Source organism: Pelagibacterium lentulum (genome assembly GCF_003992625.1).
In the GTDB taxonomy this organism is placed as follows: domain Bacteria; phylum Pseudomonadota; class Alphaproteobacteria; order Rhizobiales; family Devosiaceae; genus Pelagibacterium; species Pelagibacterium lentulum.
On the sequence record NZ_RZMW01000029.1, the window covers coordinates 1 to 57,671 of the forward strand.

At 57.8% G+C, this 57,671-nt stretch carries 52 protein-coding genes (1 of these 52 running past the window's edge); 19 read left to right on the forward strand and 33 right to left on the reverse strand.

The features are described 5' to 3' along the window. A partial coding sequence (locus EO133_RS07200) for an HAD-IC family P-type ATPase (protein ID WP_164734918.1) occupies positions 1–758 on the reverse strand: 758 nt, incomplete at its 3' end. Positions 759–937: 179 nt separating this feature from the next. Between EO133_RS07200 and EO133_RS07205 the strand changes: the two genes are divergently transcribed. The 3 genes from EO133_RS07205 (at position 938) to EO133_RS07215 (ending at position 3,047) form a co-directional block, all read left to right on the forward strand. Beyond that, positions 938–1,732 (forward strand): YdcF family protein, encoded by a 795-nt coding sequence (locus EO133_RS07205; protein WP_127071977.1) that lies wholly within the window; start codon positions 938–940, stop codon positions 1,730–1,732. 8 nt (positions 1,733–1,740) lie between these two features. After that, positions 1,741–2,190, forward strand: coding sequence for a c-type cytochrome (locus tag EO133_RS07210; protein WP_127071978.1), 450 nt, complete (start codon positions 1,741–1,743; stop codon positions 2,188–2,190). 557 nt (positions 2,191–2,747) lie between these two features. Continuing rightward, positions 2,748–3,047: a pyocin activator PrtN family protein gene (locus tag EO133_RS07215; RefSeq protein WP_244640807.1), complete on the forward strand. Its 300-nt coding sequence runs from the start codon at positions 2,748–2,750 to the stop codon at positions 3,045–3,047. Between the two features lie 223 nt (positions 3,048–3,270). Here EO133_RS07215 and EO133_RS07220 read toward each other — a convergent pair whose 3' ends face one another. Together EO133_RS07220 and EO133_RS07225 are read right to left on the reverse strand one after the other, a co-directional pair. Then, entirely contained in the window at positions 3,271–4,365 is a 1,095-nt protein-coding gene (locus tag EO133_RS07220) for a CobW family GTP-binding protein (RefSeq protein ID WP_244640808.1), read from the reverse strand. Between the two features lie 14 nt (positions 4,366–4,379). Beyond that, positions 4,380–4,787, reverse strand: a complete 408-nt coding sequence (locus EO133_RS07225) for a Fur family transcriptional regulator (RefSeq protein WP_127072190.1) — start codon at positions 4,785–4,787, stop codon at positions 4,380–4,382. 101 nt (positions 4,788–4,888) lie between these two features. On the opposite strand from EO133_RS07225, the gene aztA reads away from it, so the two are divergent. The 6 genes from aztA to EO133_RS20190 all read left to right on the forward strand — a co-directional run bounded on the left by aztA (position 4,889) and on the right by EO133_RS20190 (position 9,895). Beyond that, a complete protein-coding gene (aztA, locus tag EO133_RS07230; protein WP_127071980.1) occupies positions 4,889–5,713 on the forward strand; it encodes a zinc ABC transporter ATP-binding protein AztA in 825 nt (274 codons plus the stop codon). Beyond that, positions 5,713–6,588: a zinc ABC transporter permease AztB gene (gene aztB, locus EO133_RS07235; protein WP_127072191.1), complete on the forward strand. Its 876-nt coding sequence runs from the start codon at positions 5,713–5,715 to the stop codon at positions 6,586–6,588. Before aztA ends, aztB begins: the two co-directional genes overlap by 1 nt. A gap of 14 nt (positions 6,589–6,602) precedes the next feature. After that, a complete protein-coding gene (aztC, locus tag EO133_RS07240; protein ID WP_164734938.1) occupies positions 6,603–7,535 on the forward strand; it encodes a zinc ABC transporter substrate-binding protein AztC in 933 nt (310 codons plus the stop codon). A 55-nt stretch (positions 7,536–7,590) separates the two neighbouring features. Then, positions 7,591–8,925 (forward strand): metallochaperone AztD, encoded by a 1,335-nt coding sequence (locus tag EO133_RS07245; RefSeq protein WP_188681911.1) that lies wholly within the window; start codon positions 7,591–7,593, stop codon positions 8,923–8,925. 118 nt (positions 8,926–9,043) lie between these two features. Beyond that, positions 9,044–9,139, forward strand: coding sequence for a GTP-binding protein (locus EO133_RS07250; protein ID WP_244640837.1), 96 nt, complete (start codon positions 9,044–9,046; stop codon positions 9,137–9,139). Between the two features lie 588 nt (positions 9,140–9,727). Next, positions 9,728–9,895, forward strand: a complete 168-nt coding sequence (locus EO133_RS20190; RefSeq protein WP_164734920.1) for a hypothetical protein — start codon at positions 9,728–9,730, stop codon at positions 9,893–9,895. Here EO133_RS20190 and EO133_RS07255 read toward each other — a convergent pair. The 12 genes from EO133_RS07255 to EO133_RS07310 all read right to left on the reverse strand — a co-directional run bounded on the left by EO133_RS07255 (position 9,892) and on the right by EO133_RS07310 (position 21,143). Further along, positions 9,892–10,476 carry a DUF6969 family protein gene (locus EO133_RS07255; RefSeq protein ID WP_127071982.1) on the reverse strand — a complete coding sequence of 195 codons (585 nt, stop codon included), beginning with the start codon at positions 10,474–10,476 and terminating at the stop codon, positions 9,892–9,894. The genes EO133_RS20190 and EO133_RS07255 overlap by 4 nt on opposite strands. Further along, positions 10,473–10,880: a hypothetical protein gene (locus EO133_RS07260; RefSeq protein ID WP_127071983.1), complete on the reverse strand. Its 408-nt coding sequence runs from the start codon at positions 10,878–10,880 to the stop codon at positions 10,473–10,475. The genes EO133_RS07255 and EO133_RS07260 overlap by 4 nt, the downstream gene beginning before the upstream one ends. Further along, on the reverse strand, positions 10,877–12,091 hold the full coding sequence (locus EO133_RS07265) for a YeeE/YedE family protein (RefSeq protein WP_127071984.1): 1,215 nt from the start codon (positions 12,089–12,091) through the stop codon (positions 10,877–10,879). Before EO133_RS07265 ends, EO133_RS07260 begins: the two co-directional genes overlap by 4 nt. A gap of 80 nt (positions 12,092–12,171) precedes the next feature. Continuing rightward, positions 12,172–13,071, reverse strand: coding sequence for a sulfurtransferase (locus EO133_RS07270; protein ID WP_127071985.1), 900 nt, complete (start codon positions 13,069–13,071; stop codon positions 12,172–12,174). 173 nt (positions 13,072–13,244) lie between these two features. Then, the gene (locus tag EO133_RS07275; RefSeq protein WP_244640810.1) at positions 13,245–14,183 is read right to left on the reverse strand and encodes an SDR family NAD(P)-dependent oxidoreductase; all 939 of its coding nucleotides are present in this window, start codon (positions 14,181–14,183) and stop codon (positions 13,245–13,247) included. Positions 14,184–14,287: 104 nt separating this feature from the next. After that, positions 14,288–15,232 carry a LysR family transcriptional regulator gene (locus tag EO133_RS07280; RefSeq protein ID WP_127071986.1) on the reverse strand — a complete coding sequence of 315 codons (945 nt, stop codon included), beginning with the start codon at positions 15,230–15,232 and terminating at the stop codon, positions 14,288–14,290. Between the two features lie 55 nt (positions 15,233–15,287). Continuing rightward, positions 15,288–15,752 (reverse strand): GNAT family N-acetyltransferase, encoded by a 465-nt coding sequence (locus EO133_RS07285; RefSeq protein ID WP_127071987.1) that lies wholly within the window; start codon positions 15,750–15,752, stop codon positions 15,288–15,290. Then, the gene (locus EO133_RS07290; protein WP_127071988.1) at positions 15,752–16,696 is read right to left on the reverse strand and encodes an ABC transporter ATP-binding protein; all 945 of its coding nucleotides are present in this window, start codon (positions 16,694–16,696) and stop codon (positions 15,752–15,754) included. Before EO133_RS07290 ends, EO133_RS07285 begins: the two co-directional genes overlap by 1 nt. Positions 16,697–16,707: 11 nt before the next feature. Then, the gene (locus EO133_RS07295; protein WP_127071989.1) at positions 16,708–17,496 is read right to left on the reverse strand and encodes an ABC transporter ATP-binding protein; all 789 of its coding nucleotides are present in this window, start codon (positions 17,494–17,496) and stop codon (positions 16,708–16,710) included. Next, a complete protein-coding gene (locus EO133_RS07300) occupies positions 17,493–18,413 on the reverse strand; it encodes an ABC transporter permease (protein WP_127071990.1) in 921 nt (306 codons plus the stop codon). The genes EO133_RS07295 and EO133_RS07300 overlap by 4 nt, the downstream gene beginning before the upstream one ends. Before the next feature lie 3 nt (positions 18,414–18,416). Continuing rightward, positions 18,417–19,394, reverse strand: coding sequence for an ABC transporter permease (locus EO133_RS07305; RefSeq protein WP_127071991.1), 978 nt, complete (start codon positions 19,392–19,394; stop codon positions 18,417–18,419). Between the two features lie 72 nt (positions 19,395–19,466). Beyond that, a complete protein-coding gene (locus EO133_RS07310) occupies positions 19,467–21,143 on the reverse strand; it encodes an ABC transporter substrate-binding protein (RefSeq protein WP_127071992.1) in 1,677 nt (558 codons plus the stop codon). Between the two features lie 271 nt (positions 21,144–21,414). Here EO133_RS07310 and EO133_RS07315 point away from each other — a divergent pair, with 271 nt between their 5' ends. Continuing rightward, on the forward strand, positions 21,415–24,849 hold the full coding sequence (locus EO133_RS07315; protein ID WP_127071993.1) for a hybrid sensor histidine kinase/response regulator: 3,435 nt from the start codon (positions 21,415–21,417) through the stop codon (positions 24,847–24,849). A 41-nt stretch (positions 24,850–24,890) separates the two neighbouring features. Continuing rightward, complete coding sequence (locus EO133_RS07320) at positions 24,891–26,801, forward strand: beta-N-acetylhexosaminidase (RefSeq protein ID WP_127071994.1); 1,911 nt, start codon at positions 24,891–24,893, stop codon at positions 26,799–26,801. A gap of 268 nt (positions 26,802–27,069) precedes the next feature. Here EO133_RS07320 and cfa read toward each other — a convergent pair whose 3' ends face one another. Beyond that, a complete protein-coding gene (gene cfa / locus EO133_RS07325; RefSeq protein WP_127071995.1) occupies positions 27,070–28,185 on the reverse strand; it encodes a cyclopropane fatty acyl phospholipid synthase in 1,116 nt (371 codons plus the stop codon). An 87-nt stretch (positions 28,186–28,272) separates the two neighbouring features. Then, entirely contained in the window at positions 28,273–28,503 is a 231-nt protein-coding gene (locus tag EO133_RS07330) for a hypothetical protein (RefSeq protein ID WP_127071996.1), read from the reverse strand. A gap of 171 nt (positions 28,504–28,674) precedes the next feature. On the opposite strand from EO133_RS07330, the gene EO133_RS07335 reads away from it, so the two are divergent. The 6 genes from EO133_RS07335 (at position 28,675) to EO133_RS07360 (ending at position 32,668) form a co-directional block, all read left to right on the forward strand. Further along, positions 28,675–29,022, forward strand: coding sequence for an ArsR/SmtB family transcription factor (locus tag EO133_RS07335; RefSeq protein WP_127071997.1), 348 nt, complete (start codon positions 28,675–28,677; stop codon positions 29,020–29,022). Continuing rightward, a complete protein-coding gene (locus EO133_RS07340; protein ID WP_127071998.1) occupies positions 29,006–29,482 on the forward strand; it encodes an SRPBCC domain-containing protein in 477 nt (158 codons plus the stop codon). The genes EO133_RS07335 and EO133_RS07340 overlap by 17 nt, the downstream gene beginning before the upstream one ends. Then, on the forward strand, positions 29,479–29,880 hold the full coding sequence (locus EO133_RS07345; protein ID WP_127071999.1) for a GFA family protein: 402 nt from the start codon (positions 29,479–29,481) through the stop codon (positions 29,878–29,880). The genes EO133_RS07340 and EO133_RS07345 overlap by 4 nt, the downstream gene beginning before the upstream one ends. A gap of 162 nt (positions 29,881–30,042) precedes the next feature. Then, positions 30,043–30,417: a YciI family protein gene (locus EO133_RS07350; RefSeq protein ID WP_127072000.1), complete on the forward strand. Its 375-nt coding sequence runs from the start codon at positions 30,043–30,045 to the stop codon at positions 30,415–30,417. Further along, entirely contained in the window at positions 30,414–31,670 is a 1,257-nt protein-coding gene (locus EO133_RS07355; RefSeq protein WP_127072001.1) for an RNA polymerase sigma factor, read from the forward strand. The genes EO133_RS07350 and EO133_RS07355 overlap by 4 nt, the downstream gene beginning before the upstream one ends. 71 nt (positions 31,671–31,741) lie before the next feature. Then, entirely contained in the window at positions 31,742–32,668 is a 927-nt protein-coding gene (locus EO133_RS07360; RefSeq protein ID WP_127072002.1) for an alpha/beta fold hydrolase, read from the forward strand. 360 nt (positions 32,669–33,028) lie between these two features. On the opposite strand, the gene EO133_RS07365 is transcribed toward EO133_RS07360, so the two are convergent. The 5 genes from EO133_RS07365 to EO133_RS07385 form a co-directional block, all read right to left on the reverse strand. Then, positions 33,029–34,576: a bifunctional GNAT family N-acetyltransferase/carbon-nitrogen hydrolase family protein gene (locus EO133_RS07365; RefSeq protein WP_127072003.1), complete on the reverse strand. Its 1,548-nt coding sequence runs from the start codon at positions 34,574–34,576 to the stop codon at positions 33,029–33,031. Positions 34,577–34,657: 81 nt separating this feature from the next. After that, complete coding sequence (locus tag EO133_RS07370) at positions 34,658–35,683, reverse strand: TRAP transporter substrate-binding protein (RefSeq protein WP_127072004.1); 1,026 nt, start codon at positions 35,681–35,683, stop codon at positions 34,658–34,660. A 132-nt stretch (positions 35,684–35,815) separates the two neighbouring features. After that, a complete protein-coding gene (locus EO133_RS07375; RefSeq protein WP_127072005.1) occupies positions 35,816–36,952 on the reverse strand; it encodes a PQQ-dependent sugar dehydrogenase in 1,137 nt (378 codons plus the stop codon). A gap of 111 nt (positions 36,953–37,063) precedes the next feature. Further along, entirely contained in the window at positions 37,064–37,774 is a 711-nt protein-coding gene (locus EO133_RS07380) for a D-lyxose/D-mannose family sugar isomerase (protein ID WP_127072006.1), read from the reverse strand. Between the two features lie 24 nt (positions 37,775–37,798). Continuing rightward, on the reverse strand, positions 37,799–40,270 hold the full coding sequence (locus EO133_RS07385) for a beta-mannosidase (RefSeq protein WP_127072007.1): 2,472 nt from the start codon (positions 40,268–40,270) through the stop codon (positions 37,799–37,801). A 167-nt stretch (positions 40,271–40,437) separates the two neighbouring features. Between EO133_RS07385 and EO133_RS07390 the strand changes: the two genes are divergently transcribed. Continuing rightward, positions 40,438–40,920 (forward strand): methyltransferase family protein, encoded by a 483-nt coding sequence (locus tag EO133_RS07390; protein ID WP_164734921.1) that lies wholly within the window; start codon positions 40,438–40,440, stop codon positions 40,918–40,920. 84 nt (positions 40,921–41,004) lie between these two features. Here the strand turns inward: EO133_RS07390 and EO133_RS07395 are convergent, their stop codons facing one another. Both EO133_RS07395 and EO133_RS07400 read right to left on the reverse strand, forming a co-directional pair. Beyond that, entirely contained in the window at positions 41,005–42,903 is a 1,899-nt protein-coding gene (locus EO133_RS07395; protein ID WP_127072009.1) for an ABC transporter ATP-binding protein, read from the reverse strand. Between the two features lie 69 nt (positions 42,904–42,972). Continuing rightward, entirely contained in the window at positions 42,973–44,838 is a 1,866-nt protein-coding gene (locus EO133_RS07400) for an ABC transporter ATP-binding protein (RefSeq protein ID WP_127072010.1), read from the reverse strand. A 515-nt stretch (positions 44,839–45,353) separates the two neighbouring features. Between EO133_RS07400 and EO133_RS07405 the strand changes: the two genes are divergently transcribed. After that, positions 45,354–47,081 (forward strand): sensor histidine kinase, encoded by a 1,728-nt coding sequence (locus EO133_RS07405; protein WP_127072011.1) that lies wholly within the window; start codon positions 45,354–45,356, stop codon positions 47,079–47,081. Here EO133_RS07405 and EO133_RS07410 read toward each other — a convergent pair. The 9 genes from EO133_RS07410 to ccmI form a co-directional block, all read right to left on the reverse strand. Continuing rightward, the gene (locus EO133_RS07410; RefSeq protein ID WP_127072012.1) at positions 47,057–49,954 is read right to left on the reverse strand and encodes a bifunctional [glutamine synthetase] adenylyltransferase/[glutamine synthetase]-adenylyl-L-tyrosine phosphorylase; all 2,898 of its coding nucleotides are present in this window, start codon (positions 49,952–49,954) and stop codon (positions 47,057–47,059) included. The two genes, EO133_RS07405 and EO133_RS07410, sit on opposite strands and share 25 nt — an antisense overlap. A gap of 24 nt (positions 49,955–49,978) precedes the next feature. After that, positions 49,979–51,403, reverse strand: coding sequence for a sensor histidine kinase (locus EO133_RS07415; RefSeq protein WP_127072013.1), 1,425 nt, complete (start codon positions 51,401–51,403; stop codon positions 49,979–49,981). Next, on the reverse strand, positions 51,396–52,067 hold the full coding sequence (locus EO133_RS07420) for a response regulator transcription factor (protein ID WP_127072014.1): 672 nt from the start codon (positions 52,065–52,067) through the stop codon (positions 51,396–51,398). Before EO133_RS07420 ends, EO133_RS07415 begins: the two co-directional genes overlap by 8 nt. A gap of 70 nt (positions 52,068–52,137) precedes the next feature. Then, entirely contained in the window at positions 52,138–53,652 is a 1,515-nt protein-coding gene (locus EO133_RS07425; protein WP_127072015.1) for a Do family serine endopeptidase, read from the reverse strand. Positions 53,653–53,777: 125 nt separating this feature from the next. Then, positions 53,778–54,533, reverse strand: a complete 756-nt coding sequence (locus EO133_RS07430; RefSeq protein ID WP_164734922.1) for a sulfite exporter TauE/SafE family protein — start codon at positions 54,531–54,533, stop codon at positions 53,778–53,780. A gap of 155 nt (positions 54,534–54,688) precedes the next feature. Next, positions 54,689–55,159, reverse strand: a complete 471-nt coding sequence (locus tag EO133_RS07435; RefSeq protein ID WP_371870921.1) for a cytochrome c-type biogenesis protein — start codon at positions 55,157–55,159, stop codon at positions 54,689–54,691. Next, positions 55,156–57,132 (reverse strand): heme lyase CcmF/NrfE family subunit, encoded by a 1,977-nt coding sequence (locus EO133_RS07440; protein ID WP_127072017.1) that lies wholly within the window; start codon positions 57,130–57,132, stop codon positions 55,156–55,158. Before EO133_RS07440 ends, EO133_RS07435 begins: the two co-directional genes overlap by 4 nt. Continuing rightward, the gene (gene ccmE, locus EO133_RS07445) at positions 57,129–57,596 is read right to left on the reverse strand and encodes a cytochrome c maturation protein CcmE (RefSeq protein ID WP_127072194.1); all 468 of its coding nucleotides are present in this window, start codon (positions 57,594–57,596) and stop codon (positions 57,129–57,131) included. The genes EO133_RS07440 and ccmE overlap by 4 nt, the downstream gene beginning before the upstream one ends. Positions 57,597–57,609: 13 nt before the next feature. Beyond that, positions 57,610–57,671 carry the 3' end of a c-type cytochrome biogenesis protein CcmI gene (gene ccmI, locus EO133_RS07450; protein WP_244640811.1) on the reverse strand. It continues 1,024 nt past the right edge of the window, so only the last 62 of its 1,086 coding nucleotides appear in the window; the start codon falls outside the window, past its right edge; the stop codon is at positions 57,610–57,612.

Genomic DNA, 57,671 nt, shown 5'->3' on the forward strand with positions numbered 1-57,671 from the left:
TCCTGACCAGTTTGAAGCACGCGGACGCGAAGGGAACCTTGCCCGTTCACGGTGCCGCCGAGGACTTCCGAGGAGTCCGACTTGTCGACCAGAGCAGATTCGCCCGTGATCATGGATTCGTTGACCGAGCTCTTGCCTGAGATAACGATGCCATCGGCGGGGATTGATGCCCCTGGACGCACCAGGACGACGTCATCGGCTTTGAGGTCGGAGACGGCCACCTCTTCTGTCCGGTCCCCTTCAACCACGCGCACTGCCATGTCCGGTAACAGCTTGGCGAGTTCATTGAGAGCGCCCTGAGCCTGAGAAATCGAGCGCATCTCGATCCAGTGTCCCAGCAGCATGATGGTGACCAGCGTGGCCAGCTCCCACCACAAGGGATGACCATCGAACCCGAGAAAGATAGCAACGCTGTAGATAAACGCAACGGAGATCGCGAGCGAAATCAACGTCATCATGCCCGGAAGGCGCGTTTTGAGCTCGCCGATTGCGCTGCTCAAAAACACCCAGCCACCGTAGAAAAAAACGATGGTGCCAAACAATGGTGGGATAAAGTTTGATCCGGGAAAGTGTGGTGCAGTGTAGCCGAACCACTCCTGGATCATTGGCTCCCAAATGACAGTCGGTATCGTCAAAGCCAGCGAGAGCCAGAACTTGTCACGAAACATGGAAACCGAGTGGCCCGCATGCTTGTCGTGCCCCGATGCATCCTTTGCACCAAGGCCACTGTCAGCATGGTGGTGTTGATGTTCGTTCATTTTCCAGACCTCTCCGCTCCAGTCACTGCCTTAGGTGGATTTCTCCACACGAGCGTTGATCGAGGTCAAGCTCGCACTCCGGACTTTGCTGCTTCCAATGGTAGGAAGGTCAAGCGGAATCGACGTCAATCGATTGTTGACGGCGAAGGTGCTACTGGAAGACGTCGTGGAGGTCCCCGATGTTTTTCAACCTATCCAAATTACTGAGCTTCTTCCTGGTCCCTTCCAACATCCTGCTACTTGTTTTGCTGGTGGCCTTGGGTTTTTGGCTGCTGAAGTTCCGGAAAACTGCGGCAACGCTGGGTATTGCTTCGATCACAGGGATGGCTCTGGCGGCGTGGAGCCCTTTGGGCGCCGCTGCACTCGGAACTCTCGAGGACCGCTTTGCGCGCCCGCCTTTGCCAAGCGATGTTGCCGGCATAATTCTGCTCGGTGGTGCCGTCGACACCCATATCTCCCACGATCGCGATGCGCTGACCCTCAACGAAGCAGGCGAACGGGTCATCGAAACCCGAATGCTTGCGGAACGTTATCCAGATGCTGTGGTCTTTCTCTCAGGCGGCGGCGGGCACCTTTTCCACGATGGAACCCTGACCGAATCCGAACTCGCCAGGCAGACGCTCATTGCTGCAGGCGTCGACGGAGATCGTATTGAGATGGAAGAGCGGTCCCGCAACACCTGCGAGAACGCCAGCGAGACGACTGCCGCGCTCGGCGACCGGGCTTCTGGAACCTGGATTCTCGTTACATCCGCCAGCCACATGCCGCGCGCTGTTGGGTGCTTCAGGGCAGCATCCTTCGCGGTGATCCCCTATCCAGTGGATTTCAGGACAAAGTCGGGCAACATAAACTGGTCCGCCACAGCATCGAGCGGACTGGCGGCCATCGATCTGGCAGCGCACGAATGGATTGGCCTTGTGACCTATCATCTGGCAGGGTTCACCGAGGAACTGTTCCCCTCGCCGGACCAGTGAGGCTGCCGATGTCACGCCCGATAATAATCGCCGCAGCGATCATGGTGCTCATCGCCATTCCTGTGGCTTTGTTCGTTTTCGGACGTGCTGCCGATGGCCGGGCACAAGCCGAGCGCCTCGCCCAAGGCCGGCACCTCTACATCGAACACTGCGCCGCTTGTCATGGAGAGAACCTGGAGGGCCAGCCCAATTGGCAGGAGCGCCTGCCCAACGGGCGAATGCCTGCCCCTCCACACGATGCCACCGGTCACACCTGGCACCACAGCGACAACCAACTCTTCCGCATCACACGCGACGGGGTGGCAGAAATTGTCGGCGGCACATATGAGAGCGACATGCCCGGGTTCGGAGACGTCCTCACCGATGACGAAATCCGGGCCGTTCTCGACTATATTAAGAGCACCTGGCCTGAGCGCGAAAGCCAATATCAGGCGCAAATGTCCGAGCGCGAGCGGTAGAACTACTCCATTTTCAAGCACGCGATGCCGCTAAAAGTCCGTTCGCGAACCCTTGTCGAGCGCATACCTTCCGCTTCTGGGTGTGCTCAAGGGCTGGCTTAACAACCGCAATTGGGGGCGCGAAGCCGTCGAAGCGCAGCGCCCCAGGTTGGCCCGCTTCCCCAAGTCCGCCGAGCAGAAGCGGTCGGGCAGAAATGCCCCCATTTGCGATATCCGCCGATCCGCCAACTAGAGTGAGGACAGCCGCTAAATACCGCGCCCGTTTACACAAGTTCCAGAGCGAAATACTGCACCCAATCTGACAGGGAAAAGCTCTTTCAGGGGAGCTTTCCCGCGCGCTCCCGAGCTGCATTTCGAAGACTGAAACGGGGAGTATACCCAAACTTCTGTGTGCTCATTTTGCACACGACTTCCAATAACTTATTGATATATATAGCGTTTACCCCCAGTCCATCATTGGCGCAATGGAAAACTTCCTATTATTCTCAATCACTTATATAGTGTTCCCAAACCACCTCTGAGATTGGACAGACTAACACTGCCTGTCTCTTTGATGTATGCCTCACTTCGTCCCGTTTTTCAAAGTGTTACCACTTGGATGCCACTCAACTGCACCTTTCTGCTTACGGCTCACTACAACGGCAAACCCCTCATCCCACTCGAAGCTGCCGAAATTTCTTCAAGAGCTTGGGTCAGGAGAGATTGGTATCCCGCCGGTACGAATAGAATGGAGCCAGATGTGCGCGAAAAGCATTCATCTTCGATACTTGGCCTCCTACCCAGACAAACGGCGTGAAATCGCACTGTCGGAGCTCCACGCTTTCCGTCATGCGTTTCACTATCGGCGCAAATATTGACGGCGTTGAGATATCAGCCAGGATGCGGCCGCCCGACCGGTATCTAGCCTCGGTTATAACGCGCCTGGTCGACGAAGCAAGATCGATGGCTTCAGGCTTTCGCCCAAGGCAACGGCAGCTTCAGTGACAGTCATTGACAATCTTGTCCTGTTCTTTGGACTGTATCTTGCGATCAACTAAAAAATGCTTGGAATGGCAGATTGCTTTTCTGAGGCTGTGTAACTCAGATTGCCCCGCGCCACCACGGTCTGTTCCGTTTGACCAGCGACGCGAAATAGCGCCTGATCGGTTCGGCTGGCATGTCTGCCCCGATCAGCATAAGCCGACTCCGGTTGTCACTGTTCGGCCAACCTTCGAGGCGGAAGGGTGAGTATAGTCTGTGCTGAACCGCGTGGACGACCATTGGCCTGGATGGATCGTCCGCCAACGCCAACAAGCCCTTCATTCGCAGCAGGCCTGCATGGCGCTGACCGGTCATTGCGGACAGAAATGCGTCGACCGCCTTTGGATCGAGCGGCTGATCGGCTGACAGGTGCAACGCCGAAACCGCTCCATGACGGTTCGGGCTGTCGTGATCGTGCTTATGGTCATGATGATGACCGTGGTGAGAGTGATGGGTGTGCCCTTCCCCGGACAGCCATCTGGCAACATCTTCGATCCGTTCTGTGGGCGCGTAAGACACGGAGCTTGAACCGATCAGACTGGCTACGGCAAAACCGGGCTGATTGGCATCATGCAAATGGGCGTGCGGGTTCAACTCGACCGCGCGAGCACACGATTGCTCAACCGCATCGGGCATGAGATCGCCCTTGGTCATGACAATGTCGTTGGCAAACGCCAGTTGCTTGCGCGCTTCTACGTAACTGTCGAGGGTTTTTGGCCCGAGTTCGGTATCGAGCGTTGCCACAATCCTGGAGAGATGAAATCGCCGTGCTACCACGTGGTCGCGCAGCCCGAGGGCAGGCGCGCCGCCCGGAATGAGGCTGTTGACTATGGGTGCGGGATCCGCAAGCCCGGTGGTTTCGATCACCACCCGATCGAACCGAGGAACTGCCTGGGCAACTACCATGTCGTTCAGTTCATAAAGCGAAGTGCGGATATCACTGGTCGCATTGCAGCAAAGGCACCCGGTGGTGGTTAAGAAATACCGTTCGGTGCCCTTATGAACCAAATCGTTGTCAATCGCGACTGAGCCGAATTCGTTGACCACGACGGCGGCTTTTTGCATCCCTGGATCTGCAAGCATGCGGTTGAGCAGCGTGGTCTTGCCAGATCCAAGGAAACCGGTGAGCAGGGTGACGGGTAAGGTGTGCGACATGGCAGGCCACGTGTTCAAGGGTGTGGATCTCGGCTCTGACATTCGTCGCACAGGCCGCGCATCTCGACTGTCAACTTTTCAGGTCTGAACGAATGGTCCCGGGACCAGCGTTTGAGGCGCCTTTCGATGGCGATCTCGGGAAACTCGGTTACGTGACCGCAACTATCGCAGATTGCGAAAGCCACCACGCCGTTGCAATCGTTTCCCGCATGGCTGCAAACGACGAACGCGTTCAGACATTCGATCCGGTGTACAAGGCCATACGTCATCAGTTTTTCAAGCGCTCTATAAACCTGGAGCGGCGCCCGTAGACCAGTCTCATCGAGCCGCGACAGCACTGCGTAGGCGCTCAAAGGCACGTCTGTATCGCTAAGCACCTGGAAAACCAACTCCTGGTTTCTGGTGAGCTTGGGCGTTTGCAACATCTTTGAATTCGCCTCACATGCAAGTCTTGCATCGATTGATGTGTAATGTAATAACATCACTATTCTAACAACTCAAGCTTGCTCGATCCCGCATCACGATGACTCATCCCTGCATAACCTTCTCCGATCTGACACTGGGCTATGACAGTCACCCCGCGGTGCATCACCTGGACGGTGTAGTTGAGACGGGCACCCTTCTGGCTGTTGTGGGCGGCAATGGCTCAGGAAAATCTACATTGATGAAGGCCATTGTGGGCATGCTCCGGCCAATGGGGGGCTACTGCACGGTCTCGCCCGGCACACGTATCGCCTATCTGCCCCAGCAATCGGAACTGGATCGCTCCTTTCCCGCTCAGGTGCGCGAGTTGGTCGCGCTTGGGCTCTGGCCCAAACGCGGACTGCTGGGACGCCATCGCCCAGAAGACAAGGAACTGGTTGGCAAGGCGCTGATGGCTGTTGGCCTCACAGGCTTTGAGAAGCGTCCCATAGACACGCTTTCGGGTGGGCAGTTTCAGCGCGCATTGTTTGCGCGCGTGTTGGTGCAGGACGCAGACTTGATCCTGCTCGACGAGCCGTTCAATGCCATCGACACCAAGACTGTGACCGATTTGGTGACGCTTATTCAGCGATGGCACGGCGAAGGTCGTACCGTCCTTGTGGTCGTACACGATCTCGATCTGGTGCGTGAGATTTTTCCCGAGGCGCTGCTGCTGGCGCAGCGTCCGGTCGTCTGGGGCGATGCTCGCGAAGCGCTGAGCGCGGAAAACCTTTTGCGCGCACGTCAATTTCAGGAAAGCTGGGACGAAGCGGCCCCGTGGTGTGAGCCACAGGACGACGTTGAGCGTGCCGCCCGCAGCGCCGATCTCCCAGGCAGCGGCCGATCAGATTCCGTTGTCGGGCGCACGCAACGGGGTGTTGCATGATGGGCGGGATCGGCGATTTTCTGATCGCACCTTTCCTTGAATTTGTCTTCATGCAGCGGGCACTGCTTGGCGCGCTGATGCTTTCTTTCAGCGCTGCGCCGGTGGGTGTTTTCCTTATGCTGCGCCGCATGAGCCTGACCGGGGACGCGATGGCGCATGCGATCCTGCCCGGCGCTGCCGCGGGGTTTCTGCTCTTTGGTCTGGAACTTGTGCCGATGACCCTTGGAGGGTTGGTCGCAGGTGTTGTGGTAGCGCTGGGCGCCGGCGCGGTTTCGCGGCTCACAGTCCAGAAGGAAGATGCCTCAATGGCGGCCTTCTATCTGATTTCTTTGGCGGTTGGGGTAGTCATGGTTTCCATGCGCGGTTCGAGTATCGACCTCATGCACGTGCTGTTTGGAACCGTCCTTGCGCTTAATCACGATGCCCTGACCTTGATAGCTTTGGTGACTGGAACAACTCTGATAACGCTTGCAATTTTTCGGCGCGCGCTTATCGCCGAATGTCTCGATCCGCTGTTCTTGCGCTCGGTCTCAAAACTGGGATCCCCGGTTCATTTCGTGTTTTTGGGCCTGGTTGTCATCAATCTGGTGGCCGGATTTCAGGCGCTCGGTACATTGCTGTCGGTCGGGCTGATGATCCTGCCAGCCGCTGCCGCACGGTTCTGGACCCAGCGGGTGGAGACCATGTGCGTGCTCGCCATCGGTTTCGGTGTCGTGTCCTCGGTCTCGGGCCTCTTGCTTTCCTATCACGCCGCGCTGCCCTCCGGGCCGGCCATCATCTTGTCGGCAGGTCTGCTCTATGCGGTATCGGTGATCGCCGGTACGCGCGGAGTTTTACTGACGCGCCTGCCCCGAACCTCCCACCGAACTGCCTGAAGGATATTGCCATGATCTATCGCTGGCTCAAGCACGCCTCAATTTGTACTGTTATAACATTAGCGCCGCAGATTGCATGGGCACAACAGGCTTCGCTTAACGTGGTCGCGACGTTCTCGATCTTGGGCGACTTCGCTCAAGAGGTCGGCGGAGACCGAATCGCGCTAACGACGCTCGTCGGCGCAGATGGCGATGCCCATGTCTATGAGCCTCGCCCGGCCGATGCGGTCGCCTTGGCAAGGGCCGATGTCGTGCTGCAAAACGGCTTGCTGTTTGAAGGATTTCTCACCCGGCTCGTCCAAGCCAGTGGGACCTCGGCGGAAATCGTTGAAGTCTCGCAAGGGGCCGATATTCTCGATGATCCGCAGGGCGGCCATTATCATTATTACGGCGACCGAACTGTTTTCCACGCTGCTCCCTACGACCCTCATGCCTGGCAGTCCGTTGCCAACGCGAAAGTCTATGTCGAAAACATCGCCCAGGCCTTCTGTGCCGTCGATGCGCAAGGGTGCTCCACATACACGGCGAATGCGCAAGACTATATCGATGAGTTGGCCGCACTTGAAGATGAGATAAGGGCGCAGATCGCCGCGATCCCCGAAGACCGGCGGGTGGTTGTCGTTGCCCATGACGCTTTCCGCTATTTCCAGCGCGACTACGGTATCACCTTCCTCTCGCCACAAGGCGTTTCGACCGATTCCGAAGCCTCGGCGGCCGATGTTGCCAGCCTCATTCGTGAAATACGCGCGCAAAATGCAAGCGCGGTTTTCGCCGAGAACATCTCAGACTCGCGACTGGTTGAGCAAATCGCACATGAGGCCGGCCTCGAGCTTGGCGGCACGTTGTACTCCGATGCCCTGTCAGGGCCGGATGGTCCCGCACCAACCTACCTCGAAATGATCCGTCACAACCTTTCCACCATCAGCGCGGCACTCGCCGTCGACTGAACCCCGATCGTGTCCGGCACGATCCAAATCGCAAGACCCTATGGAGGTTATTGATATGAAAATGTTCCTGCTCAGAAGCTCGGCATTGGCGCTTGTTGCGTCGATGGCGGGGGGCGCGTTCGCAGACGAGGAAGTCACGGCTTGGCGCCTGTTCGTCTCGGACCACGGCCAAGCCGTCGTCACGGTTCTCGATGCCGTAAATGGAAATGTGATCGATACGTTCGACATCGACGGTCCCGCGAGCCTGTATCGCAGCGACAGCGGTGAAACCGTCTTTGCAGTGCAAGGATCCGCAGGGGCGGTGACAGCGATCTCGACCGGCATTGCCTTTGACGACCATGGCGATCATGCCGACATTGATGTCAGTCAACCGGGCCTGACCGGGCTGGTTGTCACGGGCGAGAGGCCTTCGCACTTCGTTGAGAACCGCGGCCAGTACGCAGCTTTCTTTGACGGGGAGGGTCTGGCACGGGTCTTCACCGAAACAGATGCCCTGGCCGGCGCAAGCGAGCTTCGTGAAGTGGATTCGGGTGCTCCGCACCACGGTGCAGTCATTCCGTTCGACACTTCCGACATCGTTTCTATTCCCCATCCCGAAGATCCATCCAATGCCCCGGTTGGTGTAAGGATCCTCGATCGCGATGGTAACCAGATTGGCGACGACTATGAATGTGTCGGAATGCACGGCGAGGCCGTTTCTGGCAATCTGGTGGCCATTGGCGGTTGTGCCGATGGAATTCTGATCGTCCGTTCCAGCGGCGGTGAACCGGTCATCGAACCGCTCACCTTCACCGACCGCTTGCCCCAAGGACGTGTCTCGACGCTGATCGGGGGCCGCGGGCTTCAGTATTTCCTGGGCAATTTCGATGCCAGCACTGTGAGTATCATCGAAGCCGATGCTGAAGAACCCTTCCGCCTGGTCGAGTTGCCCACCCGTCGGGTGCATTTTGCCGTGGATAATGTCCGGGCCCGCTTTGCTTATGTCTTCACCGAAGACGGCCAGTTGCACCAGCTCGACATCATTTCGGGCGATATCGCGCAATCGGTTCGGGTAACCGGGCCCTACTCGATGGACGGCCACTGGAGCGATCCGCGCCCGCGCGTTGCGGTTGCCGGTGACAGTGTTTTCGTGACGGACCCACTCGAAGGCAAGCTGCATGTAATCGATGCTGCAAGTTTTGAAGTGACCGGCGAAATCGAGATCGAAGGCGTGCCTTTCAACATCGTTTCCGTAGGTGGGACCGGTATCGTGCATGGCGACCACGACCACGATCACGACCACGACCACGACCACGACCACGACCACGACCATGACCATGACCATGACCATGATGACCATGACCATCACGACGATCACCACGATGATGACGACCATGATCATGACCACTAAGAGCGTTTGAACCGCTCTGATACTCTTGCGTCCGGCCAAAGGCCGGGCGCTTCTTTCTTTGCATGGAGTTTACCAGAATGCTTACGCCGAGCGCCGGCCGACGTCTGCCGTAAACGCATTGTCAGGCTTTCTGGGAGCGGGCAAGACGACCCTGCTCAATCACGTTCTCAATAAGCGGCAGGCCCCCAAGGCCGAAGCGTCGTCAACAATATGAGTGAAAGGAGATTATCTGCGCCACGCTCAGTGCATACCACCGGAAGCAAGCCAATCCCGGCATTTCGCAGATGGTCCGGGACATACAGACAAACTGCATTTTGGTCGGACTGAAGTTACCGCATCGCAGGACGATCATGGCTCGCCTCGCTTCCATTCGGTTTTTCGCGGTGGCGTTCCCAGAACCTAAATGAGGCCAGATACAACCAAACGTACAACAATCAAAAAATCAAATCTCTCAAGCAATTGACTTTGTTGTCGCTTCTGGAATGTCCATCCGATCCATTATCGGGCAACGCTGAAACGCCGGGCGTGTGACAGGCCTGCCTGCTCGTTTCTAATGCCTTGGTGCGTCCGGGTATCTATGTTTTTGCTATAGGCGCTGCAATATAACTGCTTCAATCGTCAATCTTTGCAGGCTATTTCTTATGCCGTCTGCCAATGGGGGCACAACCGAAGCAAGTTATCGCAACGTTTTAACCTTTTAATCAGAAAATTTTGCGCACGATAATATGAATGGTTCTGTATCGGCTGCAAGGAATCCAATTCCGAAAAGGTATCAGCCGAGTTCGCTGGGAGGAGTGAAACAATGGCCACACAAAAGTCCATCAACAGAGCCTTGGGCCAAACGGCAGTTGGAGTTGTCATTTCGCTTTTCCTTGCTGCAAAGACAGCAATGATCTGGGGTTGGATGCCAGCGCTCGCCGTGCTGGTCGTCGGCGTTCTTATTGCAGCTGTCGTATTCAGCCGTCTCTAGAGCCGTAGTTCCGATACGACTTCGAGTTCCCTGTCTTCGCGGATAGATGTTCCGGCAGGTGCCACGTGGCGCGCCAGCACGGCATCGCGTTCTCTGATCAGCCCTGCGATAGCGTCCTCATGGGCTGCGGTCGTCGCCGTGAGCCAACGGTTCACGAGATAGGAGGGGCGCGGCATATGCACGTCGAAACGCTCCAGCAGCCCGATTGTCGGCTCGGCATCCAGCCAGTCGTCCCCGACCACCCATTGATTGACCGTGAAGAGCCGCACTGGCTTGCCATAGGGATCGACCCCGATTGCCACAAGATGATGGATGGGACCGTCTGCCCCTAAAGGCCGCACGAAACAATGGAAATGTCCGTGCTCGATAGCTCCTTCAGGATCGTCTGCCGGATGGCAGTGATAGAACCACTGCGCTCCGGTTTGCGGGTCGAAAACATCGGGCTGGGGGTAATGGGTCCATGCCGTGATCGATGGCGCGTCGCGCAAAGTCTCGGTCAAGACGTTGAACCCGCCTTTCGCCAGCACCTGCTCGCAAAAAGCAATCTCCTGCAAAGCCCGGTCCCGCGCCTCACTCATCAGTTCACCGCGAGGTCCGGCGCTTCGGTTGCGCCGTCCGGCATTGGCAATGGCGGGGGCGGTGGGGGCGCAAGCTCTGCCTGTGCGTCTGGCTCGGGCATGGGCGCGGGCGGCGGAGGGGGCGGAGCCAGTTGCGATTGTTCCTCAGCCTGTGGCATCGGTGCCGGGGGCGGCGGCGCAGCGGCAAGAGGCGCCCCTGCGGCACAAGGAGCGCCAGCCGCGCAGGGTGCTGCGGCAACGGGAGCACCGGCTGCACATGGAGCACCCGCAGCACAAGGTGCCGCGCCCGACTGGGCGACAGCAGGCGCCGCCTGCGGCACAGGACTTGTTACATGATCGGCCACAACAGCAGCCGTCCCAGCCGCAAACATGACGCCGAACAATAGGGTGTTACGACCGGTACTCATTTCTTTGCAAATCCATCAAGTCCGAAAAAGGGGCGTAGCCAGATACCGGCAAACGAGCCGATAAATGCAGAGCCAAACCACAGCCAGCCATGCAGGCTGCCAGAGGCAATGCCGGAGAACAATGCGCCGATATTGCAACCGAAGGAAAGCCGCGCGCCATAGCCCATCAGCAAGCCGCCAAGCGCTGCGGCGGCCAGAGACCCCAGCGGCAATGCAGCTTTGGGCGCAAATTTTCCTGCAAGGCCGGCGGTCAGCGCCGCCCCCAATATGATCCCGAAATTCATCACTGACGTGTTGTCGTTCAGCACCGAGCTTGAAAGCGCCTGAGCCTGTGCGGGCCAGGTCCAGAACTCCCAGCTTGCGACCGGAACACCGACAGCCTGCGCGATCTTTGCGCCCCAAAGGCCAAAGCCATAAGTGATCGACCACGGATGACCGGCCAGAAGCAACGTCGCGATATTGAGAAGCGCCAGCACCAGCCCTGCGCCGACCAGTGGCCATGGACCATAGAGCAGCCAGCTCCAGCCCGGACGCCGGGGACCGGGATCGGCTTCGATGTTGCCGTGAGCGCGCCGCTCTATGACCGCCGTAACAAGCGCTACGATGGCAAGTCCGGCGATGGTTGCGATGACAGCAAAACCCGTGCCCAGTTCAGAACTGATATTGATGGCAGGCAGCGATGGCTGCTCCAGCCAAAAGGGCAGATGGGCGGTGCCGATCAGGGCGCCGATAATAAAGAAGGCAAGCGTCACCAACATGCGGGCGGAGCCGCCGCCAACCGTAAACAGCGTACCGGACCCGCACCCGCCGCCAAGTTGCATACCCAGTCCGAAGATTGCTGCGCCGAGCAAAACAGAAACACCGACCGGCGCCATCGCGCCCACCAGCGGCTGACCGCCAATGCTGCCTGCGGCCAGAAGCGGCATCATTGCCACGGCGGCAATGCCAATCATCAGCATCTGCGCGCGCATGCCGCGTCCGCGCTTTTCGACCACCATGCGGCGCCAGCCACCGGTAAAGCCGAATGAGCCATGATAGAGCGCGGCGCCCAAACCGCCGCCGATCAGGAACAACGTCGCCTGGCGCAGATCGATCAGCCATGAAATGACGACAAAGCCAAGCAGCAGGCCAATGCCTGCGACAAGCACCGGTCCTTTGTCGGAAATGGCGGGCGGTAAATAGTTGGGACGGTCCAGAGCAGTGTCGGACATGAATAAGGTTCCCCGATATTAGACAGCAACAGACACCCGCTATACGGGCGCCTGCGCGTTATCCATTCTGCCTATCGTCTTTATTCGACTGGACGCGAAGCGTCGAGCGTCCATTCGGCCATGGACCCGTCATACATTGACGTCTGCTTGTTGCCGAGGATTTCAGATAGTCCGAACCAGGCAACCGATGCCCAATGGCCGGTATTGCAGAAAGCAATATTTTCCTCGTCGGCCGCAAGCCCGACAGCCTGCGATAGTGCAGCAACCGTTTCAGGCTGGGCAAAGCGGGCATAATCGGCACTATAAAGCTCGAAATGGGGGATGTTTACCGCGCCGGGAATGGTGCCGGGTGTCGCAACAACCGGGCTCTTGGATTCGCCGTTGAAGTGCTCCGGCGGACGGCCATCGACAAGGGCAATACCGTTTTCAAGCGCGGCGAGAACATCGTCGGTGGTCGCCAACAGATGGTCCTGAATATCGACTTCAAAAACACTGGCTTCAGGCTGAGCCAGTTCGGCAACGCGCGCGCCGCCTACGGCATCATATTGACGCCATCCGCCATCGAGAATGGAAACATCCTCGTGGCCGAGATATTTGAACGTCCAGTAAACACGGGTCGCACCGCCGATTTCCGAAGAGTCGGTACCCCAGGGCACGATCACAACATGATCGTTGTTGTCGATGCCAAGGCTGGAGATCAGAGCCGTTGCCGCTTCAACGCCGGGAAACTGGCCGGGTACACCTTCGATTTCTGTGCGCCAGCCAGCGCTGCCATATGGGGCGAGGACCGCGTTGGCGAGATAGGGCAGATCGCCCAGATCGGTGCCCTCGATATTGTCACGAACATCGAGGACAACGAGATTGTCCGCCCCGGTATTGGCCTTGAGCCATTCGGCATCGACCAGGGGGGTAACGGCAGATTGTGCGAATGCTGGGGCGGCGGCAAGGCTTGCCGCAAGGACCAAGGTCGCGAGACGCATAATGGTGCTCCTTTGGGATAATTTTCTGACACCATTATCGTATTTTGCCGATCAGTATGCGAGGGCACCCGCGCTAAATTGATCACCCGGCGAAAAAAACCTTGCTACACATTTCCAGAACACGAGCATGCCATTGCCAACTGGCATGTTAGCTACCAAGGGCACCTCCCCGCCTACAGGGCCGAGGTCATACCACCGTCGACAAAGAACAGCGATCCGTTGAGATACGTCATATCTGGCGCTGCCATGGCTAAAATGGCTGCCGCGATTTCATGCGGCGCGGCAACTCTGCCGAGCCCGTGAACATTTGAACGCCCCCAAACGCCGAGGCCAGTGCGCCACACGGCGTCCGGTGCATCCATCATGCCAGCCTGCCGCCGGATCATCTCAGTATCGGTGGCGCCGGGGCAGATGCCATTAACGCGTATCCCCTGCTCCGCGTATTCAAGCGCTGCTGTTTGCACGAGGCCTGCCAGTGCGCGTTTACTGGCATTGTAGGCGCCCAATTGCGGGCGCGCGCCGACAATATTGACCGAGGATGTCACGATGATCTGCCCACCCCGCTCCAGCATATGCGGGATCTGGGCCTTCATTGCCAGAAACACTCCGCGCACATTTGTATTTTGAATGTCGTCCCATTCATCGCGTGAAATTTCGTGCATCGGTTTGCTAAAGCTGATGCCCGCATTATTGAGCGCAATGTCGATCCGACCGTAGGCGGCAAGCGCTTCATCGACGAAAGCATTTACCTCGCCCTCATCGCGAACGTCAGCCCTGATATAGAGCGCTTCGCCGCCTTGCTCCCGAATGCTCGCCTCGACCTGAGCCCCAAGAGTCTCCCGGCGTCCGCAAAAAGCCACGCGCGCGCCTTCGGCAGCGAACGCTTCGGCAGCCGCGCGACCGATGCCTGATGTTGCACCTGTTATCAGCACCACTTGATCGTCGAACCGGCGGCGGCCTTCAAAAACCGGCGCGGCAGGCGGACGACCACCGCCCGCTAGTGCCATGCCACCGGCCAAGCCCGCTGCCGCGCCAATGACCGTGCCTACAGCCGTCGCGCCGAGCATGCGCCGTCTGCCAGGGTTGGCGGGCTTTTCGTCATCTGCACTCATAGTAACCTCTCGTCTCACGCTGATCCGAGAGAGGATATGGGCGGCGCTATAGCTTCAACAATCGCGCTGGACCTTCATGCATTGTGAAGCCCCGCTTCACAATCTTATGGGTTCAGTAAGGGATGAGCTGCGATCTCGGAGCGTCGCGCTGCGATAAAGTCAATAAAGGCCCTGAGCTTGGGCAATGTCTGGGCCCGGCTGGGGTAATAGAGGAAAAGACCCGGACTTTCCGGGCAATATAGCTCCAATACGCTCCGCAGGCGCTTGGCTTTCAGATGCTGCTGCACAAGCGGCGCGGCAATATAGGCCAGCCCGATCCCCTCCAGCGCCATGTTGAGCATTAGGGCTTCGTCGTTGACCGTGAGCGGTCCATCGACGGAAACCTCGATGTCCTCTCCCTCTTGCACAAACTCCCATCGATAAATGGCGCCCGAATTTGGCTGGCGGAAATTGACCGCCCGATGCGCGCGTAGATCGCTAGGCTTTTCAGGGATTCCCCACCGCGCGAAATAGGATGGCGCTCCCACAATGCAGTATTGAAACGCAGGCGTTAGCCGCAGTCCGATCATATCCGCATGAACCAGTTCGCCGAGCCGTATGCCTGCGTCAAAGCCGCCATCGACAATATCGACAAGGCCGGAATCTGCTACGATTTCCACTTGGATTTCAGGATATTGCGCGCAAAAGTCCGGCAACACTGGCTCGATCAGTGGCCCGACGACCGCTCGAGGCACCGTCAGTCGCAACAATCCGCTCGGGGTGGCTCCAAGCGCGTGCGCTACCTCAAAGGCCGCTTCCATTTCGGCCATGGCAGGACCGGCGCGTTCCAGAAAACGTTGACCTGCCTGCGTCAACCCAACGCTTCGCGTCGTCCGCGCGACAAGCGCCACGCCCACCTTGTCTTCGAGCTTCCGGACAGCCTGACTGACAGCCGATGGCGATATTCCAAGTTCAATGGCTGCGGCACGAAAGCTGCGCTTTTCAGCGACTTTCAGAAAGGCCATCGTTCCGTCGAGTCCGCCGGGCACGATTGTAAAGTTCTTCTTCATGATGCACGCAGATTAGCGAGGCCACGCGCATAAATGAAGCGGGAACATTGCCTGACTATTTCAGCAAATCCCGATAAATTCCCGGCTTGGAATTGGGAATTTCGATAGCATCGAGCAGGCGCATATAGAAATCGACCGGGCCGGGATCGCCGATCACTGCGTAGGCAAAGCCCTTGGCTTTGATATCTTCCAGCGTTTTGAACAGCAGCGCGGCGCCGATGCCTTTGCCCCGTGCGGCCTCAGCAACTCCCGTCGGACCGAAAAAGCCCCGCGCCGTCACATCGCCACAGGCAAAGCCCAGCAGCCCGGTTTTGTCGGTTGCCAGCCAGACATCAATAGGCTGATGGGAAAATCCCACTTCGACTTCCGCGCGCCAATGGCGTGAAAAGTGCTTTTCCACCCACTCGCTTACAACCAGGCGCTCGGGCGCGAGCGCCCGCCGCAGCACGACACCCTGCGCCTCGACCTGCCCGTAATCAAAACGCGGCAGGTCATAAAGCCGAACCAGCAAATCCCCCATCAGGCAGCATCCAATTGCGTCAAACGATGACGCACAAAATGGCCCGGTTCGACCTCAACAGGCAAGCCCGCAGGTTTGCGCGCCAATGCCCGCACCTCTTCGACGCCTTTTGCAAAGGCTCTGCCGCCATCTTCGCTTGCAACAAAACGTTGTGCGGGGTCCGGCACAGCGGAAAGCAAAACCTTGGTATAGGGATGCTGCGGGTTGGCGATCACGCGTTCTGAAGGCCCCCACTCCACCACCTGTCCGGCAAACATCACGGCTGTATCCTCAGCCAGATAGTGGGCCGTCGCGATGTCGTGGGTGATATAGAGAAACGTGATGCCGCGGTCGGTTTTCATGCGTTTCATCAAACCCAGCACCGACTTGCGGATCGATACGTCGAGCATCGATGTCGGCTCATCGGCCACCACCAGTTCAGCGCCAACAGCGAGCGCACGGGCGAGATTGACGCGCTGGCGCTGTCCACCCGAAAGCTCGTGCGGATATTTGGAAAGCGCCATGTCCGGGTCGAGTTCAACATCGGCCAACACGCCTTTTACCGCTTCAGCCAGCGCCCATCCGGAAAGTTTGTGGTGCAGCTTCAAAGGCCGTTCGAGATGGTGCCGGATCGTATGAGCCGGATTGAGCGCAGCAAACGGGTCCTGAAAAACCATTTGCACTGCCCGGTTATAGGCAAGGCTTTCGCTGCGCGATTTCATCTGCGAAATGTCACGCCCCTTGAACAGCACCCGGCCTTCGGTCAGCGAGAAAAGCCGCGTCACCGCGCGACCAAGGGTGGATTTTCCCGAGCCGGATTCCCCGACCACCGCCAGCGCCCTGCCCTGTTCGACCGAGAGCGAGATATTGCGCATGGCAACGACCTCTTTGGCCGCGCCGAACATCGGTTTTAGGTGAAACGTCTTGCCTGCGTTCTCAAGTTGGAGAAGGGGTTGTTCGCTCATCGTGCTCCTCCTTACGCTGCGCCAAGCCTGGGCATCGCATCCCATAGCTTTTGTGTGTAGGCATGAGCCGGATTGGCCACGATCTCAGCAGTCGGAGCGACCTCGACGATCTTGCCTTCCAGCATAACCGAGATCCGGTCGGCAAACTGGCTCATCAGCGCCAGATCGTGCGTGATGAACAGGATCGAAAAGCCGAACCGGGCTTTGAGCGCCATGATTTCCTGCAGGATTTCCCGCTGCACCACAACGTCGAGCGCCGTTGTCGGCTCGTCCATGATAATCAGCTTGGGATTGAGCGCCAAAGCCATGGCCAGGACGACCCGTTGGCGCATACCGCCGGACAATTGATGCGGGTAATCGTCGAGCCTTTCGGGCGGTATGCCGACAAGGGCCAGGAGTTCTTCGGCCCGTGCTCGCGCCTGCGCCCGCCCCATGCCGGTATGGCGATACAGCATATCGCGGAACTGCTCGAAAAGAGTGATGACCGGATTGAGCGAATTCATCGCGCTCTGAAACACCATTGACACACTCGACCAGCGCCATTTCTCCAGCCTGTCGAGCGGCATGGCCAGCACGTCCTCGCCATCGATAATGATCGACCCTTTGGAGATGATGGCAGGTGGGCGATGCAACCGCATCAGGGAAAAGGCAATGGTCGATTTCCCGCAGCCCGATTCCCCGGCAAGCCCCATGACTTCGCCATGACCGATATCGAAATCGATGCCCTTTACCGCGGTGAACAGCCCCTTGCCCGTCAGGAAGTCCACCTGCAAGCCTTTGACATTGACCAATTGGCTCATTGCGCTGCCTCCTGCAACTTGCCCTGCGCGCGAGCGCGGTCGAGCTTTTCCTGCGCTTTTGCCGCTGCAGCGATCGTCCCCAATGTCCGCAGGCGCGGATTGGAGATTTCATCGACGCCGAAATTGAGGAGCGAAAGGCCGATACCGATGCCGGCGACCGCTGCCGCCGGAGCGAGAATTTCCCACCAGGCACCCACCGCAATCGCGGACGAATTCTGCGCGTGATAGAGCATGGTTCCCCAGGACACAGCCATTGGATTGCCCAGCCCCAGAAACTCCAGAGTTGCCTGTGTAATGATCGTATAGGTCACTGACCCGATGAAGTTGAAGCCGATGATCGAGAGCAGGTTGGGCATCAACTCGACAAAGATCATCCGGTGCGCAGGCTCTCCGACCAGTTCAGACGCCTGGATGTATTCACGACGTCGCAAACTCATTGTCTGGGCCCGCGTCACACGCGCTCCCCAGGCCCAGGACGTAATGCCGATGATGATCGCAATCACGAAAGGCGATGTCTGGCCCAGAAAGGCGGCGATCACCAAAAGCAACGGCAATTGCGGGATGACCAGCACCACATTGGTGCAGAAGTTTATGACCTCATCGATGAGGCCGCCGAAATAGCCTGCCGCGATGCCGAGCACTGTGCCGATGGCGACAACCAGAAGCCCGGCAAAAAAGCCCACCGCCAGCGACGTTCGCGTGCCATAAATCAATTGAGCGAATACGTCCCGGCCCATTCTTGTGGTGCCCATCAGCGCATCGGCATCGGGCGGCATGTGCGGACGCCCCACCCGCGCCATGGGATCGGCCGCAAGGAACAGAGGGCCGATAAGCGCCACCGCGACATACCCCAGAACGATGGCCAGCCCGATGGCGGCCTTGCGATTGCGCAAAAAGACCTTGAGTGTTTCTAGCATGGGTCAGGCCCTCCGCAATCTTGGATCGAGCAGGACATAGGCCAGATCGACAATGAGGTTGGCAGTCAGGATCGCCAGCGTCATGATAAGAAGCTGGCCTTGGATCAGCGGATAATCGCGCGACACGATACCGATATAAAGGGTCTGGCCCAGGCCGGGATAATTGAACACCACTTCTGTTACCAGCGAGCCGCCCAGGATTGCGCCGAGCGTCAACCCAAGTGAAGTAACCGAAGGCAGCAGCGCATTGCGCGCGGCGTAGTTGAACTTCACCCGCCGCTCGGAAAGGCCCTTGGCAAGCCCCATGATTACATGATCTTCGCCCAATTGGCCGATCATGTTGTTGCGCATGGTGACGAGATAGCCGCCGACAAAGACGATCATCAGTGAGCAGACCGGCATTATGGCGTGATAAAAAACGCTTCCGAGATAACGCAGCGAAAATTCAGGATCGAGCCCCGGATTATAGGCATAGCCCGTTGGCAGCCATCGCAGCATAACGCCGAAGACAAAGAGCGCGACCAGCGCGATCACGACTGGCGGAATGGCCTGTAGGGCCAGCGAGCTGGGCGTTATCACCGCATCGAATGCTCCACCGCGCTTCCAGGCGGCAAATACGCCCATCAGCGAGCCGATACAAAAGGCCATAACGGTTGCCGTGCCCGCCAATAGCAGCGTCCATGGCAGCGCATAGCCGAGCCGTTCGCCGACCGTCTGGGGGTAAAAGCGAATGGAATAGCCAAGATCTCCGGTGAACACCGATTTGAGATAAGAGAAATATTGCTCGTGGATGGCACCGGTTGCGAAGCCGAAGGTTTCGATCAATGCCGCGCGCGCTTCAGGCGGGATGGTGCCCTGCGCCTGCGAAAACATGATGTCGATCGGATTGCCGGGCATCAACCGCGGCAGGATGAAGTTGATCGTTGCAGCCACAAAGAAAGCTGCAACATAAAAGCCCAGACGACGCAGGACGAAGGCCATGATTTCCTCCACAATCAGATAAAGGGCAGTGCGGCCCCAGCAAAGGGCCGCACCACTGGCTAGGGAGGAGCGTTAGTTTTCTACCGGCCGCAGAGCGAGCAGGTGCAGAAGGCGTTCAGGTACGCCTGAATAGACAACTGGACGCGCGTGAGGATTGTCGGCATTAAAGAAGCCGGTGAAGCGCGACGTGTTGTACTGGTACCAGAGCGGGTTGTTGAACACGTTGATCAAAGGCATATCCGCCGCGATGATCATCTGGATCTCGTTCATGATCTCGGCCTGCTCATCCGCATCGGTCGTTGCGTTGAACGCGTCGAGGGCAGCGTCGAGTTCGGGATTGGCATAACGCGCCGATTGGAACCGCGACTGCCCGATATGGCGCGAATGCAGCGATTGATCCAGGAAGTAATGCGGGGTCACCCCGGTCGTCACCGAGTTGATCGCCGCCTGATAATCACCCGCCATGAGTTGGTCGGTCCAGGCAGGGCTTTCCGGGGTCTGCATCGAAGCATCGATACCGATCTCGTTGAGCCCTTCGACGGCGAGCTGCACGGTGTTAACCCAATCCGTCCAGCCATTCGGAACGATGATCGAGAAGCGGATCGGCTCCCCGCTCGGGGTTTCGAGATAGCCATTGCCATTGGTATCGGCATAACCGGCTTCTTCGAGCAGCGTCCGGGCGCCTTCGATGTCAAACTCGGTATATTGACCGTATTCCGCTTCAACTTCGGGGTTGTTCCAGGAGTGATATGCGCGGCCAAGCCCGGATGGATAGTCATTAACAGTCGGGTAGCCATAACCGGCGATGTCGACCATGGCCTCGCGGTCCATTGCCATCGAGAACGCCCGGCGGAACACGACATCGTTGAAGGCTTCGTTCAGACCCGGCTCTTCAATCTGCATGTTGAGTGAGAAGAATACTGGTGAGCCGGCAGGGAACCAGTAGCCGTGATTGTCCGGGTCGGTTCCGACATAAGTACGTTCGATATCGGGCAGGAAAGAACCGAACCAGTCCAATTCACCATTTGCTGCTGCACTCAGCACCTGATCGTTGTTGGCAAGCTGGGGCAGCCGCATGCAATCAACATGCAGGCTATCGGCATCCCAATAATTGGGGTTGCGGCACTGGATATACTCCTGTGGGGTAAACCGGTCGATTTCGGTCAATGGACCCGAGCCGACCGTTGTTGGGTTGGTATAGGTCACAGGGTCTTCGACGCCTTCCCAAATATGCTTGGGAACGGGATAGACCTGCACGAGCTGATAGATCAGCCCGGCATCGACCTCAGTGAGATCGATCCGCACTGTGCGATCATCAATCGCCTCAATTCCCTGGAGCTTGGGCCAGACCGCCCGCAGGTCGAGCGCCGGGTGCTCACGCATCAGTTCAAACGAGAAAACCACGTCTTCGGCGGTCAGCGGCTCGCCGTCAGACCAGACAAGCCCTTCACGCAGGACAAAGGTGATCGAAAGCTGGTCGTTGGAATACTCAAACGACTCAGCCAATCGGTATTCTGGCTCGCCACCCTGCAGTGCATTGAACACGACAAGTGGCTCGTACATGAAATCCAGAATCGTCGGCAGGACGGTCGTAGCGTTATAAGGGTTGTAGTTTTCCACCCAAGCGGTGAGCTGCTGGGGAACGGCTGTCAGGATCGCGCGGCCATCCTCCTGGGCCATTGCACCGGCCGCGACCGGCAAAACCAGCGCACTGGCCAGCAGCGCGCTTTTGATGAAACTCGTATGCATATTGGTAGTTCTCCCTCCAGAGTGGCCGCAACATAGTGCAGCGAAGTTCCCGCTTCGGCGGATTTTCGCCCGAAGCACGCTAGAAACGCGGGAACAATGTGAGCGGGAGTGCGGGCCCAATGTCACGGGTACATTTCCGTAAAATGCCCGGCCAAAAACGACAAAATCGTAAAAATCGAAAGATCAGAGATTCGGGACTTTATGGATTTGCGCATGGCAATATGAATAATCGTTAGAGCTGTTCGCCAGCTTTGGGGAGGAACATAGCATCATGCTGCCATTTGCGCTTGCGCCGTCCGGCTTTCGAGCCCGGCTGTTCCTTATCCTTATTGCCATAACCACCCTGCCGCTCGTGCTGACGGCCGCGGTCTTTTTCTCAATTCTCAACGCTAATGTCGAGGACGAGACCTTTGCCAAGCTGTCCTTTGTCCGCGATGCAAAACGCTCCGAGATCGAACAATATCTAACATTCGCCTTCCGGCAGGCGGAATCGTTAACCAAATCTAACGCGGTCCGCTACTCCATCGGTGACTTTTATGGCTTTTCCTACGCCTTCCGGCAGATCGACGCCGACCCGGAGGAAGCGCGAGGTCTCTTGCAGCGCATTTTCGGGGTTAACGGGCAGGCACCGGCAAGCGACGGCAATTTCACACCCGACATAGACACCATGCTGCGCAATGCGCTGGAATATTCCAACGCGCATCAACGCTTTCACGAGGAGTTTTCCAGTTTCATCCGTTCAGCCGAGTTCGATAACCTCTATCTCGTTAACACCGATGGCCGCGTCGTTTATTCGGTTGAAAAGGACGCTTATCTCGGCGGCGATCTCGATGAGAATCTGGCTGAAAGCCGGCTTGGCCAGCTTGCGCAGCGTGCCATGGCCAACGAGCAATTGTTTGAAGTCAGCGATTTTGCGCTCGACCCGGAAACGAGGGAATTTGCTGCCTATGTCGCGGTCAAGGTCGAGTTTTATCAGCGTCCGCGCGGTGTCGCGATTTTCCGGCTGCCCGCCGACGGTATCAGCACGATCGTTCAGGCCCAGGAGGAAGACAGCGGCAACTTCTATCTGATTGCCGGCAATGGCAGCCTCGTCTCGGCGCCTGCTGGCTATGGCATCGAAATCGGCCAGCCGGTTTCGCCTGCCCACAATGGCGTTGCCGAATCCGATACGGCTCTCATCGATAACGGGCTTTCCGACGGCGCCGCACTGGCAGCCTGGGGTCCGGTTCGATTTGGCGATACGCGCTGGACGCTAGCTGCCGAAGTTCCCACACGCGTTGCCTTTGCCAACTCGGTAGCGCTGACCCAGTTCGTCCTGATCATTGCCGCCATCGGCCTGCCGCTGTTGTTCTGGGTGGCCTTCGTGCTCTCGCGCACGATGACCGCACCTTTGCAAAACCTCATCGATATTGCCGAAGCGATTGCCGCGGGCGATCTCGACCGCAGAATTCCATCAATCGAAAGACCGACAGAGCTTGGAAGGCTCACCCAAAGCTTCAAACGCATGCGGGATGCGATCCGTGGCCAGCTCAGTCTGATCAGCCAGAAGAATGTCGAGTTGCAACGGCATGTAGAACTGATCGAGGAAAAGAACGCCGCGCTGGAAGAGGCCGACCGGCTCAAAGACACGTTCGTAGCCAATACCAGCCACGAGTTGCGCACACCGCTCAATGGCATTATCGGCATTTCCGAAACGCTGTCCGCCGGAGCGGTTGGCGAATTGAGCGCGCCCCAGCGCAGCCAACTCGATCTCATCACCTTTTCGGCGCGCCGGCTTTCACGCCTTGTCGATGACCTCATCGACATCTATCGTATCCGCCAGGGCCGTATGCGGCTCGACATCCACCCCGTCCATGTCGCGACCTCGATCCGCAACGTCATGCATCTGGCCGAGCCGCTTTTGCGTGGCGAGCCTGTGACACTCAATGTCGATATCCCGGACTCCCTGCCCTATGTGATGGTCGATCCGGTCCGGTTCGAGCAGGTGCTGTACAATCTCATCGGCAACGCCATCAAATATACCGATCAGGGCGAGATCTCGATCACCGCTGGGGCAGAAGGCGATACGGTGTCGGTCGCCGTCACCGATACCGGGATCGGCATTGCGCCTGACAGCCTTGAGCGTATCTTTCAGCCGCTTGAACGGGTTGAACCCACCGAGCTTGCCTCCAAGCCCGGCGGAGCGGGTCTGGGGCTAACCATTGCCCGCCAGCTTACCACCGCCATGCAGGGCAATCTGTTGGCCCAGTCCAAACTTGGACAGGGCTCCCGCTTTGTGCTCGAAGTTCCGGTTGCGGAACACGATGCCACCCAGGCCGAGATCATCACCTATGGCGAACCGCCTTCAGGCATCCGCGAATCCATGGGTATGTTGCTTGCCGATACATCCGACATGACGGCTGCGACCGGTCACGATGCGCCGGTCATTCTTGTTGTCGATGACGAGCCGATAAACATTCAGGTGCTGCGTAACGTCCTTGCGCCGCAAGGCTACGTGATCCAGACGGCCCAGACCGGTGCCGATGCGCTCGCGAGTGTCGAAAAGCACAAGCCCGATCTCATCGTTCTTGATGTCATGATGCCGCAAATGGGCGGGCTGGAAGTGGCAAAGCGCCTACGCGACCGATACGGACTGCTCGAACTGCCGATCATCATGGTCACGGCCCGTTCGCGCACCCGCGACGTCATTGCGGGGTTTGAGCATGGTGCCAACGATTACATCGTCAAGCCTTTCGTCAAGGACGAGTTGCTTGCTCGCATCGCAACCCTGCTTGAAGCAGGACGCGCCCGCGGCACCGCCCGCGAGAACCGCGAACTCAAATCCGAGATCGAGCGCCGTGTGCAGGTCGAAGATGCCCTGCGTCTTTCCCAGCAGCGCATGACGCGCCTTCTCGATACGCTCGAAGCGGGCCTTTTGTGTATCAGCGAAACCGGTCGCATCACTTACAGCAATCAGGCGGCTGCGGCCTTGGCCGGGCGCACCATCGATCCGGGTGCAACACTTTTGTCGGACCTGCTCACGCCCACAATTGTCGATGCCATGATGCGCGCTATCACCGACGAAGGACGCGTCTCCCTCGATGACGTTCCGCTGGGCAAATCCGGTACGCCCATGCTGCTCAACGGATTCGAATTGGACGCTGATGCCGGGGGTGGTTTTGCCTTAGTCATCACTCCCGACACGGCTCAGACCCGGCAATCCTCGGACTATCTGGTGCGTTCGGTCCGTGGCGTTATCGATACGGTCGGCCCCGCACTTGTCGAACAGCACACGCCGCGCACAACGGATGCCGATGTGCAATCGCCTGCCGCGCCGGACAAGGACCTTTACCGCCAGACCATCGTTGGCGTCATGGCGCAATCGCTTTCGCTTTGGCGAAAGGCAACGGGCAGCTCCAAGATCGACTTTGCCGAACAGAGCGGGGTTTGGCGGGTCAATCTCGACCGTTCCTCATTGCAAGCCCGCACGCTGGACAAATATCTGCTGATAGAAACCCTGCCCGCCAATCCGCGCTGGCGCGACGTTATCCAGACTGCGGAGTTCGTGCTTGCCGATATCGAAAAGGCCGCAAGGGCGGACGCAGCGCTTGCGACCGACTATGCCCAGTTGCGGCAGGACACCCAGAAACTGCGCGACTATGTGCGCGACCATATCCTCCCCAAACCCCGAAACGAAACCGAGCCGCACAGCGCCCCAAGCGTCTGACCGGCTCAAAAGACCACCCCGAACGACAAGGCATCACGCTCATGTCCACGCCCTCATTCCGCCTCGAAGCGGACTGGAACCCTGAAATTTCGACTCCCGGCCAGTTGACCATAAGCCTGGTCAATACCGGGGATGCACCGGTATCGGGCTTCACTCTCGCGGTCACATCGCTGTTCCGCATCAAGCCCGACAGCCCGATTGAAGGCGCCCAATTGCTCGATCAGTTGTCCAATTATCACCTGCTTGCGCCCGAAGACGGTTTCGTACTCGAACCGGGCAGCCGCTGGTCGATCGTTGCCCGGCAGATCAGCCATACGCTGCGTCACTATACCTATGGCCCGAAATCGGCAGCAATCACGCTTTCCGATGGAACAATGGTGCTGCCCGAAATCGTACCGATGACCCTCAAGGGAGAACCCGGCGCACCCATCATTAATACTCCTGAACGCCAGCCGCTTGCCGATGGCGAAACGACCATCAGCGTCATTCCCTTCCCGGCAAAGGTGGATGTAAGCGGCCAGCGCGATCTCCCGGCAGCAATAGGCTTTGGCGCTGGTCCCGAAACCGCGCGCAGCGCTTTTGAAGCGACGTCGCGACTTGCCGAACGCCTTTTCCCCGGCGAAACGCTGTTCGGAGATAGCCTAGCTGTCAAATGCGCCGACAATCGCGCCCTGCGCCACGGCGCCTATGACATTGCCTTTGGCGACGATGTTACGCTTTCTGCATCGGATATGGATGGGTTCCGCCACGGCTTCATCACGCTTGCGCAAATCCTGCGCGGCGCGCGTCGGCACCCGGAAGATTTTACCTTCCCTGCGTCGGGCATCATTTCCGATGCGCCGCGATTTGGCTGGCGCGGTTCTCATCTCGATGTCGCGCGACAGGTTTATACGGTTTCCGAAATCAAAGCCTTCCTTGACACCATGGCCTGGAACAAGCTCAACCGCTTCCATATCCATCTTAATGATGATGAGGGCTGGCGTCTCGATGTTCCCGAGTATCCGCAATTGGCTGAAAAGGCGGCGTGGCGCGGACCGGGCGAAATCCTGCCGCCGCTATTGGGTAGCCCGTTTGAGCGCCACGGCATCATCTATCGGGCAGACGATGTGCGAGAGGTTGTCGATCATGGCCTTGCCATCGGCATCGAGACTGTCCCGGAAATCGATATTCCCGGCCACTGCTATTGCGTCCTGAAGGCGCTGCCACATCTTGCCGACCCGGAAGAAACGGGCATTTACCGCTCGGTGCAGTATTTCCCCAACAATGCTCTGAACCCAGCGCTTGATGAAACCTACGTGTTTCTCGAAGCCGTTATCAAAACACTGGTCGAGTTATTCCCGGCCAAATGGATTCATATCGGGGGCGATGAAGTTGCTGACGCGGCATGGTCCGGCTCGCCGCAGGCCAAATCCATGCAGGGCCCGAATGGCTGGGAGGGCACCTTTGCCCTGCAATCGTATTTCCTCAAGCGCATCCAGTCCCTACTCAGCCAATATGGCAAGGAAACCGGCGCATGGGAGGAAGCCGCGCTCGGCGGTGGGGTCAATGCCGACCGCTCCTATCTCGTTGCATGGAAGAAATCGGAAAGCGGCAGGGAACTGGCCCTTCAAGGCTATGACGTCGTTCTATCACCAGCCGAATATGCCTATTTCGATATGGCGCAATCGAACGATTGGTGGGAGCCGGGCGCAAGCTGGGCGGGCACCGTTTCGCTTGAAACCTGCTATAGCTTCACCCCGGCCCATGATTGGCCCGACGACGCGCAATCCAAGCTGATCGGTGTGCAGTCCTGCCTCTGGTGCGAAAACCTGGCCGACCGCAAACTTTTCGATCATCTGGTTTACCCACGCCTTTCGGCAATTGCCGAAACAAGCTGGACACCTGCGGCAACAAAAGATTTCCGCCGCTTTATGGCGATCCAGAGTCTTATGCCGAAGGCAAGGCTGGGATAATAGCGGGGCCCTGAAAGGGATTATGAATCAGCCGGGACGGCAAGCCAACCCGTAGCAAATCGTACCAGAGCAAACCTCTTCCCGGCATGGAAGCCGGGATGGCGGCTGGGAGTGATGATGGGGCGCGTTTGCCGATCTCCCTAGAGCCGTTCAGGATTTGATTGAATCAAATCCCCGGCTCTAAGTCGTTGTTTTGTCGCGTGTCCGAACCGCAAAACCGTTTCCACCCCCGGATCAAGTCCGAGGGTATGCTTTTGCTTGACACGCTCTAACGCACGCTTTCATAGCCACCCTTGATGCCATTAGGCGAATAGACGATTTGCCAGAGATGCGCCCAGCGCGCCCGGAAGATGGCGGCGCAGCACAAGAGGTAATAGCGCCACATGCGGTAGAACCGCTCCCCATATCTGTCCTTGAGATCGGGCCATGCCGCCTCGAAATTTTCATACCAGGCCATCAGTGTAGGGTCGTAATCGGCACCGAAATTGTGCCAATCCTCCATCGCCAGCTTGCCCTCGGCGGCACGGGCCAATTGTGACGGGCCGGGCAGCATACCATTTGGGAATATGTATTTTTCCAGCCACGGATCGCCACTGGCGCGCCGTACATTGCCGCCAATTGTATGCAGCAGGAATATGCCGTCCTCGCTCAACAGGTCGCGTACCTTGGCAAAATAGCGATTGTAGTTCTTGTAACCCACATGCTCGAACATGCCGATTGAAACGATACGGTCGAACTTGCCCTCAAGCTCCATATAGTCCATCAGCCGCGTTTCGATGGGCAGGTCGCCACGCATCTGCTCGGCATAGGCGGCCTGCTCCTTCGATACCGTGATGCCAAGTCCACTGACACCATAGCGTTCGGCGGCAAAGCGCAGAAACCCGCCCCAGCCTGAGCCGATGTCGAGAACTTGCATACCCGGTTCGAGCCCGATCTTGCGGCAGATGAGATCCAGCTTTGCCTCTTGAGCAGCGGCCAGATTGTCCGCATCCTTCCAATAGGCACAGGAATAGATCATGCGCGGATCGAGCATGCGCTGATACAGATCGTTGCCGATGTCGTAGTGTTTTTCGCCCACTTCGGCGACATGCAGCCGCTGAGCGTTGATGAGCAGACCCTTGATCGTCAGAGCCGCGAAAGCAAAGTCGAACTTGATCTTCGATTTCAGGTCGTTGACCAGGATGCGATAGAGAAATTCATCGACTTTTTCGGCGTCCCACCAGCCGTCCATATAGGCTTCGCCAAGCCCGAGCGAGCCATAGCGCATGACACGGCTGAAAAGCCGCTCATCATGTATTTTTATGTCCCACGGACGCGCCCCGCCCACCTCAATATCGCACTGCGCAAGAAGGTCTGTGAAAAATGCATAAACACCAGCGGCCATGGCTGCCCCACCGCAAACGACTCCAAGTATGAGGCCTATTACAATTTAAATTGCGACCAATTGTCCAGCGCGCAAAACCGACAAATGTTAAGCGAGCGCCGGGTCGTCGTCCTCGAGCGCCTCAAGAATGCCTACGAGATTGGCAACTTTTCCTGTCGGCATATTCTTCTGGTCCGCGACCATCGCATCTTCCGCATTAAGCCAGTAAAAGGCCTGCGCCAACTCGTCCACAGTGGGGTCGACTGCCACAATTTCGGCAGCAAGGTGATTGTCCAACGGTCCGAGAATCTTCTCCATATCGCTACGGCTGATTGCCATTGTTCTATGCCTTTTGCCTTGATCCACCTTGAGAAACGTCGAGGCGCGCCATTGGTTGCGCGTCGGATACGAAATCGCGGAAAAATTCGGTGAGGCGGAGCCGCGCCCTTGACAAAGACCTCAATTGCCAATATTTAACCGATCAGCTAATTAACTTATTGGTTAAATATTGTGACTCAAGATAGCCTTACCACCACGCTTTCCGCATTGGCCGATCCTACCCGGCGCGCCATTCTGGCCCGGTTGAGCCAGGGCCAAGCCACGGTAAACGACCTGGCCGAACCATTTCAGATGTCACTGCCTGCCATCTCGAAACACCTCAAGGTTCTTGAGCGCGCCGGACTGATTTCACGGGGACGCCAGGCGCAGTGGCGCCCGTGCCGCCTTGAAGGTGCGCCGCTGAAGTCACTCGCCGAATGGCTCGAAACATACCGCCGGTTCTGGGACGGCAGCTTCGATCGCATGGACGATTATCTCAAGGAAATTCAGAAAGGAGACCCCAATGGCCCTCGCAACTGACAGCCAAACTGGCCACGCCTTGACTATAACCCGCATATTCGATGCGCCGCGCGCGCTGGTCTGGAAGCTATGGACGGACCCGGCAATGGCCTTGCGCTGGATGGGGCCAAGGGACGTTCCTGTTGTGTCCTATGAGAATGACTTGCGCGTTGGCGGTCACTGGCGGGCTTGCCTGCGCGCCACCAAGACCGCCTACCAGCCCGAAGGTACCGAGATGTGGCAAGGCGGCGTCAACAAGGAGATCGTACCGCTAAAGCGCTTCGTTTTCACCTTCCAGTGGGAAGAGCCCGGCTCGCCTGAAACGCTTGTCACCATCACTCTGAGCGATACCGAGGATGGGAAAACGAAAATGGTGTTTCATCAGACACCGTTCGAGGATGCTGCCAACCGCGACGGTCACAACGAAGGCTGGCAGGACAGTTTCGACCGCCTCGCCGACCTTCTGGAGCAAAGCCAATGACCAAAGCCTATAGCGGCAGTTGCCATTGCGGCTCGGTGCGTTTCAAGGCCGAAGTCGATCTTGCTCAGGGCACATCACGCTGCAACTGCTCGATCTGCACCAAGTCGCGGTTCTGGAAAGCCGTAATCGCCTCCGATGCCTTCACCCTGACTGCAGGCGAAGACCAGATTGGCCAATACCGGTTTGGCTCTGAAACCATAATCCATTGCTTCTGTACCCGCTGCGGCGTCAAGCCCTTTGGCCGTGTTGAAATGGGCGAACACGGTAGTTTCGTCGCCATAAACGTTGCCTGTCTCGACCAATTGTCGCCGGAAGATTTCAGCGCCCTGCCCATTGCTTATGAGAACGGACGCGAAGACGATTGGGACAACGCGCCAATTCCCACCGCCTATCTTTAATCAGCCGATAGACACTCCTCCAAACACGCGTTGTGTGTGCCATCCGGTCATGCCATTTTGACGCTTCCGGGCGCCGCTGCGACATCGCCTTGCCATTCTTTATGCAGGGCCTGTCGGATCGGCGTCTCCTCATCCGTCCTGGCTGTAATCGAGGAGTTGGCCATGCTCTACGCGATCCTTTGCTATAATGACGAAGCTGCCGTTGGCGGTTGGTCCAAGGAACATGACGACAAGATCATGGCCGACCTTTTGGCCGTGCAAAAGCCCCTTGTCGAAGCAGGAAAGATGGGACCGGTCGCCCGCCTTATGCCGACCACCGCTGCCACGACCCTGCGCAAGACCGCCGGCGAGCCGCTCGTCCTCGATGGACCATTCGCCGAAACCAAGGAACAATTCCTCGGTTTTTATGTCATCGACGCGGAAAGTCTTGAGGAAGTCGTGCAGGTTGTGCGCGATCTTTCCGAGGCTAATCCCGGCATGGGATCGTATGAAATCCGGCCGGTCCGTGACTTTTTCCCCGGAGCAGCCAAGACGTGACCAAAGACGACACAGCCTGGATCGGATTGACCCTTACCGGCGCGCGGCCAAGAACCGTTGCCGCCCTTTACCGCTATTTTCGCAATCTCGATCTGGCTGAGGAGGCTTTTCAGGAAGCCTCCCTGCGCGCCATCAAGACCTGGCCGAAAAAGGGACCGCCGCGCGATCCCGTCGCCTGGCTGATTCTCGTGGGTCGCAATTCCGGTATCGACACGGTACGGCGTACATCCCGCTTCACCGAACTGCCCGATGAGAGCCGGATTTCTGACACCTCCGATGCCGAGTCCTCCATCGTCGATCGGATCGATGAGTCCCATTATCGTGACGACATCTTGCGGCTCATGTTCGTATGCTGCCATCGCGACCTTCCGGCAACCCAGCAGATTGCGCTGGCGCTGCGCATCGTATCGGGTCTTTCGGTCAAGCAGATCGCCCGAGCCTTTCTTGTATCCGAAGCGGCAATGGAGCAACGCATCACGCGCGCCAAGGCGCGTATTGCCAAGTCCGGTACCAATTTTGAAACGCCCGATGCTGTCGAGCGGTCAGAGCGGGTTGGCGCAGTTGCGGCCATGGCCTATCTCGTTTTCAACGAAGGCTATAGCACGGCGGGGGAGCGCGAGGAGACCCGCAATGTCTTGTGCGAGGAAGCCATTCGCCTGGGACGGCTGCTGCTTGGTCTTTTTCCGGCAGAACCGGAACTCATGGGGCTTCTCGCCCTCATGCTCATCCAGCATTCACGCCATGCCGCCCGTTTTGACGATGACGGCCACATTGTCCTTCTCGACCGACAGAATCGAACCCTGTGGGATCACGCTCTGATCGCCGAAGGGCTGGCGCTGATCGACAAGGCCATGCGCCACCGCCGTCCCGGTGTTTTTCAGATACAGGCCGCGATTGCGGCCCTTCATGCCCGCGCCATCCGCCCTGAGGATACCGACTGGGTGGGAATCGAGTTGCTTTACCGCACGCTCGAAACCATCCAACCCTCGCCCGTTATCACGCTCAACCGCGCTGTTGCGGTTTCCAAAACCGAGGGGCCGGAGGCTGCGCTCGAGCTTATTGAGCCATTAGGCAGTGCGCTCGGTGATTATTTCTATTTCCACGGCCTTCGCGGCGGATTGCTCAAGGATCTAGGGCGGCTCGACGAAGCGCGTACCGCTTTTGACATGGCAATCGCGCTTGCCAACACGTCTGCCGAAGCCGTTCATATCCGCGCGCACCTTGATGAACTTGGTAGCGTCGCCACCTCCTGAAATTTTTCGCCTCAATTGTCGGGTCCGCCTGCCGCAGTCCGTCCTTGAGGCATCACTTCAGGAGGCACACAATGTTCACAAAGACAATCCTCGCAGCCGCGGCATTTGCAACGGCCCTTATAGCCCTTCCCCTTGCTGCTCAGGAGGCGCGCATGGAAATCAATATCGACCCAATTCAACTAACCGGAGAAATCCCCGAGGCGAGCGAAACAGGCACAGTCAGCATCAATGGGCTGGAGATGTATTACCAGGTCCATGGGCAAGGTGAGCCATTGCTGCTCATCCATGGCGGGCTGATGACCATCGATGCCTGGGGGCCGTTCCTTGGCGCCCTGGCGGAAAACCGCAAAGTCTATGCCATCGAGCTTGAAGGTCACGGGCGTACCGTCGATCTCGACCGGCCGATCTCGCTGCGCCAGTTTGCCGAAGATGTCGGTGGGTTCATCGATGAGATCGGCATCGGGCCGGTTGATATTGTGGGCTTTTCTTTCGGTGCCGCCACGGCCACGGGCGTAGGCATCCTGCATCCCGAGCTGACGAAAAGTCTCGTCCTGATTTCTGCATCCCACCAATCGGATTCTATCTGGGATTCGGTGCGCGCCGGCTGGCCTTACCTGACCGCCGACATGATGGAGGGCACGCCGATGCTGGAAGCCTATAATGCGGTTGCGCCGCACCCGGAACGCTTCGCAGGCTTTATCGACAAACTCCGCGATGCAATGGTTGCCGGCCTGGAATGGTCTGACGATGAGGTTGCGTCCATCAGCGCACCCGTTCTGATGATCAATGGCGATACCGACATCATCCAGCTCGACAAGGCAATTGCGATGTACCGTCTGCTCGGTGGCCAGGCCTCGACCGGGCCGATGGGTCCTGAGCTCAACCCCGCGCGTCAGTTCTCCGTCATCCCGGCCACAACCCATTATGACATCATCTACAACACCGATCTGCTGATGCCCATAATCGAGCGCTTTTACGCCGCACAATCCGGTTCATAATCGGATTCAACGGGTTGAGGGGCGGATTCAATTGTATGACAAAATGAGTCCGCCCTTCGCCATTACGCTCTGATTTTAAATGCTTTTATCTGAGCGGGAAGTGGATGGTCAACGTGCAGTGATTCTGCATCTCTGCCACGGGCGAGACGCAGATAACTGCCCCCATTGCGCCGCCGCCCCCCGAGAAAAGACCTTATCCCGCCTTTCCATATGCCCTTATTGTTGCTCTCACGGTCGCACCGAGAACGAGGATGTATAAGGCTTCCGGTGAGGGTGAAATTGGAAAAATGGAAAGTGGGAGGCGTGGACCGAAGCCTCTGGCTGTCTAGCGCTTTGACATGCCTGAAAGGAAACCGATCATTATCCCCCGTCTTTCCAGCGGACGCGGTAGAGATCGAAGCGGCGGTCCCGAAGGTTGCGAACGGCGCCTTGCGAACGCGCCCATTGCAGCGTCGAGACGTTAAGATCGGCAACGACCACCATCTCGACGTTCTCGCTGGCTTCGGCAGCAATGCCATCGCGGGCGAAGGGCATATCGGAGGGCGTCAGAATAGCCGAGTGCGCGTAGTTGATGTCGAGATTATCGACATTGGCCAGGTTGCCGGTGATCCCTGAGGTCACGACGTAGCACTGGTTTTCGATTGTCCGCGCGTGGCAGCAATAGCGCACCCGCAAATGCCCTTGCCGGGTGTCGGTACAGTAAGGCACGAACATGATGCGGGCGCCCTGATCGGCCAGCCGCCGTGCCACTTCGGGGAACTCGCTGTCATAGCAGATCATCACCCCGATCGGCCCGCAATCGGTATCGATGACATCGACAGTATCGCCACCCACGATGCCCCAGTAGTCCCGTTCGTCGGGAGTTGGATGGATCTTTTCCTGCGCATGGATCGATCCGTCGCGCAAAAAGACGTAGCAGACGTTCTGGATATCCTCGTCATCGGTGATCGTCGGATGGGTTCCGCCGATGATGTTGATGTTCCAACCCAGCGCCAGCTTTTGCATGCGCTCGACAAATTCGGGTGTGAACTCGGTCAGTCGCACCACCGCCTCGTGCGGCGGCCGTTCGGGTTCGCTCGAAAGCAGCATGAGTGTGAAGAGTTCAGGGAAGACGACAAAATCCGAACCGTAATCGGCGGCCACTTCCACGAAATATTGCACATGCTCGAAAAATTCGTCGGAATTGGCGACCTTGCGCGCTTCCATCTGGACCGTCGTGATCCGCACCGTTTCCCGGCTGCGCTGGTGCGCGGGACGCTGCTCGTCCTCCGGGTCGTAACGCGGATTGCGCCAGATCATGAGCGCGGCATGGCCGCCCGATGCCTTGTCGTCGGGGTGATAATTGCGCAACAGCATTTCCGGCTCGAAGCCGAGCTTCATCTGGAAGCTGGCGACCGGATCGCGCACTTCGCGTTCCTTGACGGCATTGAAATAGTCCCGTGCGCGAGGGTAATCCTTCTTGTTGCGGCGATAGCCGGGCAACCGTCCGCCAAAAGCAATACCTTTGAGCCAGAGTTCGTCGCACAGGCGCTGTCGGGCCTCGTACAGCCGTTTGCCGATCCGGGCGCGTTGCCGCCCTGGATCGACACAGACCTCAACGCCATAGAGCCATTCGCCCTTGGCGTTATGCATCGCTCCGTAACCTGCGCCGGTGATATCTTCCCAGGTGTGCTGACGGAAAATAGCCCTTTCAGCAAGCTGCAAGGTCGCCGCATAGCCGACGATCTCGCCATCATAAACCGCAACGAACTGGCCTTCGGGGAAAGCGTTGATTTGCCCACGGATCGTGCCGGGCTGATAGGAGCCTTCCTCCGGATAGACCCTTTCAGTCAGGGCAATGATTTTCGGAATATCGCGGATCTTGGCGTTGCGGACTTCAAGGAGCGGCTTGCTCGAAAGTTTTGGCACGTAAAGTTTGCCCCCGTTTTCATTGTCATTTGCGCCCCGGCCATAACGGCCGGAGTGCGCTATTGTTCCAGTATTGTGACCCTAGCGGGCACTCTCTTGCTCAACAAGTTCGATTGCGCGCTGATGCAATGCATGACCGTCGAAACCAGCGGCCTGCGCTTCAGCGTACCAGTTTTCGATTGTGACCTGGGCCGCTTCCTGCCAGCGCACAGTCTCAGCGGCATCGAGCATATGGATGGTATTGCCCGCAAGCTGAGCCTGTTCTCGCGCGACCAGATCGTCGGCATCGTTGGCGGCACCGAAACGCCCGGCCCATTCGACGCCCGAATTGGCATCGATGATTGCCTGCAAATCTTCGGGCATACGGTCGTATGTGCCCTGATTCATCACAAAGGCAAAGGTCTGGGTATAAAGCCCATGATCGCCGGAAAACTCGGTGTGATGGGTGACAATATCGCTGGTGCGCAACGCAAGCGTCACCTGCCAGGGAATTGTCGTGCCGTCGATCACGCCGCGCGATAGGCTTTGCGGGACTTCGGGCACAGGCATTCCGATCGGCTCGGCACCCAGATCACGCAGCATCGCGGAAATCACCCGCGAACCGCCACGCACCTTCATGTTGGTCAGGTCTTCAAGCGCGGCAATCGGCGTGCGGGTGTGGAAAATGCCCGGCCCATGGGTGTGGACCGCGATGAGCCTGGTACCGGCAAATTCGTCCATGGCGTTTTCCTCGACAAAGCGCTGAAAGGCGCGTGAGGTATCTTCGGCGTTGGTGACGACAAAGGGCATCTCGAAGACTTCGGACTTGGGAAAGCGCCCCGGTGTATAGCCGAGCACGGTCCAGATCATGTCCACCACGCCGTCGCGGGCCTGATCGAAGAGATCGGCTGGCGTTCCGCCCAATTGCATGGAAGGATAAAATTCAATGGCGATGCGTCCGCCCGATTGCTCTTCAATGGCCTCGGCCCAGGGAATCAAACCCTCGCGGGGCACGCTATCGGTCATAGGCAGGAATTGGTGGACACGCAGCGTTACGTCCTGCGCAACCGCATTGGTAGCGATTGCAGCGCCCAACAGCGCTACAGCAAACAGATTTTTGCTCCTCATAATTTTCCCCGTATGCGCGGGACCAGCAAGCGTGCCTGTCACACTGTGCAAGTTCGATCCCGCTGCGGGCCAAGACGGTTACCCAAGGCCCGGGCATCGGTTCCCCCGATGCCCGGTGGTTTTAGCGCGACCTTATTGCGCACTCAACCGGAGAATTTCACCGTTGGATTCATCGGTAAGAAGATAGATCGCCCCATCCGGTCCCTGCCGCACATCGCGAATGCGCAGGCCGAGATCGGTAAACAGAAACTCGTCGGCAACCACATTATCCCCGTCCAGTTCAACGCGCACTACACTGGTTCCTGCAAGGGCGCCCATGAAGGCATGGCCCTGCCAGTACGGGAATTCATCTCCGGTATAAAAAAGGAAGCCTGAGAATGCTGGAGAGGGTGTCCAATGCGCGATCGGTTCTCGCATCCCTTCGGGGAAGGACTCGCCTTCCATTATTTCTTGGCCCGAATACTCGACGCCATAGGTTGCAATGGGCCAGCCATAGTTCACACCGGCTTCGATCCGGTTCAACTCGTCCCCACCGCGGGGCCCATGCTCATTGGCCCAGATTTCACCTGTATCGGGGTGCATGGCCATGCCTTGGGGATTTCTGTGACCATAGCTCCAGATTTCGTCGAGCGCAGCCTCATCGCCAACGAACGGATTGTCGTCGGGAACAGAGCCATCGGCATTGATACGGATGATCGTTCCAATGTGAGAGTCGAGTTCCTGCGCCATGCCGCGGAACTGGGCGGCGGAGCGGTCGCCGGTCGTGATGAACAGATATCCGTCATTGTCAAAGACTAGACGCGAGCCGAAATGTTGCTGGCTATCGACCTTTGGCTGTTGTGAGAAGATGACCTCGACATTGGCAAGCTCGGTCAATTCGTCATTGAGCGTTCCGCGCGCAACTGCTGTCGAGTTGCCGCCATCGCCCGGTTCGGCATAGCTGAGATAAACGAGACGATTGATCTCAAATTCGGGGTCGAGCGCTACATCGAGCAACCCGCCCTGCCGGCGCGCATCGACATCGGGGATACCGGCGATCGGCTCACCAACTTCGCCCGCGTCGCTGACAAAGCGCAAATTGCCTTCGCGTTCAGTTACGAGCATGCCACCGTCAGGCAGAAAGGTCAGGCCCCAGGGGTGCGAGAGCCCTTCGGCAAATGTCCCAACATGGACGGCGCCCAACTCGGTTTCAAAGACCTGATCGACGGCCAGGGCCGGGGTCAAAAAGGCAGTGGAACACAGAACGGCAGCGAAAATGCGCTTGTGCATGGAGCGTCTCCTTATTGTTGGTACCGTTGGACAAGTCCGAAATGAGCCAACCGTTCCCCAGATCGGAGACATCCCGATGGCAAACGGGATCACAATCTGTTCAGCACGCGACTAGTAACCGGAACTGCCCTTAACGCCGAACCACTTTTCATAGTCGGAGACCAGCAGATGGATCGGGTCTTCGTCCTCCTCGATGGCCGAAAACCGGCCAATCGGATCGAGGAAGGTATTGTCGGTGCGATCATCATTGACGGTGGAAACTTCGCCGATCAATACATCCCCGCCCTCACCCCAGAACTTGTGCCAATTGCCCGGCAGAAGCGTAACACTTTCGCCCGGCGCCAGTTCGAGAATACCGCCTGCAGGCAGCACGCGCTTTACGCCGTCGGTATAGACCACAACGTCTTTTTCGGTGTCGATGCCCATATCGGTGCCATCATCTTCGTAAAGCTGGAGCGCAAGCGTCGCACCGCCGCGATTGATGATGTCCTCGGCTTTGATCGTGTGCCGGTGCATGGGCGAAATCTGGTCGTGCCGCGAGACCATGATCTTTTCGGCGTAGAGCATCCCCCTGCCCTTATCGAGGTCAGCGGCATCGCCGTTGCGAACGGTAAAGAGAAAAAGCCCGAGCCGCTCGAAATCGCCTTGCCCATAGTCGGTCACATCCCAGCCCATCCCAGCATTGATGATATTACCGATGTCGGCTTGCCGATCCTTCATCTGACCGGGCGACCAATATGCAAAGGGCGGCATGATGTATCCGAAGGATCGGATAAAGGCGTCGGCCTCGCGGATGATTTCGTTTACGCGGGAGCGTTTCATGGTCCCGTCCTCTCCCAAATTGATTCAATATGTCTGCGCCAGATGATTGATCTTCAAGCTGTTTTTAAGATCATTCAGGCGAGGTTGCGCGCCCTTGCGCGCGGTGAAGCTAAGCCTTGCCTTGGTGCCCGGCAAGAGGGTGAGGCAGTTGTCGGAGAAATAGCCGGGAACATCTACGCTGGCCGAAACGAACAGTGCCACCTTGTCGGTTTCAAGTTCCAGCACGGCCTTGCCATCCTCTTCGCTCCAGCTTGCCGAAATGGAAGGCTGGGGCAGATCATAATATTTATAGGCTCGGGGGAAGAAGTCGTTTCGGCCCAGAATATTGCCGTGCTCATCCTTCCACTCGAAATACAGAAACTGCCCGTCTCCCAATGGCGAGATGTCGACCATAGGAGTGGCGGCATCGCGTGGAACATCACCAACCACAGGGCCGATTTCCGTTACATTACCTTGCATATCGACGGCGAAGGACTCAACGCGGAGTTTGAGTTTATCGGCGCGGTCATTGATAGCGCAAAGCTGGATGTGATGGCCCTTTGGCACCGCCACCACATTGACCGGCGCAAAGAAGCGTTTGGCGAGGTAGTGGAGCAGTTTCCACTGCCCGCCATAATCGAGGCTCGACCAGCTTGCGACCGGCCAATTGTCGTTGATCTGCCAATAGAGCGTGCCCATGCAGCGCGGCTTGGTGGAGCGCCAGAACTCGATTGCCGTCTTGATCGCAAGGCCCTGCTGAACTTGGGACAGGAACACCATCTCCTCAAACCCTTTCGGGAAGCGGAAATAGCGGCACATTGTTTCCAGTATCCGGGCATTGCCGCCATCATTACGTTGATGGGTTTCCATCACGGGCGAGGACGGATTGCGATCCTCGGGATTGGTGAAAGTCTCGATGACGTCCATCGAGGTAAAGGACTGAAAGCCGAACTCAGAGGCAAAGCGCGGCTGGACCGTACGATAGTGCTCGAACGGCTTGGCCGAGTGCCAAACGTCCCAGAAATGCATGTCGCCGCGCGTATCTATGTGCCAGCCATCGGCAAAGTCCATATAGCCGAGCGAGGGCGAGGACGGCCAGAAGCGGCGTTGTGGGTCCTCGTCCTCGACAATCTCGCCGAGAAGTTTCGAGAGCCGGTCATAATTGGCAAGGTGACGGTCGCGGTTGGCCTTGGTTTCGGGATACCAGTTCAGCGAGCCGATGACCTCGTTATCGCCGCACCAGATGGCAATGCAGGCATGATGAGAAAGCCGCCGTACCTGTTGGGTGATTTCCGTTGCCACATCCGCAAGAAAAGCGCGGTCGGAAGGGTATGGCATGCACGAGAACATGAAATCGTGCCAAACAAGCAGTCCCATCTCGTCGCACATTTCATAGAAATAGTCGGGTTCATATTGCCCGCCGCCCCACACGCGCAGCATGTTGTAGTTGGCAGCCACCGCACTATCGAGCAGGTCGCGCACGGTATCGGGCGTGATGCGCGATGGAATAGCGTCGGCAGGAATCCAGTTCGCGCCCATCATGGTGATGTCGCGGCCGTTGATACGGCACTTGAAGCTATGGTCGATCTCGTCCTTTTCGACGATCCATTCGAGCTTGCGAAGGCCGATCTTGCGAGTCGTCACTTCGCCATCGAGATCGGTCACGAGATCGTAGAGCGGCTGATCGCCCTGCCCTGCCGGCCACCAGATTTTCGGGCTCGCTATCGTGACGTCATGGGTAATGATGTTCTCGCCTTTTGCCACCGCGACAACGCCGCCAATTGTTTGGCCATCGATGGCATGGGTCAGAGAAATCTCGCCGGTTTCAAAGGCATGGACTCTGGTTTTAATGCTCAGATTCACCTGTCCATTCTCGTGGCGCTGCTCCACCTGCACACTTTCGGTGCGCGCAAGACGAGAGCGTCGCAACTCCATGCGGCCATAGACCCCGACAGGCATGATGCAAATACCCCAATCCCAACCGGCGTGGCAGGCGGTTTTGCGCACGAAATTGAGATGCGCGACCTTCTGGTTCATCGCCGCATAGGGAATGGCGAAGGGATGCGCGCCGGCACGCGCTTTTGCGACATCGGGAACGACAGCGAATTCGATGCGCAGGGTGTTTTTGCCCGCCCTGATCTTTCCGGTGACGTCGATGTCATAACGGATGAACTGGTTCTGGGTCTCGGCAATCACCTCGTCATTGAGCAGCACTTTTGCGATGCAATCGACGTCCGACAGCGTGAGCGTCAGATACCCCGCCGCCATTGCCGCATCGATCTCAAAGTTCCGTTCGACGGTCCAAGGGGTTTTATACACCCAGGCGACCGCATCTTCGTTCTGGCCGAAATAGGGGTCGGGAATCTCATTGGCCGCGAGAAGCGCCGTATGCACGTCGCCCGGCAAGACGATATCGCCACAAAAGCTGTGGGCGGGCGAGGACAACGCAAATGTTCCGGCCAGAGACAATTGCCTGTAATCGATTGCATCAATGTCTGATACAGTATTGCCCATCATGCGCCCTCCCCCCGATTCCGGCAAAATCAGCGCCCTGTTCGATGGCGCCTTATCGATATGCGCCTTCTACTTTAGTTGCAGCCCGTGTTAAAGGCGGAATCTTCTGGATTTTTGACCGCAAGGCGTTGCAGCATGGTACCCATAGCGTGTGTGGAGGCTTTTTTGTGATGGCTGAGTCGGAACGCGACACTGCTGGGCTCGTTGTGATGCCCCCTTTACTCCCATTAGGCGCCCTGGCGCTTGCAGTCGTGCTCGAATGGTTGATGCCGCTCGGTTTTCTCGGAGACCCGTGGCTGATCGGGTGGCAAGGCTGGCTGGGCATCGTGTTGAGCTTGAGCGGTATCGGCTATGCGCTCTGGGCCGTTTCGGCCTTTTCTGAAGCAGGCACGGCTGTCGAACCGGACAAGCCTTCAACGGTGCTGGTCACGACTGGCCCCTATTCCTACAGCCGCAATCCGATTTACCTCGGTTTTCTGCTGATCTATCTCGGAATTATTTTCGGCTTTGCGCTCGAATGGGGGCTAATCCTCTTTCCGATCCTCTGGCTGGCACTGGACCGCTTTGTCGTCGTCAGGGAGGAAGCCTATCTTCACCGCAAGTTCGGTGCCGACTACAACGCGTTCTGCCAGCAAACGCGGCGCTGGTTCTAAGTCCTTGTTTTGTCGCGTGTCCGAACCGCAAAACCGTTTCCACCCTCGGATCAAGTCCAAGGGCATGCTTTTGCTGGACACGCTCTAATAGTTCGCTGTGTCCTCTTCGACCTGGTAGTCGAGAAAGCCTCCAGACTGGCGTTCCCAAAGCCTGGCGTAATGCCCGCCCTGCGCAAGAAGGCTATCATGGGTGCCTTGTTCAACGATGCGCCCGTGATCGAGGATGACGAGCCGGTCCATTGCCGCAATTGTCGAAAGCCTATGGGCAATCGCAATGACTGTCTTGCCGGCCATAAGACTTTCCAACTGGCTTTGGATGGCTGCCTCGACTTCGCTGTCGAGCGCCGAGGTCGCTTCATCGAGCACGAGGATCGGAGCATTTTTTAACAGCACGCGCGCGATTGCTACGCGCTGGCGCTGCCCGCCGGAGAGTTTGACGCCGCGCTCGCCCACCTGAGCATCGTAGCCGGTGCGGCCACGGTGGTCCTGCAAGTCGGCAATAAATTCATGCGCCTCGGCCCCTTTTGCGGCAGCGATCATTTCTTCGTCGCTCGCGCCCTGCCGACCGAACATGATGTTGGCGCGCACGGATCTGTGCAGCAAGGCCGTGTCCTGGCTGACAACGCCGATATTGGCGCGCAGGGATTCCTGCGTGACTTTGGAAATGTCTTGCCCATCGATCAGAATGCGGCCGCTTTCGACGTCGTAGAAACGAAGCAACAGATTAACGAGCGTGGACTTACCCGCCCCAGAGTGGCCAACCAGCCCGACCTTCTCACCGGGTTTGATGTCGAGATCGACCCCTTCGATGATCCCGCGTTCGCGCCCATAGTGGAACCGCACATTTTCAAAGCGGATTGCAGCGTCCTTCACCATAAGGGGTTGGGCGTCGGGCGCATCAGTCAATTCCAAGGGCTGGGCGATGGTTTCCATTGCATTCTGGACGACACCGAAATGCCGCATCATGCCATTGAGTTGCCCCATCATGCGGCCCTGCATCATGTTGAGGCGCAAAACAAGCGCCAGCGCGAAAGCCACCGCGCCAACCGTTATCGCGTTGGTGCTCCAGAGCTGGATGGACAGCACCGCAAAAGAGATGATCATCGTGGTGCTGAGAAGGCCCATCATGGCACGAGCGCCAGTCACCATGCGGCCCAGACGGGTCGCGGACCCGAGAAAGCGCTCGAACCCGTTGCGCACATAGATATCGTTGTCTTCCGCATTTCCGAACAACCGAAGCGTCTGGATATTGGAAAAGCTATCGGTGATCCGCCCGTTGAGCACAGAGGCATTCTCGGCGTTTTCGGTCGCGCGGGACCGCATCCGCGGCACGAAATAACGCGCCATCACGGAAAAAATCGCGATCCAGATCACGATCAGTCCAGCCATACGGAGATCGAGTTGGGCGAAAAGGAAAAGTGTTGTTCCCGCAAAGATCGTCAACGCCCAGCCGACCTGAATAACGCTGGCGATGAAGTCGTTGAGCGACTGGGATGCCTGCGACACCTTGGTTACGAGACGCCCGGCAAAGTCATCGTTGAAAAACCGCATGGATTGGCGCGAGACGTAAGCATAAGTCTGCCAGCGCACCATGGTCGTGAACCCGCGACCGATGGTCTGCTCTTCCACCAGGGCCTGGATCGCTGGAGCAACGAAGCGCCCCACGATAACGACGCCCAGCATCACGAGCATCTCTACACCATGCGCTTCCCATAGTCCCGGCCAGCCAAGGCCTGGATCGCCGCTTTCGAGCAGATCGATAAGGCGGCCCATATAGAAAAAGAAAAGCGCCTCAAACAGCGAGGTTAGCCCGGCGAGCATGAGCGCCAGAAAATATGGTGCCCTGGCCTGCCTGAGATAATACCAAAGAAAAGCCCAGACAGTATCGGGCGGCTGCATGGCCGCCCGCTGCTCGAATGGATCGATCCACGTCTCGAACAGACGCGAGAGCGCGCGGATCGGCTGCAGTGCTTTTTCAATCATGAGCCATCATATGTGGCCACCCGCAAATCATGTCAAGATATATCTTGATTGTATCAAGATAGCTCCATGTTACTGCGCCGCCACCTCATCAGCTTCGACGTCGATAAACCCACCGGACTGGCGCGCCCAAAGTTTGGCATAGGTGCCGCCCTGCTCAACAAGTTCGGCATGGGTTCCTTGTTCCACGACCCTACCCTCATCGAGAATGATAAGCCGATCCATAGCCGCGATGGTGGACAGCCGGTGGGCGATTGCTATTACCGTCTTGCCGTCCATCAGCTTGTCGAGCTGACTCTGGATTGCCGCCTCGACTTCGCTATCGAGAGCGGATGTTGCTTCGTCCAGCACAAGTATTGGCGCATCCTTGAGCAACACCCGCGCAATTGCAATACGCTGACGCTGCCCGCCGGAGAGTTTTACGCCGCGTTCGCCGACATGGGCATCGTAGCCCTTGCGACCTTTGGCGTCTTCCAATTCGAGAATGAAGTCATGGGCTTCGGCTTGACGCGCGGCCTCGTACATCTGCTCGTCGGTTGCATCGGGGCGACCATATTTGATGTTTTCACGCACCGAGCGATGAAGGAGCGATGTATCCTGCGTCACGACGCCTACATTGGCGCGCAAGGAATCCTGGGCCACCGACGCAACGTCGGTACCATCAACAAGGATCTGTCCGCTTTGCCGATCGTAAAAGCGCAAGAGCAGATTGACGATGGTGGACTTGCCAGCGCCGGAACGTCCAACAAGACCGATCTTTTCGCCTGGCGCAATATGAAGGTTCAACCCCTCGATCACGCGGGTTGTACCATCTTCGCTCTTCTTGCCGTAATTGAAGGCCACGTCCTTGAACATGATCTCCCCTTTTACACGGCCAAGGCGCGGGGCGTCGGGTTCGTCGGCAACGATAGAGGGCAGCGAAAGCGAATTGATGCCATCGCGAACGGTGCCGATATTTTCAAACAGCGCCGACATTTCCCACATGATCCACTGGCTCATGCCGTGCATACGCAGAACCAGCGCGGCAGCGATGGCAACAGCACCAGCGCTGACGGCGCCTTGCAGCCACAGCCAGATGCCGACAAAGCCGACCGCAAAAAGCAACAGGCAGTTAAGTACGGTGATCCCGACGTTGAGGATTGTCACCAGCCGCATCTGCTTGTGGACCGTAACAAGGAACTCATCCATCGCTTCGCGCGCGTAAATTTCCTCACGGCTGGAATGGGAGAACAGCTTTACCGTCGCGATGTTGGTGTAACTATCCACAATGCGACCGGTCATCATGGAGCGCGCATCAGCCTGGGTTTCCGAGATCTTGCCCAGCTTCGGCACGTAATAGTAAAGCATCGCGCCATAGGCGACGACCCAACCCAGAAACGGCAAGGCAAGCCACAAATCGTTCATCGCCGCCAGAACGACGGCGCCGATGAAATAAACAACGACGTAATTGAGCACGTCGAGCAGTTTCATAACCGTTTCGCGCACGGCGAGTGCAGTCTGCATCACCTTGGTCGCAATGCGACCGGCAAACTCATCCTGGAAATAGCTCATCGACTGACGGATCAGGTAACGATGCGCCATCCAGCGGATACGCTGCGGAAAGTTGCCCAAAAGCGTTTGATGGATAATGAGCGTGGACAGCAGTACAAGCGCTGGCAGAATGAAAATCACAAAGATGCTCATACCAAAGAGCATCGTCCCTTCTTCCTGCAAGAAGGTCTCCCGATCGGCTGCAGAAAGCCAGTCGATCACGTTCCCCAGAAAGCCGAAAAGCGCAATTTCGGCAATCGCAATAAGCGTTGTCAGCACCGCCATGGCGGCAAGTGGCAGTTTCACGCCGTCCATATAATGCAGGCAAAAAGCCAGCAGCCCCTTGGGTGGCTGCGCTGGCACATTAGGCGGATAGGCATTCAGGCGGCGTTCAAACCAGGCAAACATCTCGGTCACCAATTTCAATTTCGTTGCCCCAACCTTCCCCATGAAGGCCAAGGCGTAGCGATCCAACATCGCCCATTCTATTTAACAAGTCTTTTCTTGTTAAATTATGGCTTTATGCCCGTCAAGTCCAGCGGAGACGTAACATATCCGCCCGCCGAGCCCATGACAGCCGATCAGATTATCACCTTTACCCTGCTTCGCATGTACCAATTTGACCACAATTGCGCTGGAGCGCGTTGGGGCGCCTGAGATCACTCGACGAGCGGCAAATTCCGCTCAGCGGCAAGCCATATCGAATCAGCAAGATTGCGGAACGACTATGGTTAACAAGATATGAGTGACGATTGCTGTCTAAAATGATTTTTCCCATGCCGTAAGTGATTCAAGAGACTCATGAATTTCCAATCTGCGCGCGATCGGAAAATATTGCCTATAGACAGGAGTCTCGCTTTTGATTCAATGTGTTGGCATCACTTCATCGGGGAGCACGCGAACATTGGCGCGTGTGGGCTTTCATGGGTTCGGCACATCTGACCGAAAACAGCAGCAAGGGATTCAGCACACCGTCGGGTAACGTCGAGAAGCAAGTTTCCGACGGGAAATTTATCTCCTTCCAAACGCAGCCCCCCACGCCGATCCACTCGATCGTTATCGCCGTTACCTGCTGCGCATTTCTGTTCATCGCGCTGGATGGTTTCCGCACTTTCGCCCAACACAATGACCGCCTTCGACTGACCGCTCAATTGGCCGCTGCGCAGATTGCCGCCGATGAGGGTGGCAGCATCCTGGCGCATTCTCAAGCCTTGCCTGCAGAGGCAGAAATGATCCTTACGGCTTTCGATGGCGTTGTGCTGGCCAGCACAATGGACAGTATCGAAATCGGCATGGACCTTAAAGAGCACAACGTGCCTGGCAATCACGTACTTGCTCATGCCGATCTCGGTCAGGATCGCGCTGCGATCGTCGTCGCCATGCCAGTAGGTGCAATCGTTTTTGATATTGCGCGACGCAGCGCCTTGACCGGCGGCGGCGCATTTGCGCTGCTCGCCATCTTCCTTCTTGCAATGCGCCGTCAACCGCATCAGCCAGAAGCATCGAGAAGCCTTATGGACCCGGCCTTTTCAACGCTGCCGATGGGCGTAGCGCATTGGTGCGACGACGGGACCCTTATCTGCGCCAACAACAAAATCGGCGGGTTGTTGCGCCTGGACGCCCAATATCTTCAACCCGGCCAGACCTACTGCAACTTCACCAAGCAGCTTTCCGGCAAGATCAACATTCATCCGGTCCTCGATAGCGGACAGCAGCGGGTCGTCGAGATCGAGCGCGAAGATGGCTCAATCGTCATGCTCGATGAGCGTCCATGCGAGGATGGCGGTTTCGTTACGGTCGCTACCGACATTACCGAGCGGCGAGCGGCCGATCGTATGCTGCGCTCGATTCGGGAGGAGCAGCGTCAACTGGCCCGGCGCTATCACGAAGAAAAACTGCGCGCCGAGGCCGCGAGCAGAACCAAGAGTACGTTCCTCGCCCACCTCTCCCACGATATTCGCACGCCGCTCAATCACATCATCGGCTTTGCCGACATGATCCGCAGCGAGGCCTTCGGCCCCTTGGACAATTCCCACTATCAGGCCTATGTCGGCAACATCTGCGATGCAGGCGAGAAACTGCTCGCATCCTTTTCCCAGATTCTCGAATTCGCCGAGCTTGAAGGCGGTCGGAAGACGATGCGTCAGGAGCGTTTTTCTGTCGATGCGCTGCTCGAAGCAACACGTGATCGCTTCAGAAAACGCGCCCTGCAGGACGGCATACGTCTCCGGCTTGGCGAGCGCGTTTCCGGTACGCTGAATGCAGATCGCGAATGTATCGAGCGGATGCTCGACAATATCATGGACAACGCCTTGCGCTTCACCCCGCGCGGCGGCGAAGTAAAGCTTGCGGCCTGGCAGGCAGAAGACGGTGTTGTGCTCGAAATCACGGATACGGGAGAAGGCATGGATACGGAAAAACTCAGCCAGATCTCCCAGCCTTTCGTTTTGCCCGACGCAACCTTTACGCGCGATCACGATGGCCCGGGTCTTGGCATTGCCATGGCGCGCGCCATTGCCGAACTTAGCGGTGGTAATCTCGTGATCGACTCGGTTGCAGGAGTGGGCACCACCGTTGCCATTGTCCTTCCAATCGAAGCCAGCAGCGGAACGGAAACCGGATCGGGCTACGAAGCACGCATCGCCGCATAGAACTTTTCAGCCGCTGCCGATACGGTGTCCCGCATTGCCACGATGTCGGTTTCCAGCATGGCAAATGAAGGATAATTAACGCGCCGTGCGAGGAGTTCGCGAAAGGCTCCGGTCCAACCTTCATCCTTGAGCGGATCGAGAAGGCACGTGCTCATCAATTGCAGAATGGCGGTATAGGTCGCGTGGATCTCGGCCAGCCTCTCGCCTTCCGCCAGCAAGCCGGTCTCGGTCAGCCGCACGAGGACTTGCACAGGTGGCGCCTGAGGAATATCCAGCGTTTTTCCTTCCAGCAATTGCGCAACCTGCACAATAAATTCGAGATCGACCAATCCTCCATCATGGAGTTTGAGATCAAAGGCATGACGTGGCGGACGTTCTCGCGCCATCAGCGCCCGCATTTCCAATGTGTCGTTTATAATCTTGTTACGGTCACGCTGCTGGGCCATGACGGTTTCGATTTCCACAGCGACAGCGTTCGCCAATCCATCGTCGGCAACCACCATGCGTGCGCGTGTCAACGCCAGATGCTCCCATGTCCAGGCCTCGTCGCGTTGATATGTGCGAAACCGCTTGAGGCTTGTGGCAAGGGGACCAGAATTGCCCGAGGGCCGCAGCCGCATATCGGCTTCATAAAGCACCCCTTCCGCAGTGGGCGCGGAAATTGCTGCAATGACGCGCTGAGTAAGTCGCGTGAAATAGGTGGGGGCATCGAGAGGCCGTTCGCCATCGGAAACCGAGGCGCCCTCTGGCACATCGTATAGCAGGATGAAATCGAGATCGGATGTGGCCGTCATCTCCCGGCTGGCCATCTTGCCGAATGCCAGGATGCCTACTTGGGCACCTTCGATTGTCCCATGCTTTGCAGCAAAATTTTCCCGTACAGACCTGACAAGTCTCGCCGTCAGGGTTTCCGCCAGTGCCGTAAACTGGCGCCCGGCCTGTTCAGCGCTCAGCGCACCGCCAACCAGCCCCGCGGCGATGAGGAATTTCTGTTCCTGCCCGATGATGCGCGCGCGGTCGATCAGATCCTCATAAGAGCGCGCGTCCGCAAGAAACGCGTCGACGCTGGCAACGAGCGCTTCTGACGCCGCAATGTCACCGGCGAACGATGGATCGATAAGTCCGTCCACAACATGGGCGCGATGAATCACAGCTTCCGCCAGTCGTGGCGCTGACGCCATGAAGTCGATCAAAAGGTGCCGCAGATACTCATGATTGCGCAACAGGGCGAACATCTGCACGCCGGCCGGCAGGCGCGAGAGGAAATTGTCAAACCGTGCGAAAGCTGCATCCGCATTGCCGGTTTCGGCAATGGATTTCAAAAGCGCTGGCAAAAGCTCTGTCAGATGTTCGCGAGCCTTGGCCGCACGGGTCGCAGCGTAGCCGCCGTAATGCCATTTGCGGATGGTCGCAGATACACTGGTGGGATCGGAAAATCCCAGATTTGAGAGCGTTTCCAGCGTACCCGGATCGTCGTCCGAGCCGGTAAAGACAAGGTTGCCAAGCTCTCCTGCCAGAGACTCTCCCTCCGCAAACAGTTCGGAATAATAGTCCACCACCTTGGCGAGCGCTGCGCGATAAGCGTCCTCGAAGGCATCACGGCTTTCAAAGCCCATGAGCAGCGCGATCTCCGCCACGCCGTCTTCGGTTTCCGGCAAGACATGGGTTTGCTCGTCGCGCAGCATTTGCAGGCGATTTTCAACGGCACGCAGAAACCAATAGGTTTCCTTGAGCTCCTGAGCGGCATCGGCGCTGATCCATTGCCCCTGAACAAGTGCGGCCAGCGCCTCCACGGTTGGCCTGACGCGCAAATCTGGATCGCGGCCACCGGCGATCAACTGCTGGGTCTGGACGAAAAACTCGATCTCGCGGATGCCACCGCGTCCCAGCTTCACGTTATGCCCCATCACCCGCTGGCCGCCAACATTGCGATGGATGTTGATCTGACGCTTCATCGCCTGAATATCGGCAATAGTGGCGAAGTCGAGATGCTTGCGCCACACAAAGGGCGCCAGTTCCTTGAGGAATTGATTGCCCACCCCGATATCGCCAGCGCAGGGCCGCGCCTTGATCCAGGCAGCACGCTCCCAATTCTGGCCGCGTGATTCATAATAGCCCATTGCCGCGTCGACCGAGATGGCAATGGGGGTCGATCCGGGATCGGGCCTTAGCCGAACATCGGTACGGAACACATAGCCATCGGCGGTGCGATCCTGCATCAGCGCCACAAGCTGGCGCAAAAGCCTGACATAGAATTTGTTGTGATCCCCGTCGTCGGGCAGAACGGCAAGGCTTAGATCATAAAATGCCACGATATCGATGTCGGAGGAATAATTGAGTTCCTGCCCTCCATGCTTGCCCAGCGCGAATATTGCCAGCCCGGAACTGGCTGCACAAGCGCGCTCCTTGGGCATCGCAAGTTCGCCCTTCTCCGCCGCCTGGCGCATCAGAAAGTCCACGCTGGCTTCCAGCGCGGCATCTGCAATGTCGGACATGGCGCGCGTGGTCTGGGCCGGCGTCCAGACGCCCCCGATCTCGGCCACGGCCGATAGCAGGGCGCCGCGTGCCTTGCCAATGCGCAATCGTTTGGCAAGCGCCGTTTCTTCTTCCTGAGCATGTTCTGCGCGGATTTGGGCGATAAGATCGTCAAAGGCTGCGTCGGCGTCGGCTTCCAGCACATCGGCCAACCAATCGGCATGGCGTAGCGCGAGATCCCTGAGATAAGGCGCTGTCGCGAAAATCGGGCTCAACACCAGACCAGCGCTTTCCAGTATGGCTCGCTTCTCGTCAGTTGTGGCGTTTAAGACATCGACAAAGGCCTCGGCGGCGTGACGTTCACCTGCAAGGCGCTTGAGTTGACTTCCAAATGTCATGGCTGACCTCCGCTGCCTGTCATATCAGGCAGCAGGAAACGCAATAACCGCCTTTGCTCCCGGATTGTTATCCTCAAAATGCACCGTGCCCTTATGCAGCCGGACGACCGCAGAAACCAGCGCCAATCCAAGCCCGGCGCCCGGCTCTGTCCGGCTCGTCTCAAGCCGTGCGAAGCGCTCGAAGACACGGTTGCGATCTGGTTCGGGGATGCCTGGTCCGTTGTCGGCCACTTCAATGAAAATCCTCCCCGCTTCGCGTTTGAGCGAAATGACGATGCGCCTTTCACCCTCATGTCCGTCCGGCAGGTACTTTATTGCGTTTTCGACAAGATTTACAAGGGCTTGACCGACAAGTTCCCGGTTGGCCTGCATTCTGACGCCCGGCTCGGCCTCACATGTCAGGATGATCCCCGCATCCTCCGCCACCGGCATGTAAAGTTCGGCGACATCTGCAACCACCGCGCTTATGTCGGTATCGGCAAAGGCGCCGGATGGCGTTCCGGCCTCTGCCCGCGCGATCAGCAGCAACGCGTTGAACGTCCGGATCAACTGATCGGACTCGGCAATCGTTGTCTCAAGTGCCACGCGCTGCTTTTCCGGGTCGGCATTGTCGCGCAAGGCAGCCTCGGCCTTGTTGCGCAAGCGGGTCAGCGGCGTCTTTAAGTCATGGGCAACGTTGTCGGTCACTTCCTTGAGTCCGGCCATAAGCTGTTCGATCCGATCGAGCATGGCATTGAGGCTGGTTGCCATGGCATCGAACTCGTCGTTCCGGCCTGTGACCGGCACACGCTCGGAAAGCGAACCCGACATGATCTTGGCAGACGTACTGTTGATCGCCGCAATGCGCCGCAACACATAACGGGCAGTCAGCCCGCCCGCTGCAACCGAAAGGGCGAGAATTGCCAAGGCACCCCACGCAAAAGTGGAAAAAATGATTTCTGTAAAGCCCCGCCTTTCGCCCACGTCCCGGCCCACCACGAGCTTCAGTCCATTGCTCAATTCAAGCGAATGAACGATGGCTGTGCCCGTTGTCGATTCCACGCCATCAGCATCGCCGTAGATTTCCAGCCCACGCTCATAGGCCAGATCGTAACGGCCCGCCTCGGTCAGAATAAGGGTCGGAAAATTCGAGACATTGCCTGCCAGCATCTGACCTGTCGCATCGCCAAGATAGTAGATGCCGGGGCCAGGACGATCCGCCAGCCTCTGCACTGCAAAGGCCACCGTGCGCAAACCGGCCTCATCGGACAGCAATTCGATCTGTGCGATCTCGCGCTCGATCGAATGGCTCTGCTGACGCTGTATCTGGATCGACGTGTGGTATGCAATGAAGGCCAGCAACACGACGGCAAACACCACGAAAATCGCGATGAACATCATCGTCAGACGTACCGTCGTCGTACGCCAGATGTTGCCAAGGGAATACTGTCTGGTCGAGGTGTCAGTCACGGATCACATATCCGGCGCCGCGCACGGTCTGAAGCAACTGTTTGTCGTGGCCTTTATCGACCTTGGCCCGCAGCCGCGACATATGCACGTCGATCACGTTGGTCTGGGGGTCGAAATGATAATCCCAGACATTTTCAAGCAGCATTGTCCGCGTCACTACCCGCCCCGCGTTCTTCATCAGATATTCGAGAAGCCGGAATTCGCGCGGCTGTAGCAGAATGGGTTCGCCCGCCCGCGTCACCTTGCGGGACAATCTATCCAGTTCCAGTTCTCCGACCCGATAAGTCGTCTCGGCTTCCGCGGGTGTCGCGCGCCGCGCAAGCACCTCTATGCGCGCAAGCAGTTCGGTAAAGGCGTAAGGTTTGACGAGATAGTCATCTCCACCTGCGCGCAGGCCGGTTACTCGGTCATCGACTTCACCAAGCGCAGAGAGAATGAGTGCAGGCGTATTGTCGTCCTCGGCCCTGAGCGATTCAATGATCGAAAGCCCGTCGCGCCGAGGCAACATGCGATCCACGATCAGCACATCGTAATCCATGCCCGAGGCCATGGCGTATCCTGTCTCCCCGTCGCTCGCGTGGTGGGTGACATGTCCGCATTCATCGAGCGCCTGTATCAGATAGGACGCAGCTTCCCTGTCATCTTCAATCAGCAGGATTTTCACGACTTGCCCCAGGAGATTGGTGCCGGTCCCGGCGGCAAATGCCGGGACCGGTGCTTTTGGTCTGTTGGCACTATTCTTCGATCGGAATACCTACGAAGCGGACAGCGCCATCACGGGAGATCTTGAGCGGAATGGCCGAACGGCCACTGTCGCGCACGCTTTCGACCGCTTCTTCAAAATCGTTGGCCGATGCGATGGTCATGCCATTCGCTTCCAGGATCACGTCGCCACGCATGATGCCGCGGGTTGCTGCCGGGCTGCCGGAATCGACGGCCTCTACAACCATGCCCTCGCCTTCGGCATTGGGCATCAGCGTTATACCAATGCTGGAAACCGCGGGTTCAGCTTCGGCTTCGGGTTCTTCAATTTCGGTCGAAGGCACGGCCGCCAACTCTTCTGCCAGGCGCTCCAGAGTTACCGAAATGTCGATTTCGTCGCCGCCGCGGATGATTCCAAGTTCAACGGTCGTGCCCGGCATTTTCTGGGAAATAACGCGCGACAGTTCGCGACCCGAACGAATGCCTTGACCGTCGACAGAAACGATAACATCGCCAGACTCCACGCCGGCTGCGGCAGCAGGGGCGCCCTCGATCGGCTCGGTCACAAGCGCACCATTTGTATTGGCAAGGCCAAGACCGGCTGCGAGATCGTCATTGAGATCTTGCAGCGACACGCCAAGGAAGCCGCGCGTTACAACGCCCTCATCACGCAACTGGCTGATAACCTGCTCGGCAACGGAAGCGGGAATTGCAAAAGCAATGCCGACATTGCCACCGGAGGGCGAGAAGATCGCCGTATTGACGCCGATGACACGACCATTGATATCGAAGGTAGGACCGCCCGAATTGCCGCGGTTAACCGCAGCGTCAATCTGCAGGAAATCGTCATACATGGAAGCGTTGATGTCACGACCACGGGCCGAAACAATCCCAGCGGTCACAGTGCCGCCAAGACCGAAGGGATTACCTACGGCAACAACCCAGTCGCCTACGCGGGCTTCTTCTTCGGCAAATTCGACATATGGCAGATCGCTGCGTTCTTCCCGTACCTTGAGCAAGGCAAGATCGGTGCGAGGATCGAGCCCCACAACGTCAACAGCCAACTCAGTATCATCGCTGAGCAGAACGGTAACTTCGGTGGCGTCTTCAACAACGTGATTGTTGGTCACGATATAGCCGTCAGCAGAGATAATGAAGCCGGAACCAACAGCCTGCATGAACTGGCGCGGACGATTAGGCCGCTCGCCCCGCGGAGCATTGAACGGCTCTTCAAACTGTTCAAAGAAGCGGCGCAACGGATGGTCGTCCGGCAGGTCGGGGAACTCGAACTGGAAGTTCGGGCCGCCACGGCGTTGAACCATACGGTCGGGCACTTCGCCGCGAACCTGGATCGAAACGACAGCAGGGCTTACCGCTTCTACGAGATCGGCGAACCCGGTCATCGGCACACCGACTTGCGAACCGACCTGGGCATTCGCGGTCTGACCCGGCAGGAAGTTCATCGCAACGGCGCCTGTGGCAACGGCAATCGCGAGAGCCGATGCAACAATCAGCTTGCGCGGAGGGGTGGAAAGCAGATTGGGCATGTGGGATGGTCCTCTCTCATTGGTATGAGCTGGTGCATTCGAGACCTATTATGTAGGTAACAAAGTCTTTCCGCACAGTGTCGGCTTCATTAAATCTCCGTAAGGGTGAGGCGCGATTGTGGCAATCATGGCCAGATTGCAGAGCGCAACAGGTTCAAGGCGACAAGAGTCAGAACGGCTTTGAAGCCGACACGAAATGTCCTTTCGGGCATACGATGGAGCAGATGACTGCCCAGCCAGGTCCCTAGAAACCCGCTGGCAATCATCGCAAGCATGAGTGGGAGGTACTGGCCGAAGGCAAATCCGAACAGGGTGAATGCCGTGACCTTGGCCAGGTTATTGATGGTCATGATCATCGAGTGTGTCGCAACGACATCCCGGCGGTCCGTTAGCGATTTGAGAAAATTGGCGACAAGCGGACCTGTAGCACCGATGATCATCCCAAGCGCTGCAATCGCCGTCCCGCCAAAAAAACTGGCAAAAGGGCCTCTGACGGCAACCTTGGGTTGTGGCCCCCAGACGCTGTAGAGAATGAAAATCCCGATTGCTGCCAGGAATACGGACTCAGGGAGCGCAACTGCCAGACTTCCCCCGAGTAGAGAACCCAGAACCATTCCGAGCCCGATCCAAAGGATCAATTGCCAATGAATGTAGGCTTTCAGCATCAGAGCCCGGAAACCGTTCGAGCCGAGTTGAACAAACCCATGGAACGGAATCACCACCGTTGGGGTAAACACCATCGCCAGCCCGGCCAACATCATGATACCACCGCCCAACCCCAAGCTGGCGGTTATCGCCGACGTAAAGAAACTGAATCCCACAAACGCGAATGCAAGGCTCAGGCTCAGGCCTTCCGGCAACAGTACGGTTATATCGAACACGGCGGTTTCCCCCTCTATTCAGACCGGGGGTACAACCGGCACTTCATCCCGGCAAGCGATATGGCACGATGGGGGCTCTCACGGCCCGAGAGGGCCAGGAGTTCCCCGAACATGTCCAGCAGGAGTGGCAAACGGTTGTGCGCTTCGGAAGCGTTTTACTCGTTCATCAGCTGATCGAGCGCCTTTTGCTCCTCACGGGTCAGTTTTGGTCCCTCGGGCTTGGGCCGACCGGACCTGCGCCGCGCGCCAATCACAACAAATATCAGCCCGATCAGCAATATTACAGGCGCTGCGCCCCAAAGCACGATGGTATGCAGTGCCATGACGGGCCGCAGCAGAACGAATTCGCCATAACGCGCAACCACATAGTCGATGACTTCGGTATCGCTGTCGCCGGTCGCCAGCCGCTCGCGGACCAACAGACGCAGATCTCGGGCCAGTTCAGCGTCGGAATCGTCAATGGACTGGTTCTGGCAGACCATGCAGCGCAGATTGGCCGAAATGGCGCGGGCACGGGTTTCGAGAAGTGGATCGTCGAGCAGCTCATCGGGCGATAGCGCCATTGGAGCCGCGCTTGGCAGCACAAGCAGCACGGCAATCAGTAATCCGCGAAGCAAGCCGATCATGTTGCTACCTCCTTGGCCTTGGCTTTTGCCCGCCGGGGCGCGCCGATCCGCATCCGGCGATCGGTGAGCGAGAGAAAGCCTGCGCCGGCCATGAAAATGGTACCCAACCATATCAGTACGACATAGGGCTTATGCCAGAGCCGAACCACACGCCCCGTCTCGCCCATGCGCTCCCCGAACTGGATATAGACCTGCGTGAAGCCATAAGTATTGATGCCAGCCTCGGTCGTCGGCATTCTTGAAACAAGATATACCCGCCGTTCAGATGTCATTTCCCGAACGCCCCCACGCGGCGAAACTACGGTGAACTGGCCCTGATCGGCGGTATAGTTCGGTCCTTGAACCACCTGTTCGCCTTCATAAGTGATTTCATAACCCGCCAGATCGATGGTCTGGCCGGGCTGCATGGCAGTGACGATTTCAGTTTCATATGCCGTGGCGCAAACGATCCCGATCACTGACACACCGACGCCGAAATGGGCGATAGCGGTCGAATACACCGAGCGCGGCAAACCCCTGAAACGTTTCATGCCTTCGCCAAACCCAACCTTGCGAAACGCAGCTCGGTCGATCAGTTCGGCAACGGCCCCGACCATAACCCAGATGCCGATGGCCAGCCCGATGGGCGCCATGGAGACCGGGAAGCCCAAAAAGGCAAAGACAATCAGCGAAATAATCAGCGCCGCTATGATCGCGCCGGTCAACCGTTGGACGACGCCGACAAGATCGCTGCGCTTCCAGGCCAAAAACGGGCCGAACGGGATCAACAGCAGCAACGGCACCATCAAGGCGCCGAACGTGAGGTCGAAAAAGGGAGCCCCTACCGTGATCCTTGCCCCGGTCAGGCTTTCGAGCACCAGCGGATAGAGCGTACCGATCAACACCCCCGCGGTCGCGGTGGCCAGGAACAGATTGTTGAGGATCAACGCGCCTTCCCGGCTTACCGGCGCAAACAGCCCGCCTTGCCGCAGCGATGACGCACGCATGGCAAATAGCGTAAAGGCGCCTCCGATCAGTACCACCAGCATGGCCAGAATGACCGTCCCGCGCGTCGGGTCCGAGGCGAATGAATGTACCGATGTCAGAATGCCCGAGCGCACGAGGAACGTGCCCAGAAGGCTCAGGGAAAATGTGATGATGGCGAGGAAAACCGTCCAGACCTTCAGCGCGTTTCGCTTTTCCATCACAATGGCAGAGTGAAGCAGTGCCGTGCCTGCCAGCCAGGGCATGAAGCTTGCGTTTTCCACCGGGTCCCAGAACCACCAGCCGCCCCAGCCCAGTTCATAATAGGCCCAGTATGAACCCATCGAAATACCAAGGGTCAGAAAGGCCCAGCTTGCCAGCGTCCACGGACGCACCCAGCGCGCCCATGCCGCATCGATGCGGCCTGAGATCAGCGCCGCAATGGCAAAAGAAAAGCAGATCGAGAACCCGACATAGCCCAGATAGAGCAAAGGGGGATGAATCGCGAGGCCGATGTCTTGAAGAACAGGGTTAAGCTCAGTTCCATCGCGCGGAGCCGGATCGAGCCGCCAGAACGGATTGGACGTAAACAGCACGAAGGCCGAGAACGCGGCCACCATCAGGCCCTGGCTCGAAAGAACCAGCGTCGAAAGATCACGCGGCAACGAACTCGAAAAGGCCGCCACGCCTGCCCCGAACAGCACGAGGATCAGGATGAACAGCAGCATCGAACCTTCGTGGTTCCCCCAGACGCTCGTGACCTTGTAGAGCATCGGCTGGATGGAGTTGGAGTGCTCGAAAACCAGCCTGACCGAAAAATCCGACACGACGAACGCATGGGTCAATGCGGCAAAGCTCAGCCCAACCAGCAGAAACTGCAAGATGGCCGATTGCTGCACAAAGCGCGCCGGACCTTCTCCGCTGCGCCAGAAGCCAAAGCCGATCACGGCCTGCGCCAGCGCCAGAACAAAGGCAAGGATCAGCGTAAAATGGCCGATTTCGGTAATCACTGATACGTCCCTTCGCCATAGACGGTCTCATCGTCTTCGCCTTTCCAGACACCCTCCATACGGAGCGTGTCGGCGACTTCGCGCGGCATGTAGTTCTCATCATGGCGGGCCAGCACGTTGGTCGCAAGGAATGTACCGTCAGACTGTATGCTTCCCTCGGCCACAACGCCCTGCCCTTCGCGGAACAGATCCGGCAAAATACCGACAAAGCGCGCGCCGATATCGGTTTCCCCGTCGGTTACGACAAAGACGCTGGTTTCTCCGTCTTGTTCCCAGCTTCCGTCCACCACAAGCCCGCCTAGCCGGATGGACATGCCCGGCGCAATGCCCTGTTCGATGATTTCGCTGGGCGAATAAAAGAACATGATCTGATCGCGCAGCGCGGTAAGGATCAACCCGGCCGAAATGGCCAGCACGACCCCAAGGCCCGCAATCACACTCAAACGCTTCTGTTTCCGCGTCAAAGCCACGTCGTTTCTACTCCGTCGTCAATCCCAGTTCCTGCGCCATATCCTGCAACGCAATCCGGTCCATGCCGT

Excerpts from the sequence above, each read along its gene's own strand:
- EO133_RS07320 (WP_127071994.1), top strand. The coding sequence starts at position 24,891 with ATGTCCACGCCCTCATTCCGCCTCGAAGCGGACTGGAACCCTGAAATT.
- EO133_RS07395 (WP_127072009.1), bottom strand. The coding sequence starts at position 42,903 with ATGATTGAAAAAGCACTGCAGCCGATCCGCGCGCTCTCGCGTCTGTTC.
- EO133_RS20190 (WP_164734920.1), top strand. The coding sequence starts at position 9,728 with ATGGCCACACAAAAGTCCATCAACAGAGCCTTGGGCCAAACGGCAGTT.
- EO133_RS07390 (WP_164734921.1), top strand. The coding sequence starts at position 40,438 with ATGGCTGAGTCGGAACGCGACACTGCTGGGCTCGTTGTGATGCCCCCT.
- EO133_RS07305 (WP_127071991.1), bottom strand. The coding sequence starts at position 19,394 with ATGGCCTTCGTCCTGCGTCGTCTGGGCTTTTATGTTGCAGCTTTCTTT.
- EO133_RS07435 (WP_371870921.1), bottom strand. The coding sequence starts at position 55,159 with ATGATCGGCTTGCTTCGCGGATTACTGATTGCCGTGCTGCTTGTGCTG.
- EO133_RS07340 (WP_127071998.1), top strand. The coding sequence starts at position 29,006 with ATGGCCCTCGCAACTGACAGCCAAACTGGCCACGCCTTGACTATAACC.
- EO133_RS07275 (WP_244640810.1), bottom strand. The coding sequence starts at position 14,183 with ATGAGTGCAGATGACGAAAAGCCCGCCAACCCTGGCAGACGGCGCATG.
- EO133_RS07220 (WP_244640808.1), bottom strand. The coding sequence starts at position 4,365 with ATGTCGCACACCTTACCCGTCACCCTGCTCACCGGTTTCCTTGGATCT.
- EO133_RS07360 (WP_127072002.1), top strand. The coding sequence starts at position 31,742 with ATGTTCACAAAGACAATCCTCGCAGCCGCGGCATTTGCAACGGCCCTT.
- aztB (WP_127072191.1), top strand. The coding sequence starts at position 5,713 with ATGGGCGGGATCGGCGATTTTCTGATCGCACCTTTCCTTGAATTTGTC.
- EO133_RS07210 (WP_127071978.1), top strand. The coding sequence starts at position 1,741 with ATGTCACGCCCGATAATAATCGCCGCAGCGATCATGGTGCTCATCGCC.
- cfa (WP_127071995.1), bottom strand. The coding sequence starts at position 28,185 with ATGGCCGCTGGTGTTTATGCATTTTTCACAGACCTTCTTGCGCAGTGC.
- EO133_RS07345 (WP_127071999.1), top strand. The coding sequence starts at position 29,479 with ATGACCAAAGCCTATAGCGGCAGTTGCCATTGCGGCTCGGTGCGTTTC.
- EO133_RS07265 (WP_127071984.1), bottom strand. The coding sequence starts at position 12,091 with ATGTCCGACACTGCTCTGGACCGTCCCAACTATTTACCGCCCGCCATT.
- EO133_RS07400 (WP_127072010.1), bottom strand. The coding sequence starts at position 44,838 with ATGTTTGCCTGGTTTGAACGCCGCCTGAATGCCTATCCGCCTAATGTG.
- EO133_RS07290 (WP_127071988.1), bottom strand. The coding sequence starts at position 16,696 with ATGAGCGAACAACCCCTTCTCCAACTTGAGAACGCAGGCAAGACGTTT.
- EO133_RS07315 (WP_127071993.1), top strand. The coding sequence starts at position 21,415 with ATGCTGCCATTTGCGCTTGCGCCGTCCGGCTTTCGAGCCCGGCTGTTC.
- EO133_RS07310 (WP_127071992.1), bottom strand. The coding sequence starts at position 21,143 with ATGCATACGAGTTTCATCAAAAGCGCGCTGCTGGCCAGTGCGCTGGTT.
- EO133_RS07330 (WP_127071996.1), bottom strand. The coding sequence starts at position 28,503 with ATGGCAATCAGCCGTAGCGATATGGAGAAGATTCTCGGACCGTTGGAC.
- EO133_RS07295 (WP_127071989.1), bottom strand. The coding sequence starts at position 17,496 with ATGAGCCAATTGGTCAATGTCAAAGGCTTGCAGGTGGACTTCCTGACG.
- EO133_RS07410 (WP_127072012.1), bottom strand. The coding sequence starts at position 49,954 with ATGACATTTGGAAGTCAACTCAAGCGCCTTGCAGGTGAACGTCACGCC.
- EO133_RS07280 (WP_127071986.1), bottom strand. The coding sequence starts at position 15,232 with ATGAAGAAGAACTTTACAATCGTGCCCGGCGGACTCGACGGAACGATG.
- EO133_RS07370 (WP_127072004.1), bottom strand. The coding sequence starts at position 35,683 with ATGAGGAGCAAAAATCTGTTTGCTGTAGCGCTGTTGGGCGCTGCAATC.
- EO133_RS07270 (WP_127071985.1), bottom strand. The coding sequence starts at position 13,071 with ATGCGTCTCGCGACCTTGGTCCTTGCGGCAAGCCTTGCCGCCGCCCCA.
- EO133_RS07205 (WP_127071977.1), top strand. The coding sequence starts at position 938 with ATGTTTTTCAACCTATCCAAATTACTGAGCTTCTTCCTGGTCCCTTCC.
- EO133_RS07300 (WP_127071990.1), bottom strand. The coding sequence starts at position 18,413 with ATGCTAGAAACACTCAAGGTCTTTTTGCGCAATCGCAAGGCCGCCATC.
- EO133_RS07260 (WP_127071983.1), bottom strand. The coding sequence starts at position 10,880 with ATGAGTACCGGTCGTAACACCCTATTGTTCGGCGTCATGTTTGCGGCT.
- EO133_RS07385 (WP_127072007.1), bottom strand. The coding sequence starts at position 40,270 with ATGATGGGCAATACTGTATCAGACATTGATGCAATCGATTACAGGCAA.
- EO133_RS07380 (WP_127072006.1), bottom strand. The coding sequence starts at position 37,774 with ATGAAACGCTCCCGCGTAAACGAAATCATCCGCGAGGCCGACGCCTTT.
- EO133_RS07215 (WP_244640807.1), top strand. The coding sequence starts at position 2,748 with ATGCCTCACTTCGTCCCGTTTTTCAAAGTGTTACCACTTGGATGCCAC.
- EO133_RS07285 (WP_127071987.1), bottom strand. The coding sequence starts at position 15,752 with ATGGGGGATTTGCTGGTTCGGCTTTATGACCTGCCGCGTTTTGATTAC.
- EO133_RS07245 (WP_188681911.1), top strand. The coding sequence starts at position 7,591 with ATGAAAATGTTCCTGCTCAGAAGCTCGGCATTGGCGCTTGTTGCGTCG.
- EO133_RS07350 (WP_127072000.1), top strand. The coding sequence starts at position 30,043 with ATGCTCTACGCGATCCTTTGCTATAATGACGAAGCTGCCGTTGGCGGT.
- EO133_RS07425 (WP_127072015.1), bottom strand. The coding sequence starts at position 53,652 with ATGCCCAATCTGCTTTCCACCCCTCCGCGCAAGCTGATTGTTGCATCG.
- EO133_RS07375 (WP_127072005.1), bottom strand. The coding sequence starts at position 36,952 with ATGCACAAGCGCATTTTCGCTGCCGTTCTGTGTTCCACTGCCTTTTTG.
- aztA (WP_127071980.1), top strand. The coding sequence starts at position 4,889 with ATGACTCATCCCTGCATAACCTTCTCCGATCTGACACTGGGCTATGAC.
- EO133_RS07405 (WP_127072011.1), top strand. The coding sequence starts at position 45,354 with ATGGGTTCGGCACATCTGACCGAAAACAGCAGCAAGGGATTCAGCACA.